We start from the raw sequence: 55,231 nt of genomic DNA, 5'->3' as shown, positions 1-55,231 counted from the left end.
CGACGTACCCTCCAACTCCTACCTGGGACCCAACGGCCCGCTGGAGCTGCTCGGAAGTCCGAAACTCGTGGGGCGCTCGCGGGTGGCGAGCGACCCACGAGTCGGTCGTGAGCTGTGGGACCACTCCGAGAGGATCACCGGGGTGCGGTTCCCCGGCTGATCCTCACCGGTTCGGCTGGGTCAGGAGACGGTGACCTTGGTGATGTCCACCGCGATGTTGGGCTTGCCGCCGCCGGCCGGGTGGCTGCCGTCGTCGCCACCTTCGGCGACCTTGCGGAGGGCCTTGAGGCCCTCCTCGTCCACCGTGCCGAACGCGGTGTAGGCCGGGTTGAGCTGGGTGTCCTCGATGCAGATGAAGAACTGCGAGCCACCTGAATTGGGAGCGCCCGTGTTGGCCATCGCAAGGGTTCCCGCGGGGTAGGTCTCGTCAGCCGTGTACTCGTCGGGCACGGTGTAGCCCGGACCCCCGGTGCCGGTGCCCGTCGGGTCACCGCACTGCAACAGCACGAAGCCCGGGTTGGTGGCGAGGCGCGGGCACGGGGTGTCGTCGTAGAAGCCCTGTTCGGTCAGTGACACGAAGGAGTTGACCGTGCAGGGTGCGTGCCCGCCGTCAAGGGTGATCGGCAGTTCGCCAGCCGTGGTGCTGATGGTCGCCTTCACGTCGCCGGAATACTTCGGCTCCGCCGGAGGTGCGTCCACCTCACGTGACGCCGGCTGGGTGTCGGTCGCGTAGTCACAGCTGCCCGCGGCAGCGTCCGGCTCGCCCTCCGACCCTGTGGCCGGATCGGTCTCCGGCGTGGTGTCGGCGCCTTCGGTGGCAACGGTCGAACTCGACTTCTCGTCCGGCGAGCCGGCGTCGTCGGAATCGTCGCCGCAGGCGGCAAGGGTGAGCAGGGAGAGGGCCATCGCGGCCAGTGCGGTTCGCTTGAGCATGGCCCGAGATTAGCGGCGAGACCTGAGAGGACCCTTGGCGACCTGCCACAATCCACACGTGTCCCGTCTCGCCCGATCCCTCCTGCGGAGGTGCTGCGTGCTGCTCTCGAAGGCGCTGGTGCGCCTGCGGGGTGGTCGCTGGGCGCCGCCCGGGCTGATGCTGCGGGTGCTGCGCATCGCGTTCGTGGGCCGGCGGCCGGTGTGGCAACCGGTCCTCGGGGGCCTCGCGCTGCCGGGACGGCAGGGCAGGTCGTACGACGTCGACGAGGTCGGCCGTGACGACGTGGCGCCCCGCCTCGTGATCGTCTGGCTCCACGGAGGGGTTGGTTCTTCGGTGGACGCGGGATCGCGACGCCGTACCTGGAACGCCTCTGCGGTGACGGCGTCGTTGCTCTGTCCATGGACTATCCGCTCGCTCCGGAAGCCCGCCATCCGGAGCCGCTGCACGTGCTTGCGGACGGAGTGGCAGGCGTGCTGGAGGCGGCCGGGCTCGCTGGTGTGCCGGTCGTCCTGGCCGGTGACTCCGCCGGTGCTGGCCTGGCTGTCGCGCTGGCGCGACTGACGGGCGAGGAGCAGTACGCCGCGGCGGTGGGGGTGCGACCACCGCTGCCGCGGGAGCAGATTGCCGGGGTGCTGCTCTGCTGCGGGGTCTTCAGCCCCCGTGGGACGCAGCAGGCGGACCGGTGGTCCGCGGAGATCCTCGCCTCCTCGGCGTGGGCGTTGTCGGGGGAGCGGAAGTGGCAGCTGTCTGCCTTCGCGGAACACCTGGATGCGGTGCGCGGGACGGCGTCACCGTTGCCACCCACCCTGCTGGTGTCGGCCTCGGGGGACCCGCTGCACGCCAACCAGAGCGTGCCGTTCGCCGCCGCCCTCACGCGCCTCGGGAGCCCGGTGGAGATGTGGGTGAGTGACGACCCGGGTGCAGGACACGAGTTCCAGTTCGACCTGCCGACGGCGGCAGCCGTCGACGCGCTGGAGCGGGTGCGCGGCTTCCTGCGTCAGCTCTGACGGCGGCGTTGCCACCAGCGTCGTGGCGCGGGACCAGCGGGGCGGTGGAGGCGGAGACGCTCGGCTCGCCGTCGTAGCCATCGCGTCACCTCCTCCTCGACGTCGCGGGTCGGAGTGATCACCGGTGGCCCGCCGTCGAGTTGTCGTCGGGCTTCGACGACCCGCCTGTTGAAGTCGTCCAACGCCTCGCGTACCTCGCGCTCCGTGGCGAGGCGGTCGAGGGTGTCGTCGAGCTCGCCGTGCTCCTTGCGCAGGGCCAGGGCCGGGGGCAGGACGCCGGTGATCTGTTCCCGCTCGATGAGCTTCTTCAACCACCAGTCGGGATCGTGGCCGCGGTCGACGTCGAGGTCGGGAATCGGCTTGCCGGCACCGGGCAGGTCGTCGAAGTCGCCGCGCTGGATGGCGCGTTGCAGTTGCAGGTCGACCCACCGGGTCTGGTCAGCGATGCGGCGCGCCGGTGCGTCGGCGGCTGGGCGAGGGTCGTCGTCGGGCATGGTGACCACCTCCGTCACCGAGTTTACCGACCGCGCCGACCCCGGACCTTCAGGTGCGCGCGCTCACCCTGGGTGCCGAACAACGTCAGAACCTCGACGGGCTCGTCACCGGCGGGACCGAACCAGTGCGGGACCCTGGTGTCGAACTCCGCTGCTTCACCCGGGGTGAGCACGAGGTCCTGGTCACCGAGCAGGAGCCGTAGCCGGCCGTCGAGCACATACAGCCACTCGTAGCCTTCGTGGACCTTCTGCTCCTTGGGCGAACGCTGGTGTTGGGGGAGTCGGGCGCCAGCACGATCTTCCAGGCCTGGATGCCGCCGGGCCGCTTCGTGAGGGGGATGACCGTCATGCCGTGGTGGGTCACCGGACGCAGCGTGACGCGCGGGTCGCCGGTGTCGGGTGCGTCCACGAGGTCGTCGAGGGTGACGTCGTAGGCCCGGGCGAGGGGCAACAGGAGCTCCAAGGTCGGCCGCCGACTCCCTGATTCGAGTCGGGAGAGGGTGCTCACCGAGATCCCGGTCCGCTCGGCCAGGTCGGTCAGGGTGATGTTGCGGGTGGTGCGCAGCCCACGGAGTCGCGGGCCGACAGCTGCGAGGTGTGCGGTGGTGGGAGCGTCGTCCATGCGATCAGTTTGCCACTTCGGCAAAGAAGTTTGCTTCCACGCCGTGGGGTCCCGACACTCGGAGCATGGATGAGATCGAAGTGGATGTGATGGTGGTCGGCGGTGGCGCCGCGGGCCTGAGCGGGGCCCTGATGCTGGCGCGCGCCCGGCGGACGGTGCTGGTGGTGGACGGAGGACAGCCGCGCAATGCGCCGGCCGAAGGCGTGCACGGCCTGTTGGGCCACGACGGGCTTCCTCCCGGGGAACTGCTGGCTCGGGGCCGCGCCGAGGTGGCGTCGTACGGCGGCACGGTGGTGAAGGACACCGTCGTCGGAGTCGCGCGCGAGGGTGACGGCTTCCGGGTGGCCCTGGGGTCGGGCGGCGAGGTGGTGGCGCGTCGCATGTTGCTGGCCACGGGACTCGTGGACCGGCTCCCCGACGTGCCCGGCCTGATGGAGCACTGGGGCCACGACGTCGTGCACTGCCCCTACTGCCACGGGTGGGAGGTGCGGGATCGGCCGATAGCTGTCCTCGGCACCGGGGCGATGTCGTTCCACCAGGTGCAGCTCTTCCGGCAGTGGACCGACGACCTGGTCTTCGTCCAGCATGATGCGCCGGATCCGACCCGTGACGAGCGGCTGTTGATGGAGGCGCGTGGCATCCGGCACGTCTCCGGACGGGTGGTCGAAGTGCTCGCCGATGGTGGCGGGATCACGGGTCTCCGGATGGCGGACGGACAGGTCGTGGAACGCGCGGTCATCGCGGTGGCGACGCAGATGGAGGCGCGCGCCGAGGCCTTCTCGTCGCTGGGCCTGGTGGCTGTCGACCATCCGTCAGGGATGGGACGGCATGTCCCCGTCGATGCCCAGGGGCGTACCCAGGTCGAGGGACTCTGGGCGGCCGGCAACGTCACCGACCTCTCGGCGCAGGTCGGCATGGCCGCAGCCCAAGGAGCGCAGGCCGGCGCGATGATCAACATGGACCTCGTCCTCGCGGACGGGGCACGGGCCGTGAATGACCACCTCGTCCGGCTGGCCCCGGGACCGTCGGTGCGTCCGGCCTGAAAGCGGCGCTCGGTCCAGGGGGCGCACATGCAGGAGCCGCCCCGGCCGAGAAGGTGGGGCGGCTCCAGCAGTCCGAGGCCAGCTCAGGCGGCCAGGGAGTCGTCCAGGTCGCGAGTCTCGGTGGAGACCCAGTGGGCCACCAGGTGCTCGGTGCCATCGGAGTCGGACTCGATGGTCCAGTGCATCTCCATGTCACTCACCTGCCTTTCCTAGTTCGCCGGTTGTTCACCGTATGTTCACCTTAGCCCATCGGTGGAGGAAATGCTCGCGAACGAGGTGGTTTTCCCGGTCCGAGTGGGGAGAACGCGTCCCGAGTGAGGCGTGCGGTGGATGGGATACGTTCGTTCCATGCAGTCGCCACGAGTCCTGAGAGGTGGTTTCGCCGCACTCAAGGGCAGCCGGCACTGCTCCTACGCAACTGTCGACCTGGATGCCCATGGCCCTGTGGGCGATCGCGAATGGTGCCTCCTTGACGCGGCGAGGGGCAAGGTCATGAGCACCGTCTCCACGCCGCTCATGGACGTGGTGAGCGACTGGGACGGCAAGCGGCTCTCCGTGATGCTTCCCGACGGACGGGTGCTGGCCGAGGACCCGGAACCGACGGGGCCCTCCGGTGTCGTGGACTACTGGGGTCGCGAGGCCCACGTCACGCCCCACGACGGTGTCGTGAGCCAGGCGCTTGCCGACCACGTGGCGCGCGACGTGGTGCTCGCCCGTGCTGTGCGTGGCGACATCGTCTACGGCGCCCCGGTCACCATCTTGGGCAGCGCATCGTTGCACGACCTTGCGACTCGCATGGGGGAGCAGCAGCTGGTCGACCAGTCCGAGCGCTTCCGCTCGACCTTCCTCGTGGAGACCGGGCGGCCCGGCGAGGAGGATGACTGGGTGGGGCACGAGGTCCGGTTGGGGGACGCTGTCGTCAAGGTCGTCGGCAGGGTGGGCAGATGTGGGGTCATCAACTTCAATCCGACCACCGCAGGAGTCGAGGGCTCCGTGCTCAAGCAACTCGCGACGTACCGACCGAGCAACGAGCGTGGCGAGCCCTACTTCGCGGTGCTGGCGGAAGTGGTGAGGCCGGGCGCGGTGCCGGCAGTCGGGAGCGTCGGCTGGAAGTGAGCTAGAACACGTTCTACGGTGCCTCCATGGTGCACGGAGAGTTCCAGCCAGCATTCGGTCCGCTACGAGATCTTCTCGCTCGCAATCTCGAGGACGGCTCCGACCTCGGCGCGTCCCTCGCGGTGATCCACGACGACGAGTTGGTGGTCGACCTGTGGGGAGGTGAAGCGCGTCCCGGGGTGCCCTGGCAGCAGGACACCGTCGTGCAGGTCTGGTCGGTGACCAAGAGCATGGTCGGACTGGCCGCGTTGGTCCTGGCCGACCGGGGCGAGCTCGATCTCGACGCCCCCGTGGCGACGTACTGGCCGGAGTTCGGGGCCAACGGCAAGGACGGGGTGCTGGTGCGGCAGTTGTTGGGACACACCAGCGGTGTCCCGGGCTGGAGCCAGCAGATCAGTGTGGAGGAGTGCCTCGACCTCGTCGCCGCCGAGACGCTCCTTGCGGCCGAACGGCCGTGGTACGCACCGGGAAGTGCCCCGGCCTACCAGATCCTCGCCCATGGCCACCTGGTTGACGGGCTCGTACGCGGCGCCACCGGTCGGGGCGTGGCCGAGGTGCTGCGCGACGACGTCCTGGCACCGTTGGGTGCGGACTTCCTGCTCGGAGTGCCGGAGGCGGAGCTTGGTCGGTGCGCAGATCTGACCTCGCCTCCCGCGTCCACGATCGACCCCAAGAAGCTGCCACCCGACGCCTTCATCCTGCGCACGATCGCCAACCCGCTGTTGACGCCGAAGCGTTGCAACGAGGACGACTGGCGACAGGGACAGGTGGGCGGTGCCGGCGGGCACGGCAATGCCCGTGGGCTGGCCCGGGCGCAGGCGCTGGTCTCCCACGGCGGCGAGGTGGGCGGCGTACGCCTGCTGAGCAAGGAGACGGTGGACCGGATCTTCGAGACGCAGGCCGAGGGCATCGACCAGGTGCTGATGCTGCCCGTGCGCTGGGGCATCGGCTTCGCGCTTCCGGCTGCGGGTGCCCCCGCCATCGCGGACCGCGAGATCGCGTGGTGGACGGGTTACGGCGGCGCCATCGTCGTCAACGACGCCGCCACGCGCACCACGATCGCCTACACCCCCAACCGACTCGTCGAGCACCTGATGAGCTCCCCGCGCACCGATGCATACGTGCGCACCGCATTCGACTGCCTGGAGGCCCTGTGAACACCCCGCACGTCTGCATCATCGGCGCCGGTTGCTCCGGCATCACCACGGCCAAGCGTCTGAAGGACCACGGCATCTCCTACGACCAGCTCGAGATGAGTGACGAGGTCGGCGGCAACTGGTACTTCAAGAATCCCAACGGCCGTTCGTCGGTCTATGAGTCGCTGCACATCGACACGTCGACCACTCGACTCCAGTTCGAGGACTTCCCGGCGCCCGACGACTACCCGGACTTCCCGCACCACACCTTGATGCACGACTACTTCAAGGCGTACGTCGAGCACTTCGACCTGCGCGACAAGATCGAGTTCAACACCGAGGTCACCCGAGCGGTGCAGACCGACGGCGGGTGGGAGGTCACGCTTGGGTCCGGTGAGACCCGTTCGTACACGGACCTCGTGGTGGCCAACGGCCATCACTGGAAGCCGCGGATGCCCGACTACCCGGGTGAGTTCTCGGGCGAGATGATCCACAGTCACCACTACATCAACCCCTTCGAGCCGGTGGAGATGCGCGGCAAGCGGGTGATCGTGGTCGGTATGGGGAACTCCGCGATGGACCTCGGCTCCGAGCTCTCGAGTCGCTGGATGGCTTCGAAGCTCTACGTGTCGGCACGACGCGGCGTGTGGGTGCTGCCCAAGTATCGCAACGGCATGGCGGCGGACAAGATGATGGCGCCGCCCGACATCCCCAAGGAGCAGGCGCTCGCGGCGTCGCGCCAGTTCATCAGAGACCTGGTCGGCAACATGAGCAACTACGGACTGCCCGAGCCCGACCACGAGCCGCTGGCCGCCCACCCGTCGGTCAGTGCCGACTTCCTGACCAGGGCGGGCTCGGGTGACATCCACATGCTGCCCGAGATCACCCGGCTCGACGGTCACACCGTCCACCTCGCCGACGGCTCCAGCGTCGAGGCCGACGTGATCATCTGCGCCACGGGCTATGACATGTCGTTCCCGTTCTTCGACGAGTCCGACAAGCACCTCCACCCGGACGCCGATCACCGTTTCCCGCTCTTCAAGCGGATGGTGAAGCCGGGGGTGGACCACCTCTTCTTCCTGGGCTTGGCCCAGGCCTCCCCGACCATCGTCAACCTCGCCGAGCAGCAGTCGAAGCTGCTGGCGAAGTTGTTGCTGGGCGACTATGCGCTGCCCTCGGTGGAGGAGCAGGTGCAGATCATGGAGTCCGACGAGGCGGCCCACCTCGGGCAGTACTACGCCTCCAAGCGGCACACCATCCAGGTCGACTTCGCTCGCTACGTCGCCGACCTGCTGCAGGAGGTCGAAGCGGGGGAGCGCCGGGTCGTCGCCGCCGGCTGATCGCGCCGCACCTACTCAGGTGGTGGTCAGCGCCTTGCGCAGGAGGTGCAGGGCGCTGACCACGCTGCGTTGCCGGATGGTGGTGCGGTCACCACCGAGCTGCAGTCGACGGTGCCAGGTGCGGTCGGGGCCGGCGACCGCGATGTGGACGAGTCCGACGGGCTTGTCCGGCGTGCCACCGCCCGGGCCGGCGACACCCGTGGTGGAGAGGCCGTACGTCGTGCCGAGCCTCGAGCGAGCACCTTCTGCCATGGCGCGAGCGACCTCCTCGCTCACTGCACCGACGTCGGTGATCAACTGGGCCGGGACGCCGACCTCCGCGGTCTTGGCCTCGTTGGAGTAGGTGACGAATCCACCCACGAGATAGGCGGACGAGCCGGCGAGGTCGGCGAGCCGGCCGGCCAGCAGACCCGCGGTGCAGGACTCCGCGGTCGCGACGGTGGCATGGTGATCCAGCAGGAGGTCGGCCACGACCCGGTCGATGTCGCGCCCGTCGGTGCTGTAGATCTGCTCGCCGAAGTGTGCGTCCAGAGCGGCTGCCAAGCTCGCGTAGGAGTCGGCGGCAGCCGGCGAGAACCGGGTCACCACCTCGAGTTCGCCGTCGCGCATGCAGGTGGTGATCTCGAGGCCAGCGGTGGTGCGGTCGACCTCGTGTTGGCGCAGCGTCGCCGCGAGCTCGGATTCAGGGGGACCCCAGATCCGCACGGTTTCCTGGCGGATGGATTCAGCGGCCCGGATCGAGGCCGTGACGAGTGGGTCGGCAACTGCGGCCGGCCACATGGCCTGGAGCTCTGCAGGAGGCCCCGGCAGGACCAGCACGGGCGGTGCCAGGTCAGCCGGCACCACCAGACCAGGTGCGGTGCCAGTGGGTTCGAGCACGTGGGCCCCCTCGGCACGCGTGCCTGCTTCTCGACTCCACGCACCAGGTCGGCAGTGATCGCCCAGCCGCGCGCGTGCGCGAGGCGTTCGACGATGGCTCGGATCCGCCCGGCAAGGGCATCGTCCACCGTCAGCTCCCGCCCCTGATGGGCGCTCACCACCTCGACCGTCAGGTCATCGGCGGTGGGGCCGAGACCTCCAGTGGTGATGATGATGTCGTGGTCGCGGAGGAAGGCGAGGGCGGCGGTCAGGTCATCGGGCCGGTCGCCCACGATGACGGTGCGGCCGACGTCGACGCCGGTCAGACGTAGTTGCTCCGCGAGCCAGGGGCCGTTGCTGTCCGGAACGCGTCCGGTCAACACCTCGGTGCCGGTGACGATGATTCCTGCGCGTGCACTCATGTCGTGACCCTAGGGGAGTGGTTGTCGTGTCCGCGCACCTCAGATGCCGGCATTGAGACGCTGCTCCTCACGGTCGAGCAGTGCCTCGGCCGACCGATAGGTCTCGCTCGTGTAGGCGCCGATCGAACGCTCGACGAGCAGGGCTTCGCGCATGGTGTCGAGATAGAGGCGCTGGACGAGAAGGGACTGCTCGCGGGCACCTGGCTTGGACGTGCGCAGATGCTGGATGTGTCCGAGGAGGATGGGCATGAAGCGATGCTTGAGGGACTCCGCAAGCTCGGGGTCGATACGTTCCCCGGCGATCTCCAGGTCCTCCATGGGCCCCAACTGCTCCGTCGTTGCTGCGGCCATCTGCTTCATGAGGGCGAAGAAGTCGCCCTGCTTCTCGGCTGGATCGGTGCTTTGGAGGTCCAGGCGACGGATCATCGGTGGAAGCGTGAGCCCGAACAGCATGAGGGAGACGACAGCAACCAGCACCGCGACCACGACGAGGGTGTTGCGGTGGTCGGCGTCGACCGGGATCGTCTGGACGGCGGCCAGGGTCACCACACCGCGCATGCCGGACCAGGCCAGGACCAACCCGGATCTGCCGGTGAGGGGTTCCCGCAGGGCAAAGGCGACGTCGGCCGAGTGACGGCGTACGTAGTGCCGCGCCTTGTCGAGCCGCTCCATCTCGCGTGTCGTGGCGGGGTCGAACTCATCGAGGCGCTGCTTGACGGTCTTGATGCGTTCGCGGCGGCGTGAGGTGCGGTCGCTCCGCAGCCGACGGTCCATCAACAACGGGCCCGCGACGCCCACGAAGCGGATCACGACGAGCAGCCCGAAGACGACCGCGACGAGGGAGACGATGCGAAGATCCGACGACTCCTCGCGGGCCGCGTCGATGATGTCCATGAGCTCGAAGCCCATGACGAGGAAGACAGCGTTCTCCAGGAGGAAGGAGATCGTCATCCAGTTCGTGTGCTCCATCTGGCGATCGCGGGCAGTGAAGCGGCGGCTCGCTTCGTGGCCCGTCACCAGACCTGCCACCACGACGGAGAGGACGCCGGAGGCACCGATCTCCTCGGCCGGCATGAAGGCCACGAAGGGGACGACGAAGGAGATGGCGGTGTTGAGCACCGGGTCGGCCAGCCGTTGTCTGACCAACACCGTCAGCCATCCAGCGGCGAGGCCGACGAGGATCGCGCCGGCGACTGCCCAACCGAAGTCGAGGACCGCGCCGCCGAGGCTGAAGGTACCCACGGATGCCGCTGCGAGCGCGGAGCGGAGTACGACGAGAGCGGATGCGTCGTTGACGAGGCTCTCGCCCTCGAGGATCGACATGACTCGTGGCGGCAGGCCGAGACGGCGCCCGATGGCTGTCGCTGCGACGGCGTCAGTCGGGCTGACCACGGCACCGAGCGCAACCCCGAGTGCGAGGGGGATGCCGAAGACCAGGTGCACGACGATGCCGACCAGGAGTGCTCCCACGACCACGAGCACCATGGCCAGCCACGTGATCATCGCGAAGTTTCGTCTGACGTCGATCACCGGCAGGTTCACCGCTGACGCATAGAGCAGCGGTGGCAGGACTCCGGTGAGGATCAGCTCGGGCGACACGTGAACCGCAGGGATCCCGGGAATGAAGCTCGCCAGGACCCCCAGCGCGAGGAGCAGCAGGGGAGCAGCAACGCCCGTCCGCCGAGAGAATGCGAGAGCCAGGATGGAGATGACGAGGCCGCCGCCCGCCATGTAGAGGTACTCGTGATGCACCTTGCGAGTTTAGGGCCCTCCCGCAGCCCCCGCTCGATACACGCAGCCCAGCAGCCCAGCCCACCCCCGCCGGTCGAGCCCGTCGAGACCAGGTCGCGCTGTCGTTGGTCGAGCTTGTCGAGACCAGGTCGCCCTGTCATTGGTCGAGCCCGCTGTCGTTGGTGGAGCCCGCTGTCGTTGGTCGAGCCCATCCTCGTTGGTCGAGCTTGTCGAGACCAGCCTCCGGTGGCCCGGTCAGGCTGCGTGGCTGAAGGGGTTGGGAGCCTGACCCGGTAGCCCGGACACCTGATCTGTAGCGATGATCGTTGCAGGAGAGGAGTCTGTAGATGCCTGCACCACACCCACCGGAGTTCCGCCGCAGGGCGATCGACCTGGCCCGCCAGCCGGGCGCGTCGGTCGCGAAGGTTGCCAAGGAGCTTGGGATTAGCGAGTCCGGCCTGCGCCGCTGGATGGACCAGGACGATGTCAACACCGGCCGGAGGGAAGGCCTGTCGACGAACGAGCGCGAAGAGCTCGTCAGGTTGCGTCGGGAGAACCGTCGTCTGGAGATGGAGCTGGAGATCACCAAGCGGGCAGCAGCGCTGTTCGCGAAGGAGAACGTGCTCCCAAAATGAGGTACCGGCTGGTCAGGGACCTGGCCGCGGACGGGTTCGACGTCGCGGTGTCCTGCCGGGTGCTGAAGGTCTCGAGGTCGGGCTACTACGAGTGGGCCAAGCGACCGCCCTCGGACCGCGATGTCGCCGATGCCTATCTGGCGAACACGATCGTCGCGATCCACGACGCTTCACGTCTGTCCTATGGCTCCCCACGGGTCCACGCAGAGCTCCGGCTCGGGATGGGCATCAAGGTCGGCCGCAAGCGGGTCGCGAGGCTGATGCGGATGCTCCGGGTGGCCGGTATCAGCCATCGGCCGAAGAAGCGGCACAAGCCAGCTGCGGCGGTCCATGAGGACCTCGTGCAACGAAAGTTCGTCGCCGATGGGCCGGATCGTCTGTGGTGCACCGACATCACCGAGCATCCGACCCGGGGCGGGAAGGTCTACTGTTGCGCGGTCCTGGACGTGTTCAGCCGACTCGTCGTGGGCTGGTCGATCGCGGACCACATGCGATCAGACCTCGTCGTCGACGCGTTGCAGATGGCGACCTGGCGACGACGTCCCGAGGGCACCATCGTGCACTCCGACAGGGGCAGTCAGTACACGTCGTGGGTGTTCGGGCACCGGCTGCGTGATGCCGGACTGCTCGGATCCATGGGCCGGGTCGCCTCGTCGGTGGACAACTCGATGATCGAGTCGTTCTGGTCGACCATGCAACGCGAGCTGCTCGACCAGCAGCCGTGGGAGACCATCGACGAGCTCGGCAGAGCGATCTTCGAGTGGATCGGGGCCTGGTACAACCCGCGCCGCCGGCACACCTCCCTGGGCATGCACGCCCCGGCCGAGTTCGAAGCCCTTCACACCGCCGCCACACCGGCGGCATGATCAACACACCAACCGTGTCCGGAGAACCGGGTCAGGCTCCGTTGAGGGGGTCGGGTGGTGCGTTGTCGGGTGGCGGTGGATGCAGTGTCGGCTGCGGTGTCTGCTCGTGCCGTCTGACCTGTAATCGGTTTCCCGGACACCGAAGTTGAGGCGATGATCGTCTCGGAGAGGAGTCCGTTATGCCGGCACCCAAGGACCCGGAGTTCCGTCGTCGTGCAGTCGAGCTGGCCCGGTTGCGGGAGAAGCCGATTGCACAGATCGCGAGAGATCTGGGGATCGCTGAATCGGGTTTGCGTCGCTGGATGGCTCAGGCCGACGTCGACGAGGGCAAACGAGAGGGGCTCTCGAGTGATGAGCGGGCCGAACTGGTCCGCTTGCGTCGGGAGAACCGCACCCAGGCCATGGAGATCGAGATCTTGAAGCGGGCGAGTGCCTACTTCGCCCGGGAGAACGTGCTCGGAAAATAGGTTTCCGGCTCGTTCGTGAGCTTGCCGCCGAGGGGTTCCCTGTGGCGGTGACGTGCCGGGTCCTGGGTGTCTCGACGTCGGGCTACTACGAGTGGGCCAGACGTCCGCCGTCGAAGCGCGATGTCGAGGACGCCTACCTGCTCGACGTGATCATCGAGGTCCATGCCGCTGCCCGGGCCACCTACGGGGTGCGGCGGGTGCATGCCGAGCTGGTGCTGGGCCGCTCCCACCAGGTTGGTCGCCGTCGCATCGCCAAGCTGATGCGCTGCCACGGCCTGTCCGGTGTCCACCGCCGCCGCTGGCGCCACCAGCAGCGGTCTGAGGCGACGTGGCCCGACCACGTGCAACGTCAGTTCACCGCTGAGCATCCGGACCGGTTGTGGGTCACCGACATCACCCAGCACCGCACCAGTGAGGGCTGGGTCTACTGCGCCGCAGTCCTCGACGTGTACTCCCGCCGGGTCGTGGGCTGGTCGATCGCCGACCACCTGCGCACCGAACTGGTCGTGGACGCCCTCGAGATGGCCAGGCTGCGGCGCAAGCCGGTCGGTACGATCCTGCACTCGGACCGCGGCACCCAGTACACCTCTTGGCTCTTCGGCCACCGCTTGCGCGAGGCCGGTCTGCTGGGGTCGATGGGCAAGGTCGCCTGCGCCTACGACAACGCACTCATGGAGTCGTTTTGGGGATCGATGCAGATCGAACTGTTGGACCGCCGCTACTGGACCACACGAGCCGAGCTCGCGAACGCGATGTTCGAGTGGATCGAGGCCTTCTACAACCCCGTCCGACGCCACTCCGGACTCGGCTACAGGTCACCCGTCGAGTTCGAACGCCTTCACACCGCCGCCCAACCAGCGGCATGATCACCACACCAAAACCGTCCGGGAAACCGATTACAGGTCAGTCGGGGTCGGTTGATGAGTGCTTCGGCGACCTCGGGGTCGATCTGCTGGCTGCCGGTGTGGTCGACGAGAAATGCCTGGTGGTGGGGTGTGGTCCACACGTATTCCCCCGGGCCGGTCTGTGCTGCCTGGTAGCCGGCGTGGGTTTTGTAGCGGTGGTGGCGCCTGCCGAGGGGTCCGGAGTTGTGGCTGCCGGTCTGCTTGTCATCCCCTTCGGGTTGGTAGGGGTGGACGTGGTCGTAGTCGAGTCGTCGGTTGGTGGAGTTGGCCCAGGGCCAGTAGTCGCCGCCGGTGGTGAGGTGCACTCGCTCCTTCAACGACTCGGGGTGTTCGTAGGCGGTGGCGCGGATCTTGTCGTGGAGGTCGATCACTGGTTTGACCACCACGGTTGCTCCGGCGAGGAGGCCGTGGAGTCGGGTCAGGGTCGTGGCGCCGAGGCCTTCGATGCGGGCGACGCCGACGGTGCCGTGCAGGGCTGTTTCGTGGAGGTGGACGTAGAGGGTGTGCTTGGGCCGCAGGATGCTCCAGTCGACGTCGGTGAGTCGGTCGAGGAGGTCGGCGGGGAACGCGATCGCCTTGTTCAACGGCCGCTGCTGGCTGCTGTGGTCATGCTGGTCGCCGCTCGGAGCACCTGCACCTGCACTGTCGCCTGCGCCTGCACCTGTGTCGGTGGGCTCGGCTTCACAGTCGTTGTCGCGTCCGGTGGGTTCGGGTGCGGTGGGTGGGGTGGGGTTCCAGGGGTCGTGGGGGAGGTGGGGGTCGAGGTTGCCGTGGGGGTCGGTGTTCGCGGTCAGCAACGCCAACAGTTCGGCGGGGCGGGCGAGGTAGCCGAGTGCTTTGGCTCGTAGTTCGTCGGGGGTGTGGTTGTCGTGGCGGGTTTTGAGGATGTCGGCGACCCGGGCCACGGTGGCCTCCACATAGGTGGCGTCCCCTGCCTCGAGTCGGGCGATCAACGTGCGTAGGCCGTGTTCGTCGGTTTGGCCGAGGTTGACGTAGCGGCGCTTCTTCTCGGCTTCGACACGCGACTGGTGGAGGTCGGGGTCGGCTTCGATGATCTTGGCGGCGGTGATGTCGAGGATCCGTCCGGTGCCTTCGCGGTCCAGGATGGGGGCGATGGCGGTGTCGACCAGTCCGACTGCTGTGTGGGGGAGGTGGCGGGTGAGGCGGGCGATCTTGCGGACCACCCACACGTCCACGACGGCGTGTTGGGTTTTGGCCCAGGTCGACGGGAGTCGGTGGCGTAGGTCGAGGACGTCGGCGGTGGCGTTGATGGTGGCCATCACGCCGGTGTGGCGGGCCAGGGCGATCTCGCCCATGGCGTGGTCTTGCACCCCGGGTGTTCCTTGCCCGCCGGGGTGGATCAACGGACCGGATCCGGGGCCGTCGCCGGAGTGGACGTCAGCCCAGGCTGCGAGCACTTCGAGTTCGGCGACTTCCTCGAGCCGGCGTCGGTGCAGTGTTTCGGCGGCAGCCTGCAGCAGGTCGACTGCTGGGGTGTCTGCTGAGATGCCGGTCATCTTCGCTGCTCCTCACCTGTTCCGACGGGGTGGTTGGCGTGGTGTGGTCAGTGTTTCAGGAGGCTCCGACACTGTGGTCTTGTCGAACCCCCGGGGCCGGGTGGCTGGGCTGGTGAAGTCAGGTTGGCAAGGACCCCCGACACCACGCCCCCGGCAACACGGCGACGGCTTGAGAGGCCCTCCACCCGCCGCGGGCTCCTGGGAAGTGGAACGACAGAAGAGCCGTCCAACCCAGCCGTCGGCAAACAGGCCGTCTTGGCTGCGGCCGACGGCGACTGCTTCCGAGGCGGTGCGCCCACTTTGCCCGACAACCTGCAACGACCCGTCCGCTGAAGACCGGACGGAACCGAGCCACCTCGCCCGCGATGCGCACGCCTTCGGCCACGCACTTTCCAGCATCTGAGCACGACCGTGACAACACCGCAACCAAAGCCCTAGTCTCGATATATGAGTCAAAACGTCTCGAACAGCGGGCACAGGCGCAGGTACACACACGGGCACGAGCCCGCGACCTTGGCTTCTCACGGCACTCGCAGTGCCGCGAACTCCGCGGCGTACCTCCTTCCGGTGCTGAACGCCGGAATGCGGGTGCTCGACGTGGGCTGCGGCCCGGGGACCATCACGCTCGACCTCGCGGAGGTCATCGCGCCGGGACAGGTCGTCGGGGTGGAGAACGTCGAGGCGCCGTTGGAGGCGGCTCGCAAGGCCGCCGAGAGTCGCGGGGACACTCGCACGGTGTTCCAGCAGGGGGATGTCATGGCCCTGCCGTTCGACGACCACTCCTTCGACGTCGTGCACGCCCACCAAGTGCTCCAACACCTGACCGATCCAGTGGCAGCTCTCAAGGAGATGGCGCGGGTCTGCAAACCCGGCGGTTGGGTGGCTGCCCGCGATGCGGACTACGCAGGCATGGCCTGGCATCCGGAGCTGCCGGGTCTGGAGACGTGGCGTGGGCTCTATCGAGCTGTCGCTCGTGCGAACGGCGCTGAACCTGATGCCGGCCGGCGGATCCGCGCGTGGGCGAACGCGGCAGGTCTCGGCGATGCGCAGTTCACCTCGTCGACCTGGACCTATGCCGACCCGGAGATCTGCAGGTGGTGGGGCGAGAGCCAAGCCACGCGTTACAGCTCATCGGTCTTCACGACGCAGGCAGGGGAGCAGGGGGCAAGCACGCACCAACTGACGCAGATCGCTGCCGACTGGCGCGCTTGGAGTACCTCGCCTGATGCCTGGTTCACCATCTGGCATGGCGAGCTGTTGGCGCAGATCGCCTGATCGACGGGTCGACGAAGGGCGGTACCTCGACCTGTCGTGGTGTGCGGGACAGGCCGCGGTCACGGATGGGCGCGCAACGGTTGTTCAGCCCTGGTGCGTTGGGCCCGCTCCTGCACTGTCCACCAGCGCAGGAAGGACGCCACGCAGATGGCCGCGAGGGTGGCAGTCAGCCAGGCATCTGCGTAGTAGAGCCAAGCAAGTCGTGCTGTCGAACCAATCGTCAGTAGGTTGGGGTGGTGACTGATCTGCTGCGGCCCCTGACGGAGGAAGACCTACCCCTGCTGACGGGGGACGACGTGGGCTTCGACTACTTCGGCCCGCGTGCTCCCCGTCTGTCGGTTCCCGCCCCTGACCTGAACGACCAAGGCGGCTTTGCGGTGGTCGACGTCAGCGGACGACTCGTGGGCAGCGTGAGCTGGGTGTGGCAACGATGGGGACCGAACGTGCAGTCCCGCAACCCGATGATCGGCATCTGGCTCAGCGCACCTGCTCGCGGGCGTGGACTGGGAACAACGGCTCAGCGACAGCTGGTTGACCTGTTCTTCCGGCACACTGCTGTCAACCGCGTGGAAGCGCACACCGACGTGGAGAACATCGCCGAGCAGCGGGCGCTCGAGAAGGTCGGATTCACCCGAGAAGGTACGACGCGTGGTGCCCAGTGGCGTGACGGCGGCTACCGTGACGGCCACCTGTACTCGATCCTGCGAAATGAGTGGCAGACCGCGACCGCATGAGGCGACGGGCGCCCTAGTGTGGGGCCATGCAGTTCACGGCCGCCTTCCGCGCGACCAAGCGAGCGCCCTTGCTCCAGCTGGTGAAGACGGCGCTGGCCACGATGCTTGCGTGGGTGATCGCTGGTCTGCTCATCCCTGACGGTCCGCCGCCGGTCTTCGCAGCGATCGCAGCCATGCTCGTGGTCCAACCGAGCCTCAACCAGTCGCTCACCAAGGGAGTCGAGCGCAGCGTCGGGGTGATCGCAGGGGTCACCCTGGCATCGGGCCTGGGCATCGCGTTCGGTGACGACCCCTGGGTGGTCCTGATCGCTGTCGTGGCGGCCTTGGGGCTGGCGTGGGGGATGCGGATGACCACGGCGTCCGCGAACCAGGTGGCCATCAGCGCGTTGTTGGTGCTCGCGGTAGGGGCCTCCACCACCGAGTACGCCGTGGACCGTGTGGTGGAGACCTTCATCGGTGCGTTCATCGGGATCATCGTCCACCTGGCGCTGGTGCCCCCGGTCGCGCTCAACCCTGCTCGGCGCGCGCTGAACGATCTGGGGGAGGGGATCGCTGCTTCGCTCGAGCGGTTGGCGCGGGCCCTCCAGAGCCGACACACGGCGCAGGAGCTGCAGGAGCTGATGGAGTCGGCGCGGCTGCTGCACCCGTTGCGTGATGCAGCCGACGAGGCATTGGACGCAGCGGAGGACTCGCTGGCCCTCAACCCTCGAGGGCGCCACCATCGAGACGACCTGGCCGCACTACGGCAGAGTGTCGACAACTTCCGGCTGATCGTGACGCAGGTGCTCGGAATGACACGTGCGTACGTCGACCAGTACGACGACGAGGTGAGCTCCGAGCCCGCCGTACGTGGGATCGCCGAGGAGTTGCGACGTGCGGCACACGACACCCGCCGTCAGCTGCGCCTCACGCTGGCCGATCCCTACACGACGTTCACCGAGACATCACCCGCCCTGACCGCGCCGTTGAGTCTCAGCGCGCCGAAGGGAATGCGGTGGATCCTGGTCGGGTCCCTGATGGAGGACCTGCGCCGGATCCGGGAAGAGCTGGGCGCGCGCAACTGAGCGCGGTACCGCCTCAGCCCTGCTGGGAGTCGAGTCCCGCGAGTTCTGCGAACGCCTCCAGCTGCTCGAGGTAGTGCGCGAGGGATTCGTGCCAGACCGTCAGGTTCACCAGTGTGCCCCCGGCCTTCTCAGCCGTGTCGAGCATCGTCGTGACGCTGTCCGGATCCTTGATCGGATCCAGACGCGAGGCCGGGCTGAAGACGACGTCGAAACCGGCCGGCGGCGCGGCCTCGTCGAGCATCTGGCGCATGAGCTCAGGTGATGGACCCCGGAACGACTGCGGTGCAGGACACCACCCGTCGCCGAGCGTGACGGCCCTGCGCAGTGCGCGCTTGCTGTGACCGCCGACCCACAAGGGCAGTCGCTCCTGCGCTGCGTGCGGGTCGATGACCAGGTTCTCGAACGAGTAGTAGGGCCCGTCGTACGACACGACGCGGTTCGACAACGCCGCACGGAGCGCCTTGAGCGAGTCGTCGGCACGTGGGCCACGGTCCTTGAACGGTACGTCGAGCAGGTCGAACTCCTCCTCGAGGTTGCCGACGCCCAGACCGAGCACGAGCCGTCCTCCGCTCAGGTGGTCAAGGGTGCCGTACCTGCTCGCCAGCTCGAGCGGGTGGTAGAAGGGAAGCACCAGGACGTAGGGGAGGAACCGCAACCGCTGGGTGCACGCAGCCAGATAGGAGAACGTCGCCAACGGGTCGTAGAACCGCTCGCCGCGGGGAGCCCGGGCGGTACGGCGACGTGGTCACCGCAGGTCATGAAGTCGAACCCGAGCCGATCCGCGGCCTGGGCCACCTGGACCAATTCCTTGGTGCCGGCCGACTGTTCCCAGTCGGGCCGCTTGCCCGACAGCGCCACGATGGGCGAACTGATTCCGACTCTCATGTGTCAACCTCCATGTGCGCCTCGACGCTCGTCGAGCTGCCTCGAGTTCTACGCCGCGCGGGCTCCCAAGTGAACGTTGCTCCAACTGGGTGGACCCGAGGCGGCGGAGGGCGCAGTCTGATGAGTCTGGAGCCGAGCACGTCCAAGGAGCAGCGATGGCACACGGCGACATCACCCACGTTGACATCCCGGTGGCCGACATGGCCCGCGCGAAGGAGTTCTACGGCGCGCTCTTCGGATGGCAGATCGAGGTGCCAGCGGGCTTCGAGGAGTATCCGATGTGGCAAGCGCCGAACCAGATCAGCGGCGGAGGCCTCGCGCCTCGGTCAGAGGGGTTCGACCAGCCGCGTTCGTATGTCGAGGTCGATTCGATCGACGACACACTCGCGGTGGTCCAGCAACGGGGTGGCCGGGTCGTGATGGTGAAGAGTCCGATCAGTGACACCAGCTGGTGGGCAGCGTTCGAAGACCCGGACGGCAACGTCCTCGGCCTCTATGAGGGTGTCACCGCAATGCCCGAGTGACACCTCATGCGTGCCGAGCGGCACCAGACGCGGTGTTATGTCACCCTGGCGGCTGCTGAGGATCGCTCCTTGGTTCCGGCAATGTCAGTTCTGTGAGAGCGATTTTGAGCCGAGTAGTCGTTGTGCCGTGACTCTGAGAACCCAGCAGGAGTCGGCACTGCCGCCGAGGCCGGCAACATCTCCCTGGTTGGGCGCTACTGTCAGGATCGCGCTTACATTACATAATGTCAGTTATCGGCGCTTAAACAACGGGAGTATCAGTAGATGCAACTACTCCCGTCACCTGAGTTGGACACCGCTTCCCACCCGAACAGCAGCTGGGTATTCCGTGGCTACTCCCCTGGCCGGCACATCCAGGGCTCCAGCCTGCGCAGCAGGCTCACGACGGCTTTCAGCACTCGCGCTACACGGCTTGGCACCCTGCACGAGCTCACCAAGCTCGGGCCCGTGCCGATCATCGCCGACGCGCTCGGGTATCACCCGTCCACCATCGAGCGTCACGCAATCGGTTCGGGCAGCGTTTACGCCGAGTATGTAGGTGCCGCACGTGAACTAGGGAGTGGCCCCTACCCCGACCTACTTGTCCAGCCGGAGCGGGTGAAATCGCCCGGCGTAACACGCTAGGGGCTGAAACATGGATCTGCACTGGCTTCCAGAAGAGTTGCACCCGGTTGCTCTCCGCATAGCGCGCGCCGACGAGCAGGCTCTCGCCTTTGGTGAATTGGCGCTGCATTGGTCACGCGGCGACGGGGGTGCGGGGCCGCTGACCATCAGGCAAGTAGAGCGCCGCGAAGGTCTGCTGGACTTCGAGGTGCACGCGGTCCGCCCGGTGCCGCCGGCGACGTCCATGCTCTTCAGCGAGGCAATCAATCATCTCCGAGCAGCCATAGACAATGCGCTGTACGCACTCATCCAGAAGCAGCACGGTGCACCGCTCACGACTCTACAAGCCAGGGCGATCGCCTTCCCGATTCGCGACGACGAAGATGCACTGGTAGGTGATCTTCAGAAGATGACCAAGAAGGGGATCAGTTGTGTAGGTCCAGATACGCAACTTGGGAAACGAATTTCAGCACTGCAGCCGTTCAATGACACCGAATCCAAGATCCCCGCGATATCGCCAGCCTTGGCGATGCTGACTGGCGCCACCGACCTCGGCCATGCTCACCCTCTCAAACTGCTTCAGGCCTATTCCAACGAAGACAAGCATCGTGGCATCCGGCTGAGCGCCGCCGGTGTCATGGCTCAAGAGGAATCGGCGCCCCTGGCAGCGTCACAGATGAAGCCCGTGCAGGCCGGCGTCGTGCTTACCCAGGTGCTGAAGGGGGTGCCCGCCCTCTGGAGCACCAGTGCCGCAATCCTGTTGCAGCGCCCAGACGGTCGCTGGATCCCGCCAGGGCCCGAACTGGATCAGCTCACCGCGTATGTAGCGGAGGTTGTCCTTCCCACGCTGGTGACCGGCTTCACCATGCCGGGAACCCCAGTTCACATTGATTTAGGCGACAACAACCTGTCTGACGCTGAGCGTGTGGCCGCAGCTCTACCCGAGCGTGCCATGGCCAGAGCTCAAGCCATGTTCCGGAAGGCGTACTTCGAAGCTATCCAAAGGTCCCCCGAGTTTCCGCCGATCATCAGCAGCGACGAACTCGATTCCAGCGGTGCCGAGTAATCGCCGCGACAACCGAGCCAGCGGGCAGAGGTCTGATCGAACTTTACGGTGCGCGCAGATCTGATTTTGAGTGGCACGCCGGCCAGATTCTCGGCCACGCTCGCTCATGCCAAAGCGAAGACGGCTCAACAGGCGCCTAGGTTTCGCTCGTCACGAGCTGCTGAGAATGGTCTCCAGCCCTGCCCACGCAGCCATACATAGCCAGTAACAGCGTCCACCGCTGGGCTCCGACCAAGCCAGACTCCGTCAATGCCCTCAATGTCCAGGTCGACCTCCGGCAAGCCCTCAGTCTCGAACGAGCGGAGCATCGCAAACCCCTCGGTGAGCTCGACCCACAACCACAGGTGCCGTTCTGTCACGTCCCTAGCCGTGCGGAGCTTGCGCACGTCTGAACTGTGATCCCCGCGAAGTTCCTCGGTGAGAAGGGCGACTGGAAGATTCCGATCGGCCGGTCGGCTGACCTCGAATCCACGGCCGACGAAGACCTGGCCGCGATGCTCATCAAGTAATGCTTCGGAGGCGTCGTTGATGCGATCGACAATCGAGAGCCCGGCGCCGTTGAGGGCGCGGACGTGTTGCCACTCGGGCGGCCGCATCGACGGGGGCTCGAATGCGTGTTCCTGCCATTGGGCTGTCCGGATTGAATCCACCCCTAGCGACTCCAGCGGGGGCAGGTGACCGCGCATCGCGGCGATCGCTGTGTCGGCCTCCACGTCGCCTTCGTGGTGGGCGATCCAGCAACCAGTGAGTCCCTCGATCTCGAGCCAGCCGTCCGCCGCGGCTCGGTTCCAGCGATGGTCCCGCCCGACTCGATCTCCGTCTGCAATCGTGGAGATTTCGAGAGCGATCTTGTGCACTTCGCTCGTGATCGTGAAGTCGTGCATCCGGTCCTGGGAGCCGTCGTCGTACATGCAGCCTCGCATGGCGGTGCCGGTGATGGTGCCCAGCAGCTCCACCACCGCGTTTGCTGCCGCGTTCTCGCGGCTGCGCTTCCTTGTCATGTGCGCAACGCACCACGTTTCGGATCCGGCGTCAAGACGTAGGAGTGAACGACGTGGACAGCATCTGCCCTCCGGCCAGGTGCGCCTGGTCGTGGCGGCCTCGATGGCCGCAACTCCCGTCTCACGAGCTCCCGTGCCTACCAGTTGGCCGAAGTCGAGCGACAGTGGAGATGATCCCCACTGTCGCTCGACCCGGTCTGCCAGTTCAGTTCACGTTGCTCAACCGTCGTGCGCACCACGGGGCGGGATGAGCTTCGGTGCCGCATCCGGTCGGGCCTCTCCCCTGTCGACAGCTGCGTCGTGGCTGTCGCTGGCACGCTGCAGCAGTTCCATGAGCTCGTCCTGCTCACGGGCCCGCTGGCGATACTTCGGACCGAGCGCGATGATCTGGTCGCGTTCAGCGAGAAGCAGGTCATAGATCCGCTCGCGCTCGCTGGGCACCGCGGTGTACTCCGAGTCCAGGTACGACGTCGCGTGCCGGCGGGCGTTGTTGATGGCGGTCTGGGCCTTGCCTGCAGGGCTGTAGAGCGACGCCAGGACGGTCACGACCAGGACGCCGAGGATGACGGTCAGCGAAAGTCCGGTACTGATCTCCACCACGGGGATGTGCTCGCCGTCGTTGATGAACGGAATGTTGTTCTCGTGGAGGGCATGCAGGATCAGCTTGATGCCGATGAAGACGAGGATGGCGGCGAGACCGTAGGAGAGGTAGATCAGGCGGTCCAACAGTCCCTCGATGAGGAAGAACAACTGCCGCAGGCCCATCAACGAGAACGCGACCGCCGTGAACACCAGGTAGGTGTCCTGGGTCAGTCCGAAGATCGCCGGGATCGAGTCGAGGGCGAAGAGGATGTCGGTGCCGCCGATCGCCACCATCACCAGCAGCATCGGGGTCATCGCGCGCTTGCCGTTCTCGACCGTGAACAGCTTGTCGCCGTCATAGTGGTCGGTGGTGTGCATGACCTTCCGGGCCAGCCGGATCACGAAGTTGTCGGCTTCCTGGGACTCGGGACCGTCGGGCTTGAGCATGTTGCCCGCGGTGAGGATGAGGATCAGCCCGAACAGGTAGAAGACCCACGCGAAGGAGTTGATCATCGCAGCGCCGACGAAGATGAACCCGGTGCGGGCGATGAGGGCGAAGACGATGCCGAACAGCAGCACCTTCTGTTGGTCCTCGCGCGGCACCCGGAAGCTCGTCATGATGATGAGGAAGACGAACAGGTTGTCGACGGAGAGGGCCTTCTCCGTGATGTAGCCGGCAAAGTACTCGCCCCCGGGCCCAGTGCCGCCGAAGAACAGGACACCGAGACCGAACGCCAGCGCGATGCCCACGTAGAGCGCCGACCAAACGGCTGCCTCCCGCAGCGTCGGGACATGGGCCTTGCGGACGTGGAAGAAGAAGTCGAAGAGCAGCAACCCAATGATGGCGCCGATCGTCAGCAGCCAGATCAGTGGTGTGACTTCCACCGAAAGCCCCCTCCCGGAATCAGGTGACGGTGGGTGCGACCGTGCGGGGCGTCGCCGCGATGCCGGTACCTGCGGGCCACGTCCATGGCCACCAGGGTCGCAAGCGCGCCGCCCCACACCGCAACACCGACCCACGAGGCCATCTCAGCGACCATGACTGCCTGCGGATCGATCGGCACCTGCTCCCGGAGCTCTGGCCGTTCGTCGAATGTGGTGGACATCGAAACCTCCATCGGTAGTGGTTCTTCTTCCGACGAAGGTCTTCCTCAGCTGGCGCTCCACGGGCCGGGCTGTGAGCCGGGTTGACGACACGTGGCTGGGAGGTACTCCCCTTCTACGGAAACAGTACATTGCCGTCGCAATGCCGTGGCTCATCAGCGACGGCAAGTCGCGTTGCTCAGCTGCGCACACCAGCGGCGGAGACGAGATTCAGTACCGCGTCTGCGACGACGTCCGCCTGCCACAGGAATTCGAGGTGCCCGCCGTCCAACCTGCGCGTCGGCCAGGCGCGACGGGTCGCGAAGTCGAGCTGCTCGGCGTACGTGTCGCCGAAGGCGAGATAGGCGTTGTTGCCCGAGGCCCATTCCTCCGGAGGCCGGATCCGAGCATCGAAGTAGCTCAGCGGCACGGACGGACAGCGCGAGTCGATGCTGGCCCAAACGCCAGAGGGAATCGTCCGCAGCATCTCCTCGCGCGACCACCAGCGTGTCCAGGGCGGAAGCAGACCCGACGATTCGTCGACCAGTGACGCCAAGTGGCCACGCAGTCCTTCGGGCGCGAGAGCCGCTGCACCGTCCGCAGGTGGCAACGCGGCATCCATGAAGACGATCGGAGCCTCGACGCCTACCGATGCCCGCACGGCGGGCGCCAGGAGTCCGGCGTTGCTGTGCGCAAGGAGCGCGGCGCCGAAAGAGCGCAGCCTCGCCGACGCCTGTGCTGTCCAGCGCTCGATGATCCGCTCCGGTGTGGACACGGGCCCGGTGGAGGCGACCGAACCATGCACGCCCCGTGCCGCCAACGCCTCTGCCAGGGAGTCGTACGCCGCGCTCGGCAGCAGCGGACTGGGAAGCACCAGCAGATCCATGCTGCTCGACTGTAGTTCGAGACCCATCGCCTGCGGGTGCTCCGGCTCGGGTGCCGACACCAGTAGCATCCGAGGCGCACCATCCGCGGTTGGATCCGGCCACATCAGGGAGCAATGCAGATGAAGTCACCCATCCCCGACTATCTCTCCGGGATCATGGACTCCTGTGCAGCCGATGTCTCCGGCGAACGTGCTGCGTACATACCGGAGCTGGCCGCGGCGGATCCGGATCGCCTTGCCGTCGCGTTGTGCACGGTCGACGGAGTGGTCTACGCCGTCGGCGACGCTGACGCGGAGTTCACGATCCAGTCGATCTCCAAGCCCTTCGTCTATGCCCTCGCATTGGCTGAGCGTGGCTTCTCGTCGACCTTGGACAAGGTCGGCGTCGAACCTTCCGGCGATGCCTTCAACGACTTCTCGCTCGAGCCCGACACCGGGCGTCCCCGGAACCCGATGATCAATGCAGGCGCTATCGCCACGCACAGCCTGATCGGCGAGCCCGGTGCCGGAGCCGAGGAACGCCAGGAACGTGTCCTCGCAGGCCTGTCCGCCTTCGCCGGGCGACGGCTCGAGGTCGATGAACGCGTGTTCGCCTCTGAACTCGAGACGGCGCATCGGAATCTCGCGCTGGCGCACATGCTCCGCAGCTACGGAATCATCGAGGACGATCCCGTCGAGGTGGTCCGGGGCTACACCCGGCAGTGCTCCGTCCTCGTCACCGTCCGGGACCTGGCCGTGATGGCCGCCACCTTGGCGAACGGCGGGCGGCACCCGACGACCGACGTGCAGGTGATCTCGGCGCGAGTTGCCCGGCAGGTTCTCAGCGTGATGACCACCAGCGGCATGTACGACGCCGCTGGCGATTGGGTGACCACCGTCGGGATCCCGGCCAAGAGTGGCGTGGCAGGCGGTCTGCTCGGGGCGCTTCCCGGCCAGGTCGGCGTGGCGACGTTCTCCCCAAGGCTCGACAAGCACGGGCACAGTGTCCGTGGTGTGCAGCTGTTCCGGCGGCTCACCGATGACATGGGGATGCACCTGATGGAGATCCCGTCCCCCGGGCAGGCCGTGCTGCGCAAGGTGCGGACCTTCGACGGCCCTCACGGAAGCTCGATGGTGTTCCAGTTGCAGGGCAGGTTGGGATTCACCACCGCCGAGGTGGTCGCTCGTGAGGTCGTCGAGCAGGCACCGACCACTGATCGGGTCATCTTCGACGTCGAGTTGCTCTACAAGGTCGAGGAGGTCGGCCGGGTGATGTTGCTGGAAGTGTGCCGCCGACTCAGCCTGGAGGGACGCGAGGTGATTCTCCTCGACTCCGAAGGGGTCCTGCCGAATCCGGTGCCCGGTAGCGGCGCGACGCTGAAGGTGGTCACGTCCCGCGAAGAGCTCATCGGTCTGGCCTCGGCCGACCAATGAGCATCGAGTGGAGCTGGGCCGAATCGTGCCGCGGGCTTTGGGTACCGCGAGGCCATGACATCGAAGACACAGTTGCACTACACCGTCCCCGGCATCGCGGATGACGACGCACGTCGGATCATCGACCTGCTCCAGGGCAGGTTGCACGCGGCCAACGACCTCCACCTCACTCTCAAGCACGTGCATTGGAACGTGGTCGGTCCGCACTTCATCGCAGTCCACGAGATGATCGACCCGCAGGTGGCCGACGTACGGGCGATGGCCGACGCGTTGGCTGAGCGGATCGCCACCCTCGGCGGCGCTCCTCGGGGCACCCCTGGTGCCTTGGTCGACGAGCGGGACTGGGACGACTACTCCATCGGGCGAGCCAGCACCCAGGCGCACCTGGCGGCGCTCGACGTGGTCTACCAGGGGGTCATCTCCTCCTATCGCTCGGCGATCGCCGAGCTCGACGAACTCGACCTGGTCACCCAGGACATGTTCATCGGGCAGACCGAGAAGCTGGAGCTCTTCCACTGGTTCGTCCGCGCCCACCTGGAGGATCAGGGCGGTCACCTGAAGACCGCGGGCGCTTCGGCGGAGGCAGAGGCGGCCGACGCCGTCGGCGGCTGAAACTCGGGTGGGTCGAGAACCGGCCACCGGGATCCCCTCGCCACGCGTGCATCAACCACGTAATCTGTAAGCCACATCACACTGCACGTGGCGGTTGCCGCCGCGCGGAAGAAGGAGTGGCCATCGTGAGCGACACCGACGTCGAGATTCGCCGCATCGAGCACGACCCGGTGGTCGGCCGCTTCGCCCGTGGCTGGCACTGCATCGGCCTCGAGCGTGACCTCATCGATGGACAACCGCACCAGATCAACGCCTTCGGCCAGAAGCTCGTGGTCTTCACTGGCGAGGACGGCCAGGTCAACGTGCTCGACGCCTACTGCCGCCACATGGGCGGTGACCTGTCGCAGGGCACGGTCAAGGGCAACGAGATCGCCTGCCCGTTCCACGACTGGCGCTGGGGCGGCGACGGCCGCTGCAAGTCCATCCCCTACGCCCGCCGTGTCCCGCTGCGTGCCCGTACCGCTGCCTGGCCGACGATGATCCAGGACGGCATGGTCTTCGTCTGGAACGACCCGCAGGGCAACCCTCCCCGGCAGACGTGACGATCCCTCGGATCCCGCAGGCAGCCGACCCGACCTGGACCGACTGGAACTGGACCCAGATCACCATCGAGGGCTCGCACTGCCGCGAGATCATCGACAACGTCGTCGACATGGCGCACTTCTTCTACATCCACTATGCGTTCCCGCACTATTTCAAGAACGTGTTCGAGGGCCAGAGCGCCTACCAGTACATGAACGGAACCGGTCGAGAGGACATCCGCGCCGCCAGCCCGAAGGACGGACCGGTCAGCCTCGGTACGACGTCCGTGGCGGCCTACCACGGCCCGTCGTTCATGATCGATGAGCTGACCTACCACTACGAGGACGGCGACATCGACACGATCCTCATCAACTGCCACTACCCGGTCGACGAGAACAACTTCGTGCTCATGTACGGCGTGATCGTGGCGAAGAAGGAAGGCGTGGCCGACCAGGAGGCCGAGGCACTCGCTGCCCAGAATGCGGGCTTCATCAAGTTCGGATTCGAGCAGGACGTGGCCATCTGGAACAACAAGGCCCCGATCGACAACCCGCTCCTCTGCGAGGAGGACGGTCCGGTCTACCAGCTGCGCCGGTGGTACCAGCAGTTCTACGTCGACGTCGAGGACGTCACGCCCGAGATGGTCGACCGCTTCGAGTTCGAGATCGACACGACCAAGCCCAATGAGGCCTGGCAGGTCGAGGTCGAGGCGAACTTGGCCGCCCGTGCAGCGCTCGAGACGGCGTCGGGCTGATCAGCGCCTGAGGACCCTCCCCCTGCCTCCGTCCTGACCGGCGGTGCGGGAGGATCCTCCTGACCGCCCAACAGCCCAGGAGGACCGATCTCGTGACCGTTCTCCTTGCCCTCGTCGGCCTCCTGGTGGTGGTCCTCCTCGTGGGCGTGCACGTGTATGTGTGGCGTCGGCTGGTCCGGGACACGACGAGGCCGTCCGGGACGTCGCGCCGCCTGATGACCGCGGCATTGCTGGCCGGCCCCGTATGTGCGCTGGCAACCATCGTGGCGCAGGCCACGGACGCCCCGTTCCGGCTCCGGCAGGTGCTCGCCTGGCCGGGCTACCTATGGCTCGCGTTCCTCCTCTACGCCGTCCTGACCCTCCTGGTCGCCGACCTTCTCCGACTCCTCCTGAGCGTCGCGCAACGCGTCGCGGCACGCAGGGACCCGAGTGACGACGTACCCGCGGCAAGCCCGTCCCAGGTCTCGACGGCGGCGGCCCCGAAGGAGGCGGCCGCGGTCACCCGTCGCCAGTTCGTGGCACGCGCCGTGGCGACGACTGCCGTGGGCATCTCGACGGCCACGGTGGCCCACGGCACGTACGGCGTGCTCCGCGGGCCACGCGTCGCCCACCTGACGGTGCCGCTCGCCAAGCTCTCCCGTGCCGGCCACGGCTTCCGCATCGCTGTGGTCAGTGACATCCACCTCGGCCCGACGCTGGGTCGCAGCTTCGCCCAGAAGGTCGTCGATGCCGTCAACGGGACCCAGCCCGACCTGATCGCCGTGGTCGGCGATCTCGTCGACGGTGACGTCGACGACCTCGCACGCGCCACCGCTCCCTTGGCGCGTCTTGAGGCGCGGCACGGTGCCTACTTCGTCACCGGCAACCACGAGTACATCTCCGGGGTCGAGCAATGGATCGATCACCTCCAGGAGTTGGGACTGCGACCACTGCAGAACACCCGGACCGAGCTGCCTGCTTTCGACCTGGCCGGGGTCAACGACGAGCTGGGTGACCGTTATGGTCAGGCGCCCGACTACGACCGCGCGCTCGGCGACCGTGACCTCTCGCGTCCCGCTGTGCTGATGGCGCATCAACCCGTGCAGGTGCACGAGGCGCAGCGCCACGGAGTCGACCTGCAACTCTCCGGTCACACCCACGGCGGTCAGCTGTGGCCCGGTTCGCTGCTGGCCGGCCTGGTCAACCCCACCGTCGCCGGGCTGGAGCGGTACGGCGACACCCAGCTCTTCGTCAGTCGTGGCGCCGGAGCCTGGGGGCCGCCCACGCGCGTCGGCGCTCCGTCCGACATCACCGTCGTCGAGCTGGCCTCCCCCGACGCCTGAGGTTCGCTCGCGACGCCCGCCCACGGCTCAGGTCGCGGGAGCCTGCAACGCCGCGGCGGTCATGGTGACGACCTCCGCCAGCAGGGCGTCGAGGTGACGCTCATGCTCCAATCCGAGGTTCCAACGGCGCTCGAAGTCGGCCAGTGCCGAGACCGCCATCGTCATGGCCAGGCCGACGCGGCGCTGGAAGGCGCCACTGTCAAGGTGCGGGACCAGCCGCTCCATGCGCATGCCCAGTTCCCGCTGGACGGCGTTCACCTCAGCGATCTGCTCACCTTCGAAGTCGACACCCGGCATCGTGCGCACCATGAACTGGGCGTAGGTCGATGAGGATCCGGCAGCGCGGACGTGCTCGACCAGTGGCTCGAGCAAGGTCGCGACCAGCGACTCGAGGCTGTCCTGCTCCCCCGCCGAGTCGAGTCTCCGCAACCGCTCGGCACGCACCGCGTTGATCTGTGTCATGCGGCGCCGGAACACTTCTGCGACCAGGTTCTCCCGGTTGCCGAAGTGGTACTGCACCGCGGAGTTGTTGCGCTGCCCGGCGGCCCGTGCGATGTCGCGCAACGAGGCGCCGTCGGGGCCGTGCTCGGCGAAGAGTCGCTCGGCCACCTCGACCAGCGCCTCCTTGGGATCCTTCGTCACCACCGAAGGCTAACTGCACGCGCGACCCACCGGGACCCGCCCTCCCGAATATAAGACACTGTCTTAAACTCGGGTGTCGTCTTCCGCAGAGATCCCCGAACGGAGCATCATGCCTGAGCCCACACCGCCCTTCGAGGGCACCATCACCAGCTCGATCTCTCAGTCCGAACCCTGGTGGCCGCCGCGGCCAACCGCGCCAACCGGTGCACCCAACGTGATCGTGATGATCGTGGATGACCTGGGCTACTCCGACATCGGACCGTTCGGCTCCGAGATCCCCACTCCGCACCTCGACGCCGTGGCGCAGGAGGGGGTGCGCCTGTCCAACTTCCACGTCACCCCGACCTGTTCGCCCACCCGGGCGGCCCTGCTCACCGGCCGCAACTCCCATGCGGTCGGCATCGGCGGAGTGTGCAACGTGGACCCCGGCTACCCCGGATATGCCGCCGAACTGGCGCCGAACCAGCCAACGATCGCCGAGACGCTGCGCGACCAGGGCTACAGCACCATGGCGATCGGCAAGTGGCACCTGTGCAAGGAGCGTGACCTCGGCGTCGGCGGCAGCCGCCACTCGTGGCCGGTCCAGCGTGGGTTCGACCAGTTCTACGGGTTCCTGGAGGCGCAGACCAACTTCTTCCACCCGCACCAGCTCTTCGAGGGCAACAACCCCGTGGACGTCGACCAGTACCCCGAGGGCTACTACCTCACCGACGACCTCACCGATCGCGCCGTGCGGATGATCACCGACACGGTCACTGGCGAGCCCGAGAAGCCCTTCTTCATGTACTTCGCCCACGGCGCCGTCCACACCCCGCTGCACGCGAAGCCCGAGGACATCGAGAAGTTCGCCGGGAAGTACGACCGCGGCTGGGACGAGGTCCGGGCGGAGCGGTTCGCACGCCAGAAGGAACTCGGCCTGGTCCCCGAGGACGCGGTCCTGGCGCCGCTGAACGACGATCCTGCCAAGCCTGTCCTCCCCTGGGACGAGATGCCCGAGGACGGGCGCAGGCTGGCGGCTCGCTACCAAGAGGTGTTCGCCGCGATGGTCGGCACGATCGACGAGTCCGTCGGGCGGATCCGCGATGTCCTCGACCGTCTCGGCGTCCTCGACAACACGGTGTTCGTCTTCCTGTCCGACAACGGTGCTGCCTCCGACGGCGGCTCGCACATCGGCAACCCCCAGCACATGTCTGCCCTCAACGGCTCGGCCAGGCGCTCCATGGAGGAGCGCATCCCCGACGAACTGGCCATCATCGACGCGATCGGTGGGCCGAGCACGTGGCCCGCCAACCCGATCGGCTGGGCGACCACGGCCAACACCCCCTTCCGCCGGCACAAGTTCTCCAGCTTCCGCGGCGGCAACCAGGTCTCCTGCCTGGTGTCCTGGCCGAAGGGCCTCAGTGAGGTGGGCGGTCAGATCCGACACGAATACACCCATGTCACCGATGTGATGCCGACCCTCCTCGACCTGGCCGGCGTTCCGGTGGCGAGCGAACGCCAAGGCCTGCCCGCAGACCCGCTCGACGGCGTCAGTTGTGTCGCGAACCTTCGTGACGGCACCGCCCCCTCCGCCCACACCGAGCAGTACCTGGAGTGCTTCGGCGAGCGCTCCTACTACAAGGACGGCTGGGAGGCAGTCGCCATCCGCAAGCCACTGACGCCGTTCCGTGAGGATCGCTGGGAGCTCTACGACACGACCGCCGACATCACCCAGATGCGGGATCTCGCCGCCGACCATCCCGAACTGGTGGCAGACCTCGTTGCCGCGTGGGACCAGGCCGCGGACCGCAACCAGGTGCTTCCGATGGCCGACGGTACGCCGGTGCACTGGTTCTCCCGCAACCCTGCTGAGGAGGTCTACGCGGCACCGCAGAAGTTCCTGCCTGAGAACGGCACCGTCGACCGCTACCGGGCCGGTCACCTGATCGACGGGCGCTCCTTCTCGATCCACGCCGATCTCGCCGGGTACCAGCCCGGTGACGAGGGCGTCCTCGTCGCCCATGGTGGCCAGGAGGGCGGCTACGTCCTCCGCGTCGAGGACGGCCACGTGGTCTTTGCGCAGAACGCGTTCGGACCGATGATCTCCACCCCGCCGGTCGCAGTCCCCGAAGGAGCTCGACGGATCACCGTCCGGGTGGCTGCTCCGGGCAAGGCGAAGTGGTTGGTCGACGTCCTGATCGACGCGAAGACGGTCGTGGCGCAGCACGAGTTCGTGCAACTCGCGTGGTTGGTGCCCTTCAACGGTCTCAACATCGGTATCGACCGCCGGTCGCCCGTCGACTGGGAACTCGCCCAGCGCAAGGGCACCTTCGCCTGGACGGGCCAGCTCGACTCCGTCACCTACGAGCCAGGGCCGTTCGCGCCGGATGCCTTCGCGACGATGATCGACCAGTTCCGTGAGATGGGCCGCGCCACGCAGTGACCGCGCTCGGTCACGCCGTCACTCGGCCACGCGCTCCTGCAGCTCGGGATAGAACTGCCCTGCGAACAGCAGCAGCCCGAGGGCGATGACGAGAAGCAGTCCCGTGGAGCACCACTGCACGACCCGGCGTCCCGTGGTGGGCGCCGGGTTGAGCAGGGTGAAGAGGCTCAGCATGAGCGCGAACACCAACAGGCCGGCGGCACATCCGAGGATGAGTCCCCCGCCGCGGATCTCGGCCTCGAAGGCGACCAGCTGGTTGCCGGCGTCCTCCGTCCGCGATTCGAGGTCGCCCTTGCCGTAGCCCCAGCCGAGTCCCGCGGCGACACAAGTGAGGGGGAAGGCGAGAAACAGGACCCAGCGGTGACGCGGCTGGGCCTTCGGTTCAACGGCGGTGCTCAAGGTGGGCTCCCGAGAAGAAGGGGGTCAAGAACGCCCACACCCTACCCACCCGGAGCCGAGCCGACCGACCCATCTGGCGGCGATGACAGCCCCCCGCCACTACCAAGGTATAGCGGATGGGGGTCTTGCCGCAAGGCCCCCATTGGGGTCCACAATCACCACTCCACCTCCCTCACCCGACTCGGAGCTGATTGCGTGACCTCGACGAACACCAGCGTGTTCAACCTTCCGGACGACCGCTCGGCCAAGCAGTCCCCCGCCCTCGTCGACCGCGACGAGCAGCACCTGGCGCTGGTCGCGGCGGCATTCGACGACGCCGTCAGCGACCTCGAGAACCGCTTGGTCGACGTACGGCGCCAGGCCGGGGGCGGAGGACAGAGCGCCCTCGATCGGGACCAGGAGATCACGCGTCTGTCGACGCGGTTGCGCCAGTTGCGGCGTGCAACGCTCGATGTCTGCCTGGGGCGGATGGTGGGCCAGGACGGCGCGGTCACCTATCTCGGGCGCATGGGGTTGGCCGACCGCGAAGGGAACCGCCTGCTCGTGGACTGGCGCACCCCTGCGGCTGAGCCGTTCTTCGCAGCAACCCATGCGCGTCCGCACGGCCTGGCCAGCCGGCGCCGTTATCGCTGGACCCAAGGGCTGATCACCGACTACTGGGACGAGGCGTTCACCGCCGACGGTGGTGACCTGCCCTTGGCCCTCGACGACGACTCGTCGTTCCTCGCCAGTCTCGGCGCGAGCCGGTCCGACCGGATGCAGGACGTGCTCAGCACCCTCCAGCACGACCAAGACGCGATCATCCGCTCCGGCTCCAAGGACGCCCTGGTGGTCGATGGCGGACCGGGCACCGGGAAGACCGTCGTCGCCCTGCACCGCGCTGCCTATCTGCTGCACGCCGATCCCCGACTCTCCGCCGGCCGCGGTGGGCTGCTGTTCGTGGGTCCGCACCAGCCCTACCTCAACTACGTGGCCGACGTGCTGCCCAGCCTGGGAGAGGAGGGAGTGCGCACCTGCACCCTGCGCCACCTCGTACCCGGTGCCGAGTCCTTCGGCGAGGAACAGGACGCCCGCGTGGCCGCACTGAAGGCGCGCATCGACATGATCGCTGCCGTGGAGCCGGCCGTCAGGCTCTACGAGGAACCGCCCACCGAGGGGCAGTTGGTGGAGACCGAGTGGTCGGAGGTCTGGTTGTCTGCGGACGACTGGGCCGAGGCCTTCGCTGCAGTCGACCCCGAGACACCGCACAACGAGGCGCGGGGCGTGGTGTGGGAGGCGCTGCTCGACCTCCTGGTCGACAAGCACCAACTCGACGACGGAGGTCCGACGGCCGACGTCATCCGTCGTGCGCTGGATCGTCATGCCGGCCTCCACGACGCCATCGGCGGGGCGTGGCCGATCCTGGTCGCCGAGGAGGTTGTCGGCGACCTGTGGAGCGTCCCTGCCTACCTACGCCACTGCGCCCCCTGGCTGACATCGGACGAGGTGCGCCTCCTCCAGCGAAGCGAGCCGCAGGCGTGGACGGTCGCAGACCTCCCTCTGCTCGACGCGGCCAGGCTCAGGCTCGGGGATCCGGAGGCGCTGCGAAGGGCACGACGGCGAAAGGCAGCAGCCGCCGCCGAGCGGGCCCACATCGACGACGTCGTGCAGCATCTTCTCGAGACGGACATCCACGGAGACAGCTCGTTGGCCATGCTGCGTGGCGAGGACATGCGCGAGGCGTTGATCGACCCGCGCATCGAACAGTCCGGTGAGCCCGATGCCTTGGGCGGACCGTTCGCCCACATCGTGGTCGACGAGGCACAGGAGCTCACCGATGCCGAATGGCAGATGCTCCTGCGCCGTTGCCCGACCCGGAGCTTCACGGTGGTCGGTGACCGGGCCCAGGCCCGGGCAGGCTTCGCCGAGTCGTGGACCGAGCGCCTGGATCGGATCGGTCTGTCCGAGGTCAGGCACGCCACGCTGAGTGTCAACTACCGGACCCCGGCAGAGGTCATGGACGCTGCCGCACCGGAGATCCGCGCGGTGCTGCCCGACGCCAACGTGCCGACGTCGGTACGGCGCAGCGGCCTGCCCGTGCGCCACGACCACGTGTCTGCGCTCGAGGCCGTGCTCACGGACTGGGTCGACGCCGACAGCGAGGGCACCGCCGTGGTGATCGGAGCGCAACTCCCCTTCGCGCATCCTCGGGTGAGGTCGCTCTCCCCCATCCTCGCCAAGGGGCTGGAGTTCGACCTCGTCGTGCTCGTTGATCCCGACGCACTGGGCGACGGCGTGGCAGGAGCGGTCGACCGTTACGTCGCGATGACCCGTACCACCCGGGAGCTGGTGGTCCTCACCTCAGGATGAACGTCACGTGCTCGGGCACACCCACACCCGGAGCTCGCCTCACACCGGCTCCAACGACCGGAAGGGCTCCCTCGGGAGCACCACCCGGATCGCCATACCCGCCTCGATCCTGCCGCCCTGCTCGACGACGGCCATCACACCGGACTTGCGGACGATCCCGACGCCGTCGATCGACTCGGAGCCACCCGTCGCTCCCAGGGTCACGTCGGAGCCGGTGCGCACACCGTCCTCACGGGCCACGACCACCTTGAGGAGACCCGGTGAGAAGTCGTCGATCTGACGACAAGGATTGCGCAGGCCGGTGATCCGCACGCTCGTCTCCCCGATCACCAAGCGGGTGTCGGTCGGCAGTCCGAGCAGGTCCAGACCCCGGGTGAGCACGTTCTCTCCCAAGTCGCCGGGAGCGACCTCGTGCCCTGCCGCTCGGGCCTCGTCCAGGAGTTCCGCGTGGATCAGGTGCACCTGCCGCAGGTTGACTTGGTTGGGGGCCCGCTTCTTCCGTGAACGATGCTGCACCAGCGTGCCCGCGTGCGCATCGCCTGCCACCCCCATGCCCTCGATGAGAGTGATCGCCTCGACGACCGTCTTGCTGAACGTGTGCATCTGCGCGCGGCAGACCGCCTCCACGACGGGGAGCTCCCCGCTGATCGGCTCAGTCAAGGCAGAACTCATTGCCCTCGGGGTCGGCCATCACGATGATCCCCTCGTCCATCTCGTTGGGCTCCAGCCGCTCCAACCGCCGGGCACCCAACGACACCAGCCGGCTGCACTCCTGCTCCAGGGCCGCCATCCGCTCCTGCCCCTTCAGGCCGGGAGCGGCACGAACGTCCAGGTGGACCCGGTTCTTCGCGATCTTGCCCTCCGGCACCTTCTGGAAGAAGATCCGGGGGCCGACCCCCTCCGGGTCCTCCACCGCGGAGCGTGAGTTCCAGGTCGCCTCAGGCGCGCCCACGCTCGCCAGGAAGTCGTTCCAGGCATCGAGTGGGTCCTGGCCGTCGGCCAGTTCGACACCGGGCGGTGCCGGATGGACGTAACCCAGCGCGGCCGCCCAGAAGGTGGAGAGGGCGCGCGGGTCGTGGGCGTCGAAGGTGACCTGGACGGTCCGTGCCATCGGAGTGCTCCTCAGTTGTCGACGTACTCGGAGAGATGCTCAGCGGTGAGGGTCTTGCCCTCGGCGATCAGGTCGGCGGGGGTACCTGCGAAGACGACGGAGCCACCGTCGTGGCCCGGTCCGGGGCCGAGGTCGATGATCCAGTCGGCGTGGGCCATCACGGCCTGGTGGTGTTCGATGACGATGACGCTCTTGCCGTCGTCGACGAGCCTGTCGAGCAGCCCGAGCAGGTTCTCCACGTCAGCCAGGTGCAACCCGGTCGTCGGCTCGTCGAGGATGTAGACATCGCCCTTGTCGGCCATCTGGGCGGCCAGCTTGAGGCGCTGGCGCTCACCGCCGGAGAGGGTGGTGAGCGGCTGCCCGATCTTGAGGTAGCCCAACCCGACGTCGTTGATGCGAGTCAGGATCTTGTGTGCCGCCGGGAGCTTCGCCTCACCGGCTCCGAAGAACGCGAGAGCCTCGGCCGCCGACATGCCGAGCACCTCTGCGATGTTGCGGTCGCCGTAGGCGTACTGCAGCACCGCCGGCTGGAAGCCGATGCCGCCGCAGTCCTCGCAGGGGGTGGAGACCGTGTCCATGAAGCCCAGCTCGGTGTAGATCACGCCGGCGCCCTTGCAGGACTCACAAGCGCCCTCCGAGTTGGCACTGAACAGCGCCGGCTTCACCCCGTTGGCCTTCGCAAAGGCCTTGCGAATCGGCTCCAGCAGTCCCGTGTACGTCGCGGGGTTGCTGCGTCGAGAGCCCTTGATGGCGCTCTGGTCGATGGCCACGACGCCGTCGCGCCCGGCGACGTACCCGTGGATCAGGGAACTCTTGCCGGACCCCGCGACGCCGGTGATGACCGTCAGCACACCGGTGGGGATGTCGACGTCGACATCGTTCAGGTTGTGCCGCGACGCGCCCCGGACCTCGAGTGAGCCTGTCGGCTTGCGCACGTCCGGCTTCAGGCGGGCGCGATCGTCGAGGTGACGGCCGGTGACGGTGTCGCTGGCCCGGAGGCCCGCGAGGTCGCCCTGGTAGGTGATCCGACCGCCACCACCACCTGCCTCAGGACCGATGTCGATCACCTCGTCGGCGATCGCGATCGTCTCCGGCTTGTGCTCGACCACGAGCACGGTGTTGCCCTTGTCGCGCAACCGGGTGAGCAACTCGTTCATCTTGCGGAGGTCGTGCGGGTGCAACCCGATCGACGGCTCGTCGAACACGTAGGTGACATCGGTGAGCGATGACCCCAGGTGGCGGATCATCTTCGTGCGCTGGGCCTCGCCACCGGAGAGCGAGCCCGACGGCCGGTCGAGGGACAGGTAGCCCAGCCCGATCTCCGCGAACGAGTCGAGCAGGTGCTGCAGGCCCTTGACCAGCGGCTCCACGCCGGTTGCGTCGATCCCGCGCAGCCACTCCGCCACGTCACTGATCTGCATCGCACAGACGTCGGCGATGGAGGTGTCGTCGATCGTCGATGACCGGGCGGCTTCGTTGAGCCGGGTGCCCTCGCACGAGGGGCAGGGACCGAAGACGGCCGCACGCTCCACGAATGCCCGGATGTGGGGCTGCAGCGAGTCGACGTCCTTGCTGAACATCGACTTGCGGATCTTGGGGATCACGCCTTCATAGGTGACGTTGATCTTGTCGACCTTCACCTTGCGCGGCTCCGCGTGGAGCAGGTCCTGGCGCTGTTCGGGGTGAAGTCGCGGATCGGCACGTCGTTGGGCAGCTCCGCCTTGTAGGGAGCCACCATCCAGCCGTCCGCGGTGTAGCCGGGCACCAGGATCGCGCCGTCGACCAACGACAGGCTCTCGTCGACGATCTGGGCCAGGTCGAGGTCGGAGACGCTCCCGCGCCCTTCGCACTCAGCGCACATGCCGCCGACGTAGACCGCGTCCTTCACGATGGTCTTCTCGCCCTTGGCGGAGGTCATCACCCCGCTCGCGCGTCGGGTCGGGACGTTGAACGAGAAGGCGGTGGGCGGGCCGACGTACGGGGTGCCGCGCTTGCTGAAGAGCATTCGCAGCATCGCGTGGGCGTCGGTGACCGTCCCCACGGTGGACCGCGGATTCGCCCCCAGCCGCTCCTGGTCGACCACGATCGCGGTGGTCAGTCCCTCCAGCACGTCGACATCGGGCCTGGCCAGCGCCGGCATGAAGCCCTGCACGAAGGTCGAGTAGGTCTCATTGATCATCCGCTGCGACTCAGCCGCGATGGTGCCGAAGACCAGCGAGCTCTTGCCGGATCCCGAGACACCGGTGAAGACCGTCAACCGCCGCTTGGCGATCTCGACGGAGACGTCCTTGAGGTTGTTGACCCGAGCGCCCTGCACTCGGATCAGGTCGTGCATGTCAGCGGGATGCCCGTCGGCAGCGTGCGCAGTGCTCATGTCGGCGAGCGTAGCGGCACAGGTCAGGCCTGTGCAGCCGAGTTCTGGCCGCGCACCGCGGCCACGAAGGTGCGAATCCGATCGTGGTCCTTCACACCTCGCTCGGCCTCGACACCGCTGGATACGTCGACGCCCCAGGGGCGCAGCGCGGTGATCGCGGCCACCACGTTGTCGGGATCGAGGCCTCCGGCGAGGAGCCAACGGCCGTCGGGCGGGGTGAATCCCGCGTGGTCCCAGGTCTCCCCGAGCCGGCCTGCGGGGAGTCGACCAGCCAGGCCTCCTCACCGCTCGCTCCGACGAGCCCGCCGGAGGCCGCATCCGGCTGCTTCGCAGACCAAAGCGGTACGCCGGCACTCACCACCCGCGCTTCGTCCTGCGCCGGGTAGCCATGGGTTTGCAGGAGGTCGGCGCCGACTCGGGAGCACAGGCCCAGGGCCTCCTCGATCGGCACTCCCTTGACCACGAGGACCGTGCGGACGCGTGCGGCCACGGCGTCCACGAGCCCGTGCAGCTCGGCCTCGCTCACGTGACGGGGACTGCCGTCGGCGACCACGAACCCGACCGCGTCGGCGCCAGCAGCGACGGCAACCTCGACGTCCTGCAGGGTCCGCAGACCACAGACCTTCACGAATGTCGCTTCCTGGCTCACGCTCACGAGCCTAAGGTCTTCCGCTGTCTTCGGTGTTCGCAGGGCCGCCAGTTGCCAAGGGCTTGCCATTTGGCACGCTTGTCCCATGACTCAGGGAGGGTGCGGCCGGCCGGCCCGCGACGTGGCCGGTGAACTCGCGGACTGGCTCGAGGGGCTCGGCCTGGCCGACACGCTCGCTGAGGCAGGCCTGCCCACCTATGTCCGCACCGAGCGTGGGGTGCACTGGACGGCACCCGGCACCGGCGAACCACTGACCGATGCAGAACTGTTCGAGCTCGAGTCGATCCTGCGCGACCAGGGCGAGGAGCCGGACCACGCCGTCCCCCTTGCACTCGTGCAGGTGGCCCGCCGGGCCGCGGAACGGGCGCGCCTCCTCGCGTCGGCCGTCCTCGACTACGCGGCTCTTGCCGAGCTGCGTGGTGGCAGCGAGAACGCGGCGCGCTTCTGGGTGCACAAGGCCGCCCAGGACCAGCGGGCACTCCTGCTGACGGTGGACGACCGCGTCGTCATCCCCGCCTTCCAGTTCGACCCGGGCGGCGAGCTCCGCGCCGACCTGAGCGGCGTACTCGACGTCCTGCTGGCCTCAGGGATGGATCAGTGGGCGGTGTGGGGCTGGCTGACCGGTCCGGTCGCGCTGCTCTCCGGCGGCGTCCCCGTCGAGCGGGTGACGGACCCCGAGGAGCAGCCCCTGGTCCGGCATGCGGCCCACCGCCTCGCCGCACGGGCGGCGGGCACCGGCTGAGGGTGCGAGCGCTCAGGCCCGGATGGTCGACACGTCGATGACGTAGCGGTAGCGCACGTCACCGGCCACCACCTTGTCGTAGGCAGCAGTCACGTCTGCGGCGTCGATGACCTCGACGGTCGCACCGATCCCGTGGCGCGCCGCGAACTCGAGCATCTCCCGGGTCTCGGGGATCCCACCGATGTTGGAGCCCGCGAAGACCCGGCTGTTGCCGACCAGGAGTCCGGGCTTGAGAGCGTAGTCACCCGTGGGGAGGCCCACGTTGACGAGGACGCCTCGTGGCTTCACCGTGCGCAGGTAGGCGTTCATGTCGAGATCGGCGCTCACCGTGTTGAGCACGACGTCGAAGCGGTTGCGCAGCGGCCGGAGCGCCTGGGGATCCGACGTGGCCACGTGCTCGACCGCCCCGAGTGCCAGTGCGTCGGTCGCCTTGGCGGAGGTCCGGGAGAACACCGTCACCTCGGCCCCCATGGCGGCGGCGAACTTCACGCCCATGTGGCCCAGGCCGCCGAGGCCGACGACACCGACCTTGGTGCCGGGGCCGACGCCCCAGCGCTTGAGCGGTGAGTAGGTCGTGACGCCCGCACACAGCAGTGGTGCCGCCTCCGCCATGCCGATGCCTTCCGGAATCGGGCAGACGAAGCGCTCGGAGACGACCACCGACTGGGAGTAGCCGCCCAGCGTGGGCTCGCCGTCGTAGCCGCGACCGTTGTAGGTCATCACCGCGCCGCGCTCGCAGTGCTGCTCGAAGCCGTCCTTGCACATCTCGCACTCGCCGCAGCTGTCGACCATGCACCCGACCCCCACCCGGTCACCGACCTTCACCTGAGTGACCGTGTCACCCACCGCGGTGACGACGCCCGCGATCTCGTGGCCGGGCACCATCGGGAAGATGGCCGTGCCCCACTCCTCACGCACCTGGTGGATGTCGCTGTGGCAGATGCCGGCGTGGCTGATGGCGATGGAGACGTCATCTGCGCCGAGGGTGCGGCGCTCGACCTGTCGAGCGATGAACGGAGCGCCGGGACCGTCGGCGACGAGTGCAGGAGTGGTGGTCGTCATGCGGCCACGTTACTCCGGCGCGCCGAGGGTTCCTGGTCCGGCCATCGACGAGGAGTGCGCAGCCCGGAGCAGCGGGAGGACGTCGTCACGCAGCATCGGAGCAAGGTCGCCGCGGGTGCTGTCGAGGGGGATCCACCTGAGCTCCTCGATCTCCGCGGCAGCGGTGGGTTCGCCTGGGAGCTCGGCGGTGAAGACGGTCGAGTGCAGCACGTGACCTGGCTCGTTGGCGGCCGGGGACTCGAACTCCCCGAGCAGTTGCAGGGAGTCGATGACCAGGCCGACCTCCTCGAAGGTCTCGCGTACGGCGGTCTGCTCGGCGTCCTCCCCGGCCTCGGGCTTGCCGCCGACCAGCATGAACCGCGCCGTTCCTCGTTTGCGCACGGCCAGCACGTGCCCGCCGCGCACGAACGCCACGGCACTCACGACGATCGTTCCCGCACTCATGCACTCTCCCCGTCGGACGGACCGTGAGGCACTGCTCGAGCGTGCCGAAGGGCCCGTCCGTGTCGTGGAGCACCGAACTGGTCAGACCGAGGCCGGCACTCCCGAAGCTCACCGTCGTGTCGAGCCCGAGCCAGCCACCCGCCGGCTGCCGGAAGAGGTGGGCGGTGAGGTCGACGTTGGGGAAGAGCACCTGCCGTGGATCGGCCTTGACGTTCATCCCGTTCGCGATGTCGAGCAGCCCCACGGTGCTGGCCGTGGCACTCACCTTCACCCCGTCCACCAGAGGGACGCTCGTCCGCACCCACACCTGGCCACGTCCCGGCACCGCCGCGTCGCTGCGCCGGACCTCGGGCGACGCGATGAATCCGCCGGGCCAGAGATCGCTCGGTCGCCACGGCGGGCAACTCTCCGGAGCGGGCATCGCGGGGAAGTCGGACCCGGCCAGGGCGCTGGTGTCACGGGGCTCGAGGAGCCAGGCCCGCAGCCGGACGCCGACGCGGTCGCCACACGTCATGACGGCCTCGACCAGTTCGATCGTCCGGCCCGGACGAACCACCTCGACCGCGACGTCGCACGGTTGGAGCGGCATCGTGCCCAAGATGTCGTAGGACAGCCGTGCGAGGTGCAGATCGGCGCCACGACGGCGATCGCGGTCCTGCTCCACGGCGTGGGCCAGCAGGCCGAGCGCCGGGGCCACGTGCTGCTCGTCGAGTGCCCATGCACCCCCCACGTGCTCGGTCGGCTGGTAGCGGTTCGGGGCGAGCGGAGTGAAATAGGCGGCGGAAGACACGTCGTCAGTCCATCACATACTCGCCCTTCCGCAGCTGCATGTGGCCGCTCATCATGCCGACTTTGCGGATCAAGGATGCCGCCCGGGGCTCCCCCGTGCGGTTCGCGGCGAAGGCGACGGAAGTGACGGCGTACGCCGTGTGACGGGCGCGACATCCGGCGCGCTGGATTGGGTTCATCTCATATCTGAGTTACGGTCAGCCGCATGAGTCAGGACTATCTCGGCCGGATCGGCAACCTCATCCGCGATGCCCGCAAGCACCGTGGACTGACCCAGCAGCAGCTGGCCGACCTGCTCAACACCAGCCAGTCGGCCGTGACGCGCATCGAGAAGGGACAGCAGAACCTGTCCCTGGAGATGCTCGCGCGGATCGGCAGCGCGCTCGACTCCGAGATCGTCACCCTCGGCGCCGGAGGTCCCACCCACCTGCGTGTCACCGGTCCCACCACGCTCTCGGGCACCATCGACGTGAAGTCGTCGAAGAACGCTGGCGTCGCGCTCCTGTGCGCCTCGCTGCTCAACAAGGGGCGCACGACGCTGCGCAAGGTGGCCCGCATCGAGGAGGTCAACCGTCTCCTCGAGGTGCTCCAGAGCCTCGGGGTGCAGACCCGCTGGCTCAACGAGCACAACGACCTCGAGATCGTTCCGCCGGCCACGCTCGACCTCGCCAACATCGACGAGGAGGCTGCTCGTCGGACCCGCTCGATCATCATGTTCCTCGGACCGCTCCTGCACCGCGAGACGACGTTCGACCTGCCCTACGCCGGTGGCTGCAACCTCGGGACCCGCACCGTGGAGCCCCACATGTCGGCGCTGCGCCCCTTCGGGCTCGACGTCAAGGCGACCGAGGGCAGCTATCACGCCACCGTCAGCCACGGTGTGGAGCCGAGCCGGCCGATCGTGCTCACCGAACGCGGCGACACCGTCACCGAGAACGCGCTGATGGCGGCTGCCCTGCAGCCGACCACCACCGTCATCCGCAATGCGTCGTCCAACTACATGGTGCAGGACCTCTGCTTCTACCTCCAGAAGCTGGGGGTCACCGTCGAGGGCATCGGCACCACCACGCTCCGCGTCACCGGTCTCACCGAGATCGACGTCGACGTCGACTACGCGCCGAGCGAGGACCCGATCGAGGCGATGTCGCTGCTGGCCGCAGCCATCGTGACGCAGTCGGAGATCACCATCCGCCGGGTGCCGATCGAGTTCCTCGAGATCGAGCTCGCCACTCTCGAGGAGATGGGTTTCGACTACAGCCGCACCGAGGAGTACGCCGCCGAGAACGGCCAGACCCGGCTCGTCGACGTGACCACGCGTCCGTCACGGTTGCGTGCCCCCTCGACAAGATCCACCCGATGCCCTTCCCGGGCCTCAACATCGACAACCTGCCGTTCTTCGCCGTCATCGCAGCAGTGGCCGACGGCCAGACGCTGTTGCACGACTGGGTCTACGAGAACCGCGCCATCTATCTCACCGAGCTCAACAAGCTCGGCGGACAGGTCAAGCTCCTCGACCCGCACCGGGTCCTGGTCGAGGGCCCGACCCGCTTCTCCGGCACCGAGATCATCTGCCCCCGGCGCTGCGACCTGCCGTCGTGATCCTGCTGGCGATGCTCGCGGCCAAGGGCACCTCCGTGCTCCGCTCCACCTATGTCATCCACCGCGGCTACGAAGACCTGGCCGACCGGCTCAACGAGCTCGGCGCCAACATCGTGACCTTCCGAGACATCTGAGCCCAACGCACGATCCACGTTGAGCCGGGTGAATCAGTCGAAGAGGGAAGCGACCCAGGCGGGGGCCGCGACCGGGTAGGCGGGCGGAGCGGTCATGTCGGCAGTGATCCGTGGCAACGGCGCCGTGTGGCGCGCATCGGCATGCTGGTGCCAGGCGACCTCGGCGTCGATCAGGTCGCCCAGCGAAGCCCGGTCCAGGAACACCCCGTGGCCGTCCGGGCAACGCAGCACCTGACCGCGTCCGGCGTTGCGTTCCTCCATCTGTGTGCCGCATCGCGGGCAGGTCATGGTCTCCATGATCCGACGGTACTCCTGCGATCGCGCGCGTGTGCGGATCTACCGCCGCGTCGTCACTGAGTCGCCGGCCACAGTCGGGTTGAATGCGGAGCGTGACCCAGACAGGCTTCCGCTATCTCGACGAGCCCAGCCGCCCCATTCCCTTCGCCCACCGTGGCGGCGCGTTGCATCCCGAGATCCCCGGCATGGAGAACACGATCGCTGCGTTCCGCCATGCGGTGTCGTTGGGCTACCGCTATCTCGAGACCGACGTCCATGCGACGAGCGACGGCCACCTGGTGGCCTTCCACGACCGGGTGCTCGACCGGGTCACCGACCAGATCGGTGTGATCTCCGAACTCACCTGGTCACAGGTCGGCGAAGCCGTCATCGCAGGCAGCGAGACGGTCCCGGCGTTCGAGGATCTCTTCGACGCCTTTCCCGAGGCTCGCTTCAACGTCGACATCAAGTCACCGGGCGCCGTGGCCCCCTGGCGCGCTTCATCGAGGAGCGTGGTGCGCACGACCGCATCCTGGTGGGCTCCTTCTCCCCCGGGCGCTGCGTCGCTTCCGCAGGCTCACCGGCGGCCGGGTGGCGACCTCGGCCCATCCGGGTGAGGTCCTGATCTGGCTGCTGTGCCCGTCGGGACGATGGGCTGACGTCCTCACCCGGCACCGGGTCAGTGCCCTGCAGATCCCCTATCGTCACCGCGACCGGATTCCTGTCGCCACCCGAGGTCTCGTACGCCGCGCGCACGCGGCCGGCAAGCACGTACACGTGTGGACCATCGACGATCCGGACACGATCCGTTTGCTGGTCCGCCGTGGTGTCGATGGCGTGATGACCGATCGCACGGACATACTCAGGCAGGTGCTCACGGAGTTGGGCATGTGGGAGGGAGGCGCTGATGAGCGACGAGCCTGAGGAGTTCGCTGACCTACGGCCCCTGGCGAAGGTTCGCGAGCAGAAGGCCTGGTACTGGTACGACTGGGCCAACTCGGCCTACGTCACCACGGTGTCGACCGTGCTGTTCGCGCCCTACCTGATCACGGTCGCGGAGCAGGCGGCCTGCGGATACGTCAGTGATTCCGACAAGGGCCTCGACTGCGACGCCAACCTCGCCGTCCTCGGCCTCAGCATCGCTCCGGGGGCCTTGCCCTCCTTCATCATCACGTTCGCGACGATCCTCTCCGCGGTGCTGCTGCCGCTGCTCGGTGCGGTCGCCGACCGCACCGAGAACAAGAAGGGTCTGCTGGCCGGGTTCGCGTGGGTGGGCGCCGGGTTCGCGTCACTGCTCTGGTTCTGCCGCGACGGCAACTGGGAGATCGGTGCGATCGCCGTGATCGGCGCGAATCTGTGCCTGGGCGCCTCGACGGTCTTCAACGACGCGATCCTGCCGCTCATCTCCGACGAGGACGAGCGCGACAAGGTGAGTTCACGTGGCTGGGCCATGGGATACCTCGGTGGCGGCCTGCTGCTGGCGATCAACCTCGTGATGGTCCTGATGCACGACTCGTTCGGCATGGACAAGGCGCTCGCGGTGCGCCTCTCCATGTTGTCCGCAGCCGTCTGGTGGGCAGCATTCACGATCATCCCCTATCTGCGTCTGCGCAACCATCCACCTGAGCACGTCGTGGAGGCCGAGGGCGGCCTCATCTCCCAGAGCTTCGGGCAACTGTGGGTGACCCTCAAGGACCTGAAGAACTACCCGATGGCACTCACCTTCCTGGTTGCCTACCTCTTCTTCAACGACGGCATCCAGACGGTCATCGCCTCGTCGTCGACCTACGGCGAGAAGCAGCTCGGGTTCGGGACCTCGGTGCTGATCGGCACCATCTTGATGGTGCAGTTCGTCGCCTTCTTCGGCGCGCTGATCTTCGGCGCCGCGGCCGACAAGTACGGCGCCAAGCCGGTCATCATGGTGGGCCTGGGCGTGTGGATGGGCATCGTGCTCTTCGCCCTCGTGCTGCCCGAGAAGAACATCGCGCTGTTCCTGCTCATGGGCGTCGCCATCGGCATCGTGCTGGGCGGCACCCAAGCACTGGCCAGGTCCTACTTCTCGCTCCTGATCCCCCGCGGGCGCGAAGGCGAGTTCTTCAGCTTCTACCACGCCATGGACCGGGGGACGTCGTGGTTCGGCACCCTCACCTTCGGTGTGGTCTACCAGCTGACGGGCTCCTACCGCCCGGCGATCCTCGCGCTGATCGTCTTCTTCGTGCTGGGACTCTTCTTCCTCTCGCGCGTCGACACCGCCCGTGGCATGCGCGAGGCAGGCAACGCGCCAGCTGTCGGTTGACCGACGATCGCACCGCACCGGCACACATGACGTGGCGACCGACACAGGTCGCCACGGAATCCTTTGCGCCGCTGCTCGTTGACGCAATATGTGACCGGTTGCCCCCTCCTGCGTCATGATGGGGGTGGAGCACCGTTCCATCAACGGGACCACCGTCCCAACCAGATCCATCCAGACATCGGAGGTTGCTCATGGCTGAGCGCACGCTTAGGGGAGCTCGACTCGGCGGCCAGAGCTTTGAGGACGAGCGCGGCATCGAGTTCGCCGCTCGCCAGCAGGTCGGCTACAAGTGTCCTCAGGGTCACCAGTTCGAGATCACCATGTCGACCGAGGCCGACATCCCGGCCAACTGGGAGTGCCCGCGTTGCGGCGCCGAGGCGCTGAGCATCGACGGCATCCTGCCCGAGGAGAAGGTCGAGAAGCCGGCCCGTACCCACTGGGACATGCTGCTCGAGCGTCGTTCGCTCGAAGAGCTCGAGGTCATCCTCACCGAACGCATCGATCTGCTGCGTGGCGGTGAGATCGGCCCGGCGCACCTGCACCGGCCGTCGAAGCGCAAGAAGTCCAACGCCTGACGGAGGTCAGTCCTCCACCACCTCACCCTCGACCACGGGACCTGTCCCGTCGGGTCGGGGGTGAGTTGCGTTGGCGCCCGGGTGGGAGAACCCCGCTCCGGGGAACCCGCCCGGAGCGAAGCCGGCCGCGGGCATGCCGGAAACGAGTCTGGCCTCGACGAAGCGGGTCATCATGCCGCGTGCGAGGGGGCGCGTGAACGGCAACACCAGCAGCAGCCCGAGGATGTCGAGGACGAACCCGGGCGAAAGCATCAAGATGCCGCCTCCGAGAACCAGGATCCCGTCGGCGATCTCCCGCGACGGCATCCGGCCCTCGGCCAGGGCAGTACTGAACGCCCGGAGCGCTCGACCGCCCTCGCGCTTGATGAGCCAGCCACCCAGCAGGCTGTCGGCGATCAGGGCGACGATCGTCCACCCGACCCCGATCACCTGGCCCACCTGGATGAGCACATACAGCTCCATCAGCGGGATCACCAGGAAGAGCAGCACCGCGAGCCACAACGGGAACCGACGTCGTCGGGTCATGCCGCTTCCTCCTTGGCCGTGCGGAAGACTGCCCGACCTCGGCGCAGCCGCTCACGCAGTCCCCATCCGGTGACACGCCGCAGGGACTCCCGGGCCACGGGGCCGCTCATCTTGGAGTCGCCGCGCTCCCTCTCGATGAACTCGATCGGCACTTCGCGCAGCCGCAGGCCGAGCCGGAGCACGCGCCACACCAGGTCGGTCTGGAAGACGTAGCCGGTGGACTCGACGGTGTCGAGGACGATGGCCTCGAGGGCCGAGCGGCGGAACAGCCGGAAACCACCTGTGGCATCGCGAACGCCGATGCCGAGCAACAGACGCACGTAGAGGTTGCCACCCCGGGAGAGCAGTTGACGGCCGACCGGCCAGTTGACGACCGAACCACCCGGCACCCAACGCGACCCGAGGACGAGATCCGCGTCGCCGAGTGCGTCGAGCAGGAGGTGGAGCTGCTCCGGCTGGTGGGAACCGTCTGCATCCATCTCGCCGATCACGTCGTAGCCCATGTCGAGCGCGGCTCGGAACCCCGCGAGGTAGGCAGCTCCGAGCCCTTCCTTGCCGGCGCGGTGCAGCACGTGCACCGCGCTGTCGGAGGCGGCGAGCTCGTCGGCGATGCGGCCGGTGCCGTCGGGCGACGCGTCGTCGACGACGAGGACGTCGACCAGCGGTTGGGCGGCACGGAGCCGGCCCACGATCCACGCGAGGTTGTCGGCCTCGTTGTAGGTGGGCACGACCATCACGACGCGCCCGTGATCAGCCGTTGCCATCTGGTCCTCCCTCGCCTGCCTGCTCCCGTTGACGACGATACGTGACCCCCGCAATCACGAAGGCACCCACGCTCACGCCGACAGCGATGCGTCCGACCCACGGGCCGACGTACATCGCGGGCGGGGTGCCTTCGGCCAACCGCACCTCTGCGACGACCACGCCCTCCTCCTTGGGCGCGATGTCGGCTGCGACCTCTCCGTCGGGACCGATGATCCCGGTGCGTCCGTTGACGGCCGCCACGGCCACGGTGCGCCCGGTCTCGATCGCGCGCAAGCGAGTGATCGCGAACTGCTGCTCGATCTGCGCGGTCTCGATGAACATCGCGTTGGAGGTCTGCACGACCACCACCTCGGCCCCACGACGGACCTGGTCGACGAAGACGTCGTCATAGCCGACGTCGAAGCAGATGGCATCGGCGACCGAGAGGCCCCGTACGTCCAAGGGCGTCCTGTCGTGGCCCGCCACCATGTCACGGGGCACTTCAGCCAGCCGGCCGATGTTGCTGCCGGCCGGCAGGTACTTGCGGAAGGGGACGTACTCACCGAAGGGCACCGGATGGCGCTTGGTGTAGCGGTCGCCGGTGCCCGTGTCGGGGTCCTCAAGGATGCCCTGGTTGAGGATCTTGGCCGGATCGTCGTGGTCGACCATGGCGCCGACGAGCACCGGCGCGGCGACTGCCTGCACGGCACGCAGGATGCCGTTGCGGGTGGCAGGGTCCTCGAACGGGTCGACAGCCGTGGAGTTCTCGGGCCAGACGACCAGGTCGGGCTTCGGCTGGGAGCCGCTCCTGACCGATTCGCCCAGTTGCTCGGTGAGCCGCACGTGGTTGCGGGTCACCTCCCGATGGTGCTTGACGAGCTCGGTGCCGTCCCCGGCACATTGCCCTGCACCAGGGCAATGGTTGCGGTCCGGTCGGTGGTCCAGCGTGGCCCCAGCGCCGCGAAGAGCCCCAGGAGCAGTGCCCCGACCAGCGCACCGCCGGTGACGGGCTTCCACCGAGCTCGGATGTCGAGTGCCAGCCAGAGGAGCCCGGCCGCCGTCGCCGCGACGAGAAGGCTGACCCCGTAGCTCCCGACCCAGGGCAGCGCGGCCGCATAGGGGGTGTCGACCACCGCGAAGGACAGGCGGCCCCAAGTGAACCCGCTGAAGGGCCAGGCGCCTCGGAACACCTCGATGGCGAGCCAGATGACCGCGGACCAGACGGGCCAGCCGCGCCACCGCGAGGCGACGGCGAGCAGCGCGCCGCCCAGCGAGAGGAAGATCGCCTCGACACCGGCGAGACCCAACCACGCTGCGTCCGCGACCGCACGCATCCAGTAGATGTTGACGTACATGAAGCAAGCCCCGAAGACGAGGCCGAGCAGCGCGCCGCGCCGCGCGCGCTGACCGTGGACGGTCCACAAGAAGAGCGCCACCGCCGGCAGCGCGGACCAGAAGAAGGCGATGGGCTCGAACGCCGTGCTCAGCAGCAGACCAGCCGCTGCGGCCAGGGGGACGGATCCCGGAGCCAGCACGGGAGCAAGACGACGCCATGGCACCGGCAAAGGGTAGGCCATGCGTGGTGGCGGCATCGCAGTCCCGGGGGCGCGTCACCCGCTTCGGACCGACTCGATACCGACTGGCTGCCGACGCCGTGCCGTTGTCTAGTGCGTGGGAGCGCCCCCGGGGCCGTCTACAACTGGCGGGAGATCTCGCGGGGCGTGGTCCCGGTTCAGGCCTGGAGTGCACCTTCCCGGACTCCGCCCGCCTGCGGCTCCCGACCGCCGTACTGCCTCAACGGACCTCGGCACCATGACCCACTCCGACGGCCCCTGTCAACCGCACCCTGACCTGCACCTTTCCGCGTTTGCGCAGGTCACTTGGGGGTCAGCCGCGACGCAGAAATCGTCCCGATTCGTCGGTCCCCGGCGTGTCGCCGGATGACACGCCGTGAGGGTGCCCTCACTCGCCCGGTACCACGACCACCCCGACGGCGGTGGTGGCCAGCACCGGGTCCGTCAGGTGGTGCCCCGCGCCCGGGCGGCCGGGCCGCGGCGCACTGCGCGCGATCACGGTCGCGGTGAACCGGATCCGCCGGGACCGACGGCCGACCGTCATCACCTCGGCAACCACCTCCACGACGTCGCCGCCGTGGATCGGGGCCAGGAACCTCACCTCGTCGTAGCCTGCGAGGAGTCCTTCGTCACCGTCCGCGACCATGCACAGCTCCGTCGCTGCGTCACCGAATCGCGCCAGGCCCCACGCACCGTCGACGAGGTTGCCCGCATAGTGGGCGAGGTCATGGGAGACGTACCCGCGGTGGACCACGCGATCGCCCGCCGACGCGGTCATGCGCTCACCGCCTGCGTCGGGTTCGTCCTTCGGTCGAGCTGGTGCACCAGGTAGCTCGCCACCTCCCCGGGGTCGTCCCGCGGGCGAAGACCCGGTCCACACCCAGGTCGGCGGCCATCGACTCGTCGAACCGCGGGCCACCCACGACGAGGATCGGCCGACGCTCCGGCGGGTACGTCGCCGCGAAGGCCCGCGACAACGCCCGCGTGTTGAGCACGTGGGCATCACGTTGCGTCACGACCTGACTCACGAGGACGGCGTCGGCACCTTCCTGCTGGGCCCTGGCGACGAGGTCGGCGACTGCCACCTGGGCGCCGAGGTTCACCACCTTGATCTCGCGGTAGTACTCCAACCCCTTCTCCCCCGCCACTCCCTTGATGTTGAGGATCGCGTCGATGCCGACGGTGTGGGCGTCGGTACCGATGCAGGCACCCACCACGACCAGACGCCGGTGCAGCAGTCGCTTGATCTCGGCGTTGACCTCGGCAGGGGTCAGCAACGCGTGGTCGCGCTCCACCACGCGGACCGCGTCGGTGTCGACGAGGTGGGTGACCGAGCCGTAGACGATGAAGAACGTGTGGCCGGGACCGACGGGACGGGCGTGCGCCAGCATGGCCGGCTCCATCCCCATCGACCGTGCCAGCTGGAGGGCGGCGCCCTCGGCACGCTTGTCGTGGGCCACCGGGAGGGTGAAGCTCAGCTGCACCATGCCGTCGCCGGTGGTGTCACCGTAGGGCCGGATCAGGGTCATGACGCCTCCTCGAGGATCAGCTCGGCCGGGTTGTGGTGGCGCTCGGACCTCCGGGCCACGCCGTCTCCGCCGCGACCGGCGTCGGCAGGTCGCCGCATCCGTCCGAAGGTGCCGTCACCGATGGCCCCGAGCAGTCCGGCGTCGGTCGCCCGGACCTGCCCCAGCAGGTCGACGGCGCTCGCCAGCACCTCGTTGGCCCGCTGCTCGATGAAACCGCCCGGGGCGGGCCGGAAGTCTTCCGCCAGGCCGCCCGCGGCGTTGAGCACGTAGCACGCGTTCTGCAGCGCCAGGTCGCGATCGGAGAGCCACGGTGTCACGACCGCCTCGGTCATCATCCCGACGAGCAGGATGCTCTGCCCGGTCAGCACTCCTGCCAAGTTGAAGAAGCCGTCCAGCAGCTGGCCGCGGAAGATGTCGCCGGTCATGTGCCGGGTCGGCGGCATCCACTTCAGCGGCGCGTCCGGGAACAGGGTGCGGGCCAGGAGCGCATGGGCGAGTTCGAGCCGGAACGAGTCGGGGACGTCGGGATCGATCTCGAAGGCGTGGCCGAGCCCGAGCTGCCAGTCCTCGAGACCCGCTTCCTTGGCGAAGAACTCGTTGAGCAGCTGGCTGGTGGTGACCGTGTGGGCGTCTTCGACGGCGTCGCTGGTGGTGAGGTAGTTGTCCTCGCCGGTGTTGATGATGATGCCGGCCCGCGCGTGGATCTGGCGGCTGAAGCGTTGGTCGACGAAGGTCCGCACCGGGTTGATGTCGCGGAAGAGGATCCCGTACATCGAGTCGTTGAGCATCATGTCGAGGCGTTCCAGGCCCGCGAGCACGGCGATCTCGGGCATGCACAGCCCGGATGCATAGTTGGTGAGGCGCACGTAGCGACCGAGTTCACGGCTGGTCTCGTCGAGGGCGGCACGCATGAGGCGGAAGTTCTCCTGGGTCGCATAGGTGCCGGCGAAGCCCTCCCGCGTAGCGCCCTCCGGTACGTAGTCGAGCAGCGACTGGCCGGTCGATCGGATCACCGCGATCACGTCGGCGCCGGCCCGCGCTGCGGATTGGGCCTGGGGATGTCCTCGTGGATGTCACCGGTGGCCACGATCAGGTAGATCCATGGGCGTCGAGGTGCATCCCCGACCGTGCGCACCAGATGTTCGCGCTCGACCCGGGCCCGGTCGATGCGGGCGATCCCGGCAGCCACCGCGGCGCGGGACTGTCGACGTACCTCATCGTCGGCGGCCGGCGGTGGCAACTCGAAGCGGACCGCACCGACTGCCGCCTTGGCCGCGAGCTCGGCGAGGTCGCCCGCCTCATGGCGTCGCAGCGCGTCCCAGACGGGCAGCGCGACCCCGTGCTCGAGCCCGATCTGGTCGACGACGGACTCGACGAGGTGGTTGACCCAAGGCACCCCGGCGTGGTCGGCCCCCGTAGTCCGCCGAGACGGAGCAGGGCGCGCTCGACCGACGTCGTGGTGTGGGAGCGGGCGAGGTCGACGATCGGACCGCCGACCTGTGCCGCCAGCGCACGGGCAGCCACGACCTGGGCGGGATCGAGGGTGATCATCAGAGCCTCCTGGTGAAGAGTCGTCGTACGCCGGGGTTCGAGCGATAGAGGTCCAGGGCCAGGTCGGCGTGGCCGGGGACGTAGCCGTTGCCGATCAGCATCGTCACGTCGGCCGCCAGGCCTTCGGCACCCAGCGCCGCGGCGGAGAAGGACGTGGCCATGGAGAAGAAGACGATCGTGCCGCCGGCGGCGGTCGCCAGGATCGCCCCGGCCTCGCAGCCTGGGGCATCGACGCACACGATCGTGAGCTCACCGGGATCGCCCACCCGCAGGAGTGCGTCACGCAGCGCCAGTGGATCCGACGCATCGGCGACGACCACTGCGTCAGCGAGGCCCGCACCGAGCAGTGCCCGTCGTTCGCCGTCGTCGCGTACGACGCCCACGAGATGCTTCGCCCCGGCTCGCCTGGCCGCGGCGAGGCTGAGCGAGCCAGACTTGCCCGCGCCACCCAGCACGGTCACGCTCGAGCACCGTTGCCGGGCGACGAGTCTGGCGGTGAGCGCGGGTGCGCCGCAGACGTCGAGGACGGCGAGCGCCTCCGCGTCGGAGAGGTCCTCCGGGAGCACCGCTGCGATGCTGCGGCCGAAGAGCACTGCATGACCTGCCGCAGGCACCTGCTCGGAGCGACCGTCCCAGCGGGCGAGGTCGTCAGTGATGTGCAGCGGCGTGAGGGTGAGGGAGACCAGGGTGGCCACGCGTTGGCCGACCCGGACACCGAGGAGGGACTCGTCACCGACCTCCAGCACGGTGCCGATCAGCATCCCACCGGAGCCGGTGACCGGATTCTGCATCTTGCCTCGTGATCGCACGATGTCGAGGACAGCCTGACGCACGGCGGCGCCGTCGACGACCTCCCCACGGAACTGGCCTCGGCAAGTTGCCGGTAGGAGGCGGCGTCGAGGTTGATCCGCTCGACGGCGAGCAGCACCTCGTCTGCGGTGAGCAGGGGCGAATCGTCTAGACGCTGGGCCGCCTGCGGCAGCACCGGAGCCTCGTCGAGCACCCGATGCCGTCCGGTGGGATCACTGATGTGCGTACGTTCCGTCAGCATCGCCAACCTTTCGCCGGATATCTTGCGGCCAGTTGGTGGACAGGCCGCAATATCTCTCTCTACTGTGGCAGATAGGTGGCGCCCGTCACAAGCGTTCGCGCCGCCGACCCGCCCGACCGGGAGCCAGGAGGAGATCCGATGTCCGTCGCACCGCTCGCTCAGCCCCACGTCGTCCAGCCCTACCGCTACGTCCGGCGCGACCTCGTCGAGCCGGACTGGCGCCGCTTCCCGGGGTGGCGGTCGGTCGGCATCGACGAGTGGCGTTCGGCTCAGTGGCAACGGGCGCACTGCGTGAAGTCCGTGGCTCAGCTCAAGCAGGTGTGGGGCGATCTCGTCGACGAGACCTTCTATGACGACCTGCGCCGTGACCAGCGCGAGCACGCCACCATGTCGATGCTGCTGCCACCGCAGATGCTCAACACGATGGTCCCCGAGAGCCCGTTGCACGACTCCTCCTGGACCGAGGCGCTCCTGGCCGACCCGATCCGTCACTACATGCTGCCCGTCCACAGCGACCGGCGTACCGACTGGCCGTCCCACCCCTACGCCACCCGCGACTCCCTGCACGAGCACGACATGTGGGTGGCGGAGGGACTCACCCACCGCTACCCCACCAAGGTGCTCGCCGAGCTGTTGTCCACCTGCCCGCAGTACTGCGGGCACTGCACCCGGATGGACCTCGTCGGCAACTCCACCGACACGGTGCAGAAGCTCCGCCTGGCCGGGCGCCCCGACGACCGGCTCGACGGCATCCTCGACTACCTACGCCGGACCCCCGAGGTCCGAGACGTGGTGGTCTCCGGCGGTGACGTGGCCAACCTGCCGTGGCCGCGCCTGGAGCGTTTCCTGACCGACCTCCTGGCGCTCGACAGCATCCGCGACATCCGGCTGGCCACGAAGGCCCTCATCGGGCTGCCCCAGCACTGGTTGCAGCCTGAGGTGGTGGCCGGCGTCCACCGGGTCGCGGGGCTGGCC

At 67.9% G+C, this 55,231-nt stretch carries 56 protein-coding genes and 7 pseudogenes (2 of these 63 only partly in view); 29 read left to right on the top strand and 34 right to left on the bottom strand.

Features of this window, described 5'->3' with window-relative positions:
• A protein-coding gene (locus tag L1066_RS09230) for an SDR family NAD(P)-dependent oxidoreductase (RefSeq protein WP_235736051.1) crosses the window boundary here: on the top strand, positions 1 to 160 show its end. 719 nt of this gene lie to the left of the window's left edge; 160 of the gene's 879 nt are visible here — the last part of the coding sequence; its start codon lies off the left edge, out of view; it ends in the stop codon at positions 158 to 160.
• Between the two features lie 20 nt (positions 161 to 180).
• Here L1066_RS09230 and L1066_RS09225 read toward each other — a convergent pair whose 3' ends face one another.
• Positions 181 to 933: a peptidylprolyl isomerase gene (locus L1066_RS09225; protein WP_235736050.1), complete on the bottom strand. Its 753-nt coding sequence runs from the start codon at positions 931 to 933 to the stop codon at positions 181 to 183.
• Between the two features lie 306 nt (positions 934 to 1,239).
• Between L1066_RS09225 and L1066_RS09220 the strand changes: the two genes are divergently transcribed.
• A complete protein-coding gene (locus L1066_RS09220; RefSeq protein WP_283095349.1) occupies positions 1,240 to 1,941 on the top strand; it encodes an alpha/beta hydrolase in 702 nt (233 codons plus the stop codon).
• Here L1066_RS09220 and L1066_RS09215 read toward each other — a convergent pair.
• The 3 genes and pseudogenes from L1066_RS09215 to L1066_RS09205 form a co-directional block, all read right to left on the bottom strand.
• A complete protein-coding gene (locus tag L1066_RS09215) occupies positions 1,932 to 2,435 on the bottom strand; it encodes a DnaJ family domain-containing protein (RefSeq protein WP_235736049.1) in 504 nt (167 codons plus the stop codon). The two genes, L1066_RS09220 and L1066_RS09215, sit on opposite strands and share 10 nt — an antisense overlap.
• Positions 2,436 to 2,458: 23 nt before the next feature.
• Positions 2,459 to 2,740: a cupin domain-containing protein gene (locus L1066_RS09210; protein WP_376707664.1), complete on the bottom strand. Its 282-nt coding sequence runs from the start codon at positions 2,738 to 2,740 to the stop codon at positions 2,459 to 2,461.
• 152 nt (positions 2,741 to 2,892) lie between these two features.
• A pseudogene (locus L1066_RS09205) lies at positions 2,893 to 3,057 on the bottom strand (helix-turn-helix domain-containing protein); the annotation flags it as partial.
• A gap of 65 nt (positions 3,058 to 3,122) precedes the next feature.
• On the opposite strand from L1066_RS09205, the gene L1066_RS09200 reads away from it, so the two are divergent.
• The 4 genes from L1066_RS09200 (at position 3,123) to L1066_RS09185 (ending at position 7,692) form a co-directional block, all read left to right on the top strand.
• Complete coding sequence (locus L1066_RS09200; RefSeq protein ID WP_235736047.1) at positions 3,123 to 4,100, top strand: NAD(P)/FAD-dependent oxidoreductase; 978 nt, start codon at positions 3,123 to 3,125, stop codon at positions 4,098 to 4,100.
• Between the two features lie 492 nt (positions 4,101 to 4,592).
• Entirely contained in the window at positions 4,593 to 5,216 is a 624-nt protein-coding gene (locus L1066_RS09195) for an MOSC domain-containing protein (protein WP_235736046.1), read from the top strand.
• Between the two features lie 26 nt (positions 5,217 to 5,242).
• A complete protein-coding gene (locus tag L1066_RS09190) occupies positions 5,243 to 6,373 on the top strand; it encodes a serine hydrolase domain-containing protein (protein WP_235736045.1) in 1,131 nt (376 codons plus the stop codon).
• On the top strand, positions 6,370 to 7,692 hold the full coding sequence (locus L1066_RS09185; protein ID WP_235736044.1) for a flavin-containing monooxygenase: 1,323 nt from the start codon (positions 6,370 to 6,372) through the stop codon (positions 7,690 to 7,692). Before L1066_RS09190 ends, L1066_RS09185 begins: the two co-directional genes overlap by 4 nt.
• 15 nt (positions 7,693 to 7,707) lie before the next feature.
• Here L1066_RS09185 and L1066_RS09180 read toward each other — a convergent pair whose 3' ends face one another.
• From L1066_RS09180 to L1066_RS09170, 3 genes and pseudogenes are all read right to left on the bottom strand, one after another.
• Positions 7,708 to 8,571, bottom strand: a complete 864-nt coding sequence (locus tag L1066_RS09180) for a nicotinamide-nucleotide amidohydrolase family protein (RefSeq protein WP_235736043.1) — start codon at positions 8,569 to 8,571, stop codon at positions 7,708 to 7,710.
• A gap of 146 nt (positions 8,572 to 8,717) precedes the next feature.
• Positions 8,718 to 8,972: pseudogene (locus L1066_RS28520) on the bottom strand (molybdopterin-binding protein); the annotation flags it as partial.
• 39 nt (positions 8,973 to 9,011) lie between these two features.
• On the bottom strand, positions 9,012 to 10,724 hold the full coding sequence (locus tag L1066_RS09170; protein ID WP_235736041.1) for a cation:proton antiporter: 1,713 nt from the start codon (positions 10,722 to 10,724) through the stop codon (positions 9,012 to 9,014).
• Between the two features lie 326 nt (positions 10,725 to 11,050).
• Between L1066_RS09170 and L1066_RS09165 the strand changes: the two genes are divergently transcribed.
• From L1066_RS09165 to L1066_RS09150, 4 genes are all read left to right on the top strand, one after another.
• A complete protein-coding gene (locus tag L1066_RS09165; RefSeq protein WP_235734836.1) occupies positions 11,051 to 11,338 on the top strand; it encodes a transposase in 288 nt (95 codons plus the stop codon).
• Complete coding sequence (locus L1066_RS09160; protein ID WP_235734837.1) at positions 11,335 to 12,204, top strand: IS3 family transposase; 870 nt, start codon at positions 11,335 to 11,337, stop codon at positions 12,202 to 12,204. The genes L1066_RS09165 and L1066_RS09160 overlap by 4 nt, the downstream gene beginning before the upstream one ends.
• Before the next feature lie 179 nt (positions 12,205 to 12,383).
• The gene (locus L1066_RS09155; RefSeq protein WP_235736040.1) at positions 12,384 to 12,671 is read left to right on the top strand and encodes a transposase; all 288 of its coding nucleotides are present in this window, start codon (positions 12,384 to 12,386) and stop codon (positions 12,669 to 12,671) included.
• Entirely contained in the window at positions 12,668 to 13,537 is an 870-nt protein-coding gene (locus L1066_RS09150; RefSeq protein WP_235736072.1) for an IS3 family transposase, read from the top strand. The genes L1066_RS09155 and L1066_RS09150 overlap by 4 nt, the downstream gene beginning before the upstream one ends.
• Here the strand turns inward: L1066_RS09150 and L1066_RS09145 are convergent.
• The gene (locus L1066_RS09145) at positions 13,510 to 15,093 is read right to left on the bottom strand and encodes a DUF222 domain-containing protein (RefSeq protein WP_235736039.1); all 1,584 of its coding nucleotides are present in this window, start codon (positions 15,091 to 15,093) and stop codon (positions 13,510 to 13,512) included. The genes L1066_RS09150 and L1066_RS09145 overlap by 28 nt on opposite strands.
• 447 nt (positions 15,094 to 15,540) lie before the next feature.
• Here L1066_RS09145 and L1066_RS09140 point away from each other — a divergent pair, with 447 nt between their 5' ends.
• From L1066_RS09140 to L1066_RS09130, 3 genes are all read left to right on the top strand, one after another.
• The gene (locus tag L1066_RS09140) at positions 15,541 to 16,368 is read left to right on the top strand and encodes a class I SAM-dependent methyltransferase (protein WP_283095341.1); all 828 of its coding nucleotides are present in this window, start codon (positions 15,541 to 15,543) and stop codon (positions 16,366 to 16,368) included.
• A gap of 236 nt (positions 16,369 to 16,604) precedes the next feature.
• Positions 16,605 to 17,102: a GNAT family N-acetyltransferase gene (locus L1066_RS09135; RefSeq protein ID WP_235736037.1), complete on the top strand. Its 498-nt coding sequence runs from the start codon at positions 16,605 to 16,607 to the stop codon at positions 17,100 to 17,102.
• Positions 17,103 to 17,128: 26 nt separating this feature from the next.
• The gene (locus L1066_RS09130) at positions 17,129 to 18,166 is read left to right on the top strand and encodes an FUSC family protein (protein ID WP_235736036.1); all 1,038 of its coding nucleotides are present in this window, start codon (positions 17,129 to 17,131) and stop codon (positions 18,164 to 18,166) included.
• Between the two features lie 13 nt (positions 18,167 to 18,179).
• Here L1066_RS09130 and L1066_RS09125 read toward each other — a convergent pair.
• A pseudogene (locus L1066_RS09125) lies at positions 18,180 to 18,881 on the bottom strand (TIGR03619 family F420-dependent LLM class oxidoreductase); the annotation flags it as partial.
• A gap of 325 nt (positions 18,882 to 19,206) precedes the next feature.
• On the opposite strand from L1066_RS09125, the gene L1066_RS09120 reads away from it, so the two are divergent.
• Both L1066_RS09120 and L1066_RS09115 read left to right on the top strand, forming a co-directional pair.
• Positions 19,207 to 19,575 (top strand): VOC family protein, encoded by a 369-nt coding sequence (locus tag L1066_RS09120; RefSeq protein ID WP_235736034.1) that lies wholly within the window; start codon positions 19,207 to 19,209, stop codon positions 19,573 to 19,575.
• Between the two features lie 634 nt (positions 19,576 to 20,209).
• Positions 20,210 to 21,244: a hypothetical protein gene (locus L1066_RS09115; protein WP_235736033.1), complete on the top strand. Its 1,035-nt coding sequence runs from the start codon at positions 20,210 to 20,212 to the stop codon at positions 21,242 to 21,244.
• A 125-nt stretch (positions 21,245 to 21,369) separates the two neighbouring features.
• Here L1066_RS09115 and L1066_RS09110 read toward each other — a convergent pair whose 3' ends face one another.
• The 4 genes from L1066_RS09110 to L1066_RS09095 all read right to left on the bottom strand — a co-directional run bounded on the left by L1066_RS09110 (position 21,370) and on the right by L1066_RS09095 (position 24,856).
• Positions 21,370 to 22,245 (bottom strand): hypothetical protein, encoded by an 876-nt coding sequence (locus tag L1066_RS09110; protein WP_235736032.1) that lies wholly within the window; start codon positions 22,243 to 22,245, stop codon positions 21,370 to 21,372.
• 219 nt (positions 22,246 to 22,464) lie between these two features.
• A complete protein-coding gene (locus L1066_RS09105; RefSeq protein WP_235736031.1) occupies positions 22,465 to 23,712 on the bottom strand; it encodes a TerC family protein in 1,248 nt (415 codons plus the stop codon).
• Positions 23,694 to 23,933, bottom strand: coding sequence for a hypothetical protein (locus tag L1066_RS09100; protein WP_235736030.1), 240 nt, complete (start codon positions 23,931 to 23,933; stop codon positions 23,694 to 23,696). Before L1066_RS09100 ends, L1066_RS09105 begins: the two co-directional genes overlap by 19 nt.
• Before the next feature lie 176 nt (positions 23,934 to 24,109).
• On the bottom strand, positions 24,110 to 24,856 hold the full coding sequence (locus L1066_RS09095) for a hypothetical protein (protein WP_235736029.1): 747 nt from the start codon (positions 24,854 to 24,856) through the stop codon (positions 24,110 to 24,112).
• Positions 24,857 to 24,916: 60 nt separating this feature from the next.
• On the opposite strand from L1066_RS09095, the gene L1066_RS09090 reads away from it, so the two are divergent.
• From L1066_RS09090 to L1066_RS09075, 5 genes are all read left to right on the top strand, one after another.
• Complete coding sequence (locus tag L1066_RS09090; RefSeq protein WP_235736028.1) at positions 24,917 to 26,209, top strand: glutaminase; 1,293 nt, start codon at positions 24,917 to 24,919, stop codon at positions 26,207 to 26,209.
• A gap of 54 nt (positions 26,210 to 26,263) precedes the next feature.
• The gene (locus tag L1066_RS09085) at positions 26,264 to 26,821 is read left to right on the top strand and encodes a Dps family protein (protein ID WP_235736027.1); all 558 of its coding nucleotides are present in this window, start codon (positions 26,264 to 26,266) and stop codon (positions 26,819 to 26,821) included.
• 125 nt (positions 26,822 to 26,946) lie between these two features.
• Positions 26,947 to 27,363 carry a Rieske 2Fe-2S domain-containing protein gene (locus tag L1066_RS25895; protein WP_312007389.1) on the top strand — a complete coding sequence of 139 codons (417 nt, stop codon included), beginning with the start codon at positions 26,947 to 26,949 and terminating at the stop codon, positions 27,361 to 27,363.
• Positions 27,360 to 28,097 (top strand): hypothetical protein, encoded by a 738-nt coding sequence (locus L1066_RS09080; RefSeq protein WP_312007387.1) that lies wholly within the window; start codon positions 27,360 to 27,362, stop codon positions 28,095 to 28,097. Before L1066_RS25895 ends, L1066_RS09080 begins: the two co-directional genes overlap by 4 nt.
• A 92-nt stretch (positions 28,098 to 28,189) precedes the next feature.
• Positions 28,190 to 29,419, top strand: coding sequence for a metallophosphoesterase (locus tag L1066_RS09075; RefSeq protein WP_235736026.1), 1,230 nt, complete (start codon positions 28,190 to 28,192; stop codon positions 29,417 to 29,419).
• Between the two features lie 27 nt (positions 29,420 to 29,446).
• On the opposite strand, the gene L1066_RS09070 is transcribed toward L1066_RS09075, so the two are convergent.
• Positions 29,447 to 30,061, bottom strand: coding sequence for a TetR/AcrR family transcriptional regulator (locus L1066_RS09070; RefSeq protein WP_235736025.1), 615 nt, complete (start codon positions 30,059 to 30,061; stop codon positions 29,447 to 29,449).
• A gap of 109 nt (positions 30,062 to 30,170) precedes the next feature.
• Between L1066_RS09070 and L1066_RS09065 the strand changes: the two genes are divergently transcribed.
• Positions 30,171 to 32,483, top strand: a complete 2,313-nt coding sequence (locus L1066_RS09065; protein ID WP_235736024.1) for an arylsulfatase — start codon at positions 30,171 to 30,173, stop codon at positions 32,481 to 32,483.
• An 18-nt stretch (positions 32,484 to 32,501) separates the two neighbouring features.
• Here the strand turns inward: L1066_RS09065 and L1066_RS09060 are convergent, their stop codons facing one another.
• Positions 32,502 to 32,882: a hypothetical protein gene (locus L1066_RS09060; RefSeq protein WP_235736023.1), complete on the bottom strand. Its 381-nt coding sequence runs from the start codon at positions 32,880 to 32,882 to the stop codon at positions 32,502 to 32,504.
• A gap of 195 nt (positions 32,883 to 33,077) precedes the next feature.
• On the opposite strand from L1066_RS09060, the gene helR reads away from it, so the two are divergent.
• Positions 33,078 to 35,231 carry an RNA polymerase recycling motor ATPase HelR gene (helR, locus tag L1066_RS09055; protein WP_235736022.1) on the top strand — a complete coding sequence of 718 codons (2,154 nt, stop codon included), beginning with the start codon at positions 33,078 to 33,080 and terminating at the stop codon, positions 35,229 to 35,231.
• Positions 35,232 to 35,270: 39 nt separating this feature from the next.
• Here the strand turns inward: helR and L1066_RS09050 are convergent, their stop codons facing one another.
• From L1066_RS09050 to trpF (L1066_RS09035), 5 genes and pseudogenes are all read right to left on the bottom strand, one after another.
• A complete protein-coding gene (locus L1066_RS09050) occupies positions 35,271 to 35,891 on the bottom strand; it encodes an MOSC domain-containing protein (RefSeq protein ID WP_235736021.1) in 621 nt (206 codons plus the stop codon).
• Complete coding sequence (locus tag L1066_RS09045) at positions 35,884 to 36,342, bottom strand: VOC family protein (protein WP_235736020.1); 459 nt, start codon at positions 36,340 to 36,342, stop codon at positions 35,884 to 35,886. Before L1066_RS09045 ends, L1066_RS09050 begins: the two co-directional genes overlap by 8 nt.
• Positions 36,343 to 36,353: 11 nt before the next feature.
• Positions 36,354 to 38,716 (bottom strand): annotated as a pseudogene (locus L1066_RS09040) (ATP-binding cassette domain-containing protein).
• A gap of 23 nt (positions 38,717 to 38,739) precedes the next feature.
• A complete protein-coding gene (trpF, locus tag L1066_RS29265; protein WP_512699714.1) occupies positions 38,740 to 38,862 on the bottom strand; it encodes a phosphoribosylanthranilate isomerase in 123 nt (40 codons plus the stop codon).
• Positions 38,808 to 39,365, bottom strand: a complete 558-nt coding sequence (trpF, locus tag L1066_RS09035) for a phosphoribosylanthranilate isomerase (RefSeq protein WP_235736019.1) — start codon at positions 39,363 to 39,365, stop codon at positions 38,808 to 38,810. The genes trpF (L1066_RS29265) and trpF (L1066_RS09035) overlap by 55 nt, the downstream gene beginning before the upstream one ends.
• 85 nt (positions 39,366 to 39,450) lie before the next feature.
• Here trpF (L1066_RS09035) and L1066_RS09030 point away from each other — a divergent pair, with 85 nt between their 5' ends.
• Positions 39,451 to 40,107, top strand: a complete 657-nt coding sequence (locus L1066_RS09030) for a hypothetical protein (protein WP_235736018.1) — start codon at positions 39,451 to 39,453, stop codon at positions 40,105 to 40,107.
• 12 nt (positions 40,108 to 40,119) lie between these two features.
• Here L1066_RS09030 and L1066_RS09025 read toward each other — a convergent pair whose 3' ends face one another.
• The 4 genes and pseudogenes from L1066_RS09025 to L1066_RS09010 all read right to left on the bottom strand — a co-directional run bounded on the left by L1066_RS09025 (position 40,120) and on the right by L1066_RS09010 (position 42,581).
• A complete protein-coding gene (locus L1066_RS09025; protein WP_235736017.1) occupies positions 40,120 to 41,169 on the bottom strand; it encodes an NAD(P)-dependent alcohol dehydrogenase in 1,050 nt (349 codons plus the stop codon).
• A 9-nt stretch (positions 41,170 to 41,178) separates the two neighbouring features.
• Positions 41,179 to 41,613 carry an NUDIX hydrolase gene (locus L1066_RS09020; RefSeq protein WP_235736016.1) on the bottom strand — a complete coding sequence of 145 codons (435 nt, stop codon included), beginning with the start codon at positions 41,611 to 41,613 and terminating at the stop codon, positions 41,179 to 41,181.
• 82 nt (positions 41,614 to 41,695) lie between these two features.
• Positions 41,696 to 42,277, bottom strand: a pseudogene (locus tag L1066_RS09015) (thioesterase family protein); the annotation flags it as partial.
• 130 nt (positions 42,278 to 42,407) lie between these two features.
• A complete protein-coding gene (locus L1066_RS09010; protein ID WP_235736015.1) occupies positions 42,408 to 42,581 on the bottom strand; it encodes a hypothetical protein in 174 nt (57 codons plus the stop codon).
• 26 nt (positions 42,582 to 42,607) lie between these two features.
• Here L1066_RS09010 and L1066_RS09005 point away from each other — a divergent pair.
• A pseudogene (locus L1066_RS09005) lies at positions 42,608 to 44,135 on the top strand (helix-turn-helix domain-containing protein).
• 33 nt (positions 44,136 to 44,168) lie between these two features.
• On the opposite strand, the gene L1066_RS09000 reads toward L1066_RS09005, so the two are convergent.
• On the bottom strand, positions 44,169 to 44,432 hold the full coding sequence (locus L1066_RS09000; RefSeq protein WP_235736014.1) for a TFIIB-type zinc ribbon-containing protein: 264 nt from the start codon (positions 44,430 to 44,432) through the stop codon (positions 44,169 to 44,171).
• A 92-nt stretch (positions 44,433 to 44,524) separates the two neighbouring features.
• Between L1066_RS09000 and L1066_RS08995 the strand changes: the two genes are divergently transcribed.
• From L1066_RS08995 to L1066_RS08980, 4 genes are all read left to right on the top strand, one after another.
• Entirely contained in the window at positions 44,525 to 45,028 is a 504-nt protein-coding gene (locus L1066_RS08995) for a glycerophosphodiester phosphodiesterase (RefSeq protein ID WP_235736013.1), read from the top strand.
• A complete protein-coding gene (locus L1066_RS08990) occupies positions 45,003 to 45,335 on the top strand; it encodes a glycerophosphodiester phosphodiesterase family protein (RefSeq protein WP_235736012.1) in 333 nt (110 codons plus the stop codon). The genes L1066_RS08995 and L1066_RS08990 overlap by 26 nt, the downstream gene beginning before the upstream one ends.
• Positions 45,319 to 46,707 carry an MFS transporter gene (locus tag L1066_RS08985; protein ID WP_235736011.1) on the top strand — a complete coding sequence of 463 codons (1,389 nt, stop codon included), beginning with the start codon at positions 45,319 to 45,321 and terminating at the stop codon, positions 46,705 to 46,707. Before L1066_RS08990 ends, L1066_RS08985 begins: the two co-directional genes overlap by 17 nt.
• Before the next feature lie 191 nt (positions 46,708 to 46,898).
• Positions 46,899 to 47,282 carry an RNA polymerase-binding protein RbpA gene (locus L1066_RS08980; protein WP_235736010.1) on the top strand — a complete coding sequence of 128 codons (384 nt, stop codon included), beginning with the start codon at positions 46,899 to 46,901 and terminating at the stop codon, positions 47,280 to 47,282.
• Between the two features lie 6 nt (positions 47,283 to 47,288).
• On the opposite strand, the gene L1066_RS08975 is transcribed toward L1066_RS08980, so the two are convergent.
• The 9 genes and pseudogenes from L1066_RS08975 to L1066_RS08935 all read right to left on the bottom strand — a co-directional run bounded on the left by L1066_RS08975 (position 47,289) and on the right by L1066_RS08935 (position 54,256).
• Positions 47,289 to 47,807, bottom strand: a complete 519-nt coding sequence (locus L1066_RS08975) for an FxsA family protein (RefSeq protein WP_235736009.1) — start codon at positions 47,805 to 47,807, stop codon at positions 47,289 to 47,291.
• Positions 47,804 to 48,571, bottom strand: a complete 768-nt coding sequence (locus L1066_RS08970) for a polyprenol monophosphomannose synthase (RefSeq protein ID WP_235736008.1) — start codon at positions 48,569 to 48,571, stop codon at positions 47,804 to 47,806. Before L1066_RS08970 ends, L1066_RS08975 begins: the two co-directional genes overlap by 4 nt.
• Complete coding sequence (gene lnt, locus L1066_RS08965; protein ID WP_235736007.1) at positions 48,558 to 49,409, bottom strand: apolipoprotein N-acyltransferase; 852 nt, start codon at positions 49,407 to 49,409, stop codon at positions 48,558 to 48,560. The genes L1066_RS08970 and lnt overlap by 14 nt, the downstream gene beginning before the upstream one ends.
• Positions 49,406 to 50,110: a hypothetical protein gene (locus L1066_RS08960; protein ID WP_235736006.1), complete on the bottom strand. Its 705-nt coding sequence runs from the start codon at positions 50,108 to 50,110 to the stop codon at positions 49,406 to 49,408. The genes lnt and L1066_RS08960 overlap by 4 nt, the downstream gene beginning before the upstream one ends.
• Before the next feature lie 403 nt (positions 50,111 to 50,513).
• Positions 50,514 to 50,903 carry a hotdog domain-containing protein gene (locus L1066_RS08955; protein ID WP_235736005.1) on the bottom strand — a complete coding sequence of 130 codons (390 nt, stop codon included), beginning with the start codon at positions 50,901 to 50,903 and terminating at the stop codon, positions 50,514 to 50,516.
• A gap of 4 nt (positions 50,904 to 50,907) precedes the next feature.
• A complete protein-coding gene (gene kamE, locus L1066_RS08950; protein ID WP_235736004.1) occupies positions 50,908 to 51,654 on the bottom strand; it encodes a lysine 5,6-aminomutase subunit beta in 747 nt (248 codons plus the stop codon).
• A pseudogene (gene kamD, locus L1066_RS08945) lies at positions 51,651 to 53,205 on the bottom strand (lysine 5,6-aminomutase subunit alpha). Before kamD ends, kamE begins: the two are co-directional and overlap by 4 nt.
• Positions 53,205 to 53,996, bottom strand: coding sequence for an MDR/zinc-dependent alcohol dehydrogenase-like family protein (locus tag L1066_RS08940; protein ID WP_235736003.1), 792 nt, complete (start codon positions 53,994 to 53,996; stop codon positions 53,205 to 53,207). Before L1066_RS08940 ends, kamD begins: the two are co-directional and overlap by 1 nt.
• Positions 53,960 to 54,256 carry a hypothetical protein gene (locus L1066_RS08935; protein WP_235736002.1) on the bottom strand — a complete coding sequence of 99 codons (297 nt, stop codon included), beginning with the start codon at positions 54,254 to 54,256 and terminating at the stop codon, positions 53,960 to 53,962. Before L1066_RS08935 ends, L1066_RS08940 begins: the two co-directional genes overlap by 37 nt.
• A 138-nt stretch (positions 54,257 to 54,394) precedes the next feature.
• Between L1066_RS08935 and L1066_RS08930 the strand changes: the two genes are divergently transcribed.
• Positions 54,395 to 55,231, top strand: partial view of a KamA family radical SAM protein gene (locus L1066_RS08930; RefSeq protein WP_235736001.1) — the 5' portion only. 546 nt of this gene lie beyond the right edge of the window; only the first 837 of its 1,383 coding nucleotides appear in the window; its start codon is at positions 54,395 to 54,397; the stop codon falls past the right edge of the window.

It is taken from the genome of Nocardioides alcanivorans (assembly GCF_021555175.1).
Lineage (GTDB): Bacteria > Actinomycetota > Actinomycetes > Propionibacteriales > Nocardioidaceae > Nocardioides > Nocardioides alcanivorans.
This window is presented reverse-complemented; position numbering and strand designations above follow the sequence as displayed.

What these genes read in the sequence shown, in the direction of transcription:
- L1066_RS09215 (WP_235736049.1), bottom strand. Translation starts at nt 2,435, where the DNA reads ATGCCCGACGACGACCCTCGCCCAGCCGCCGACGCACCGGCGCGCCGC.
- L1066_RS09200 (WP_235736047.1), top strand. Translation starts at nt 3,123, where the DNA reads ATGGATGAGATCGAAGTGGATGTGATGGTGGTCGGCGGTGGCGCCGCG.
- L1066_RS08975 (WP_235736009.1), bottom strand. Translation starts at nt 47,807, where the DNA reads ATGACCCGACGACGTCGGTTCCCGTTGTGGCTCGCGGTGCTGCTCTTC.
- L1066_RS09145 (WP_235736039.1), bottom strand. Translation starts at nt 15,093, where the DNA reads ATGACCGGCATCTCAGCAGACACCCCAGCAGTCGACCTGCTGCAGGCT.
- L1066_RS09100 (WP_235736030.1), bottom strand. Translation starts at nt 23,933, where the DNA reads ATGTCCACCACATTCGACGAACGGCCAGAGCTCCGGGAGCAGGTGCCG.
- L1066_RS09000 (WP_235736014.1), bottom strand. Translation starts at nt 44,432, where the DNA reads ATGGAGACCATGACCTGCCCGCGATGCGGCACACAGATGGAGGAACGC.
- L1066_RS09030 (WP_235736018.1), top strand. Translation starts at nt 39,451, where the DNA reads ATGACTCAGGGAGGGTGCGGCCGGCCGGCCCGCGACGTGGCCGGTGAA.
- L1066_RS08970 (WP_235736008.1), bottom strand. Translation starts at nt 48,571, where the DNA reads ATGGCAACGGCTGATCACGGGCGCGTCGTGATGGTCGTGCCCACCTAC.
- L1066_RS09025 (WP_235736017.1), bottom strand. Translation starts at nt 41,169, where the DNA reads ATGACGACCACCACTCCTGCACTCGTCGCCGACGGTCCCGGCGCTCCG.
- L1066_RS08955 (WP_235736005.1), bottom strand. Translation starts at nt 50,903, where the DNA reads ATGACCGCGTCGGCGGGCGATCGCGTGGTCCACCGCGGGTACGTCTCC.
- L1066_RS09010 (WP_235736015.1), bottom strand. Translation starts at nt 42,581, where the DNA reads ATGAACCCAATCCAGCGCGCCGGATGTCGCGCCCGTCACACGGCGTAC.
- kamE (WP_235736004.1), bottom strand. Translation starts at nt 51,654, where the DNA reads ATGACCCTGATCCGGCCCTACGGTGACACCACCGGCGACGGCATGGTG.
- L1066_RS09020 (WP_235736016.1), bottom strand. Translation starts at nt 41,613, where the DNA reads ATGAGTGCGGGAACGATCGTCGTGAGTGCCGTGGCGTTCGTGCGCGGC.
- L1066_RS09115 (WP_235736033.1), top strand. Translation starts at nt 20,210, where the DNA reads ATGGATCTGCACTGGCTTCCAGAAGAGTTGCACCCGGTTGCTCTCCGC.
- L1066_RS09155 (WP_235736040.1), top strand. Translation starts at nt 12,384, where the DNA reads ATGCCGGCACCCAAGGACCCGGAGTTCCGTCGTCGTGCAGTCGAGCTG.
- L1066_RS09165 (WP_235734836.1), top strand. Translation starts at nt 11,051, where the DNA reads ATGCCTGCACCACACCCACCGGAGTTCCGCCGCAGGGCGATCGACCTG.
- L1066_RS09065 (WP_235736024.1), top strand. Translation starts at nt 30,171, where the DNA reads ATGCCTGAGCCCACACCGCCCTTCGAGGGCACCATCACCAGCTCGATC.
- L1066_RS08935 (WP_235736002.1), bottom strand. Translation starts at nt 54,256, where the DNA reads ATGCTGACGGAACGTACGCACATCAGTGATCCCACCGGACGGCATCGG.
- L1066_RS09085 (WP_235736027.1), top strand. Translation starts at nt 26,264, where the DNA reads ATGACATCGAAGACACAGTTGCACTACACCGTCCCCGGCATCGCGGAT.
- L1066_RS09140 (WP_283095341.1), top strand. Translation starts at nt 15,541, where the DNA reads ATGAGTCAAAACGTCTCGAACAGCGGGCACAGGCGCAGGTACACACAC.
- L1066_RS09130 (WP_235736036.1), top strand. Translation starts at nt 17,129, where the DNA reads ATGCAGTTCACGGCCGCCTTCCGCGCGACCAAGCGAGCGCCCTTGCTC.
- L1066_RS08985 (WP_235736011.1), top strand. Translation starts at nt 45,319, where the DNA reads ATGAGCGACGAGCCTGAGGAGTTCGCTGACCTACGGCCCCTGGCGAAG.
- L1066_RS09110 (WP_235736032.1), bottom strand. Translation starts at nt 22,245, where the DNA reads ATGACAAGGAAGCGCAGCCGCGAGAACGCGGCAGCAAACGCGGTGGTG.
- L1066_RS09045 (WP_235736020.1), bottom strand. Translation starts at nt 36,342, where the DNA reads ATGGCACGGACCGTCCAGGTCACCTTCGACGCCCACGACCCGCGCGCC.
- L1066_RS09195 (WP_235736046.1), top strand. Translation starts at nt 4,593, where the DNA reads ATGAGCACCGTCTCCACGCCGCTCATGGACGTGGTGAGCGACTGGGAC.
- L1066_RS09160 (WP_235734837.1), top strand. Translation starts at nt 11,335, where the DNA reads ATGAGGTACCGGCTGGTCAGGGACCTGGCCGCGGACGGGTTCGACGTC.
- L1066_RS08980 (WP_235736010.1), top strand. Translation starts at nt 46,899, where the DNA reads ATGGCTGAGCGCACGCTTAGGGGAGCTCGACTCGGCGGCCAGAGCTTT.
- L1066_RS09190 (WP_235736045.1), top strand. Translation starts at nt 5,243, where the DNA reads ATGGTGCACGGAGAGTTCCAGCCAGCATTCGGTCCGCTACGAGATCTT.
- L1066_RS08940 (WP_235736003.1), bottom strand. Translation starts at nt 53,996, where the DNA reads ATGCAGAATCCGGTCACCGGCTCCGGTGGGATGCTGATCGGCACCGTG.
- L1066_RS09090 (WP_235736028.1), top strand. Translation starts at nt 24,917, where the DNA reads ATGAAGTCACCCATCCCCGACTATCTCTCCGGGATCATGGACTCCTGT.
- L1066_RS09225 (WP_235736050.1), bottom strand. Translation starts at nt 933, where the DNA reads ATGCTCAAGCGAACCGCACTGGCCGCGATGGCCCTCTCCCTGCTCACC.
- L1066_RS09120 (WP_235736034.1), top strand. Translation starts at nt 19,207, where the DNA reads ATGGCACACGGCGACATCACCCACGTTGACATCCCGGTGGCCGACATG.